The sequence below is a fragment of the Streptomyces sp. NPDC026206 genome (genome assembly GCF_040638465.1).
Lineage (GTDB): Bacteria > Actinomycetota > Actinomycetes > Streptomycetales > Streptomycetaceae > Streptomyces.
This window is the reverse complement of the sequence record NZ_JBEZYL010000030.1, coordinates 1-42325: the sequence shown is the minus strand read 5'-3', so window position 1 is coordinate 42325 and position 42325 is coordinate 1. Positions and strand designations below refer to the sequence as shown.

34 protein-coding genes are annotated in these 42325 nt (G+C 72.0%); 15 read left to right on the top strand and 19 right to left on the bottom strand.

Annotation, left to right across the window (positions count from 1 at the left end):
* Positions 1 to 379: 379 nt before the first annotated feature.
* Positions 380 to 994, bottom strand: coding sequence for a hypothetical protein (locus AB0F13_RS27010; RefSeq protein ID WP_362087545.1), 615 nt, complete (start codon positions 992 to 994; stop codon positions 380 to 382).
* Between the two features lie 96 nt (positions 995 to 1090).
* Positions 1091 to 2545 (bottom strand): adenosylhomocysteinase, encoded by a 1455-nt coding sequence (gene ahcY / locus AB0F13_RS27005; protein WP_362087542.1) that lies wholly within the window; start codon positions 2543 to 2545, stop codon positions 1091 to 1093.
* Positions 2546 to 2932: 387 nt separating this feature from the next.
* On the opposite strand from ahcY, the gene AB0F13_RS27000 reads away from it, so the two are divergent.
* Positions 2933 to 4930, top strand: a complete 1998-nt coding sequence (locus tag AB0F13_RS27000; protein ID WP_362087539.1) for a fructose-specific PTS transporter subunit EIIC — start codon at positions 2933 to 2935, stop codon at positions 4928 to 4930.
* A gap of 179 nt (positions 4931 to 5109) precedes the next feature.
* Here AB0F13_RS27000 and AB0F13_RS26995 read toward each other — a convergent pair whose 3' ends face one another.
* The 6 genes from AB0F13_RS26995 to AB0F13_RS26970 all read right to left on the bottom strand — a co-directional run bounded on the left by AB0F13_RS26995 (position 5110) and on the right by AB0F13_RS26970 (position 11099).
* Positions 5110 to 6081, bottom strand: coding sequence for a cation diffusion facilitator family transporter (locus AB0F13_RS26995; protein ID WP_362087536.1), 972 nt, complete (start codon positions 6079 to 6081; stop codon positions 5110 to 5112).
* Positions 6082 to 6177: 96 nt separating this feature from the next.
* Complete coding sequence (gene manA, locus AB0F13_RS26990) at positions 6178 to 7377, bottom strand: mannose-6-phosphate isomerase, class I (RefSeq protein WP_362087533.1); 1200 nt, start codon at positions 7375 to 7377, stop codon at positions 6178 to 6180.
* 72 nt (positions 7378 to 7449) lie between these two features.
* A complete protein-coding gene (locus tag AB0F13_RS26985; protein WP_362087530.1) occupies positions 7450 to 8646 on the bottom strand; it encodes an SIS domain-containing protein in 1197 nt (398 codons plus the stop codon).
* A 57-nt stretch (positions 8647 to 8703) separates the two neighbouring features.
* Entirely contained in the window at positions 8704 to 8889 is a 186-nt protein-coding gene (locus AB0F13_RS26980; RefSeq protein ID WP_362087527.1) for a Trm112 family protein, read from the bottom strand.
* A gap of 270 nt (positions 8890 to 9159) precedes the next feature.
* Complete coding sequence (locus tag AB0F13_RS26975; protein ID WP_362087524.1) at positions 9160 to 10518, bottom strand: phosphomannomutase/phosphoglucomutase; 1359 nt, start codon at positions 10516 to 10518, stop codon at positions 9160 to 9162.
* A gap of 140 nt (positions 10519 to 10658) precedes the next feature.
* Positions 10659 to 11099 (bottom strand): DUF3499 domain-containing protein, encoded by a 441-nt coding sequence (locus AB0F13_RS26970; RefSeq protein WP_362087521.1) that lies wholly within the window; start codon positions 11097 to 11099, stop codon positions 10659 to 10661.
* Between the two features lie 275 nt (positions 11100 to 11374).
* On the opposite strand from AB0F13_RS26970, the gene AB0F13_RS26965 reads away from it, so the two are divergent.
* Positions 11375 to 11875 carry a metallopeptidase family protein gene (locus AB0F13_RS26965; RefSeq protein WP_362087518.1) on the top strand — a complete coding sequence of 167 codons (501 nt, stop codon included), beginning with the start codon at positions 11375 to 11377 and terminating at the stop codon, positions 11873 to 11875.
* Positions 11876 to 11898: 23 nt separating this feature from the next.
* On the opposite strand, the gene AB0F13_RS26960 is transcribed toward AB0F13_RS26965, so the two are convergent.
* From AB0F13_RS26960 to AB0F13_RS26950, 3 genes are all read right to left on the bottom strand, one after another.
* On the bottom strand, positions 11899 to 13443 hold the full coding sequence (locus AB0F13_RS26960) for a DUF5719 family protein (RefSeq protein WP_362087515.1): 1545 nt from the start codon (positions 13441 to 13443) through the stop codon (positions 11899 to 11901).
* Positions 13440 to 17141, bottom strand: a complete 3702-nt coding sequence (locus AB0F13_RS26955) for a glycosyltransferase family 2 protein (protein ID WP_362087512.1) — start codon at positions 17139 to 17141, stop codon at positions 13440 to 13442. The genes AB0F13_RS26960 and AB0F13_RS26955 overlap by 4 nt, the downstream gene beginning before the upstream one ends.
* Positions 17142 to 17388: 247 nt before the next feature.
* Positions 17389 to 17652 carry a WhiB family transcriptional regulator gene (locus tag AB0F13_RS26950; protein WP_004952403.1) on the bottom strand — a complete coding sequence of 88 codons (264 nt, stop codon included), beginning with the start codon at positions 17650 to 17652 and terminating at the stop codon, positions 17389 to 17391.
* Between the two features lie 732 nt (positions 17653 to 18384).
* On the opposite strand from AB0F13_RS26950, the gene AB0F13_RS26945 reads away from it, so the two are divergent.
* The 3 genes from AB0F13_RS26945 (at position 18385) to AB0F13_RS26935 (ending at position 21295) form a co-directional block, all read left to right on the top strand.
* Entirely contained in the window at positions 18385 to 18906 is a 522-nt protein-coding gene (locus tag AB0F13_RS26945; RefSeq protein WP_362087509.1) for a cysteine dioxygenase family protein, read from the top strand.
* A gap of 98 nt (positions 18907 to 19004) precedes the next feature.
* The gene (gene cofD, locus AB0F13_RS26940; protein ID WP_362087506.1) at positions 19005 to 19976 is read left to right on the top strand and encodes a 2-phospho-L-lactate transferase; all 972 of its coding nucleotides are present in this window, start codon (positions 19005 to 19007) and stop codon (positions 19974 to 19976) included.
* Positions 19973 to 21295, top strand: coding sequence for a coenzyme F420-0:L-glutamate ligase (locus tag AB0F13_RS26935; RefSeq protein ID WP_362087503.1), 1323 nt, complete (start codon positions 19973 to 19975; stop codon positions 21293 to 21295). The genes cofD and AB0F13_RS26935 overlap by 4 nt, the downstream gene beginning before the upstream one ends.
* Positions 21296 to 21341: 46 nt before the next feature.
* On the opposite strand, the gene AB0F13_RS26930 is transcribed toward AB0F13_RS26935, so the two are convergent.
* From AB0F13_RS26930 to AB0F13_RS26920, 3 genes are all read right to left on the bottom strand, one after another.
* Positions 21342 to 22250 carry a DNA-3-methyladenine glycosylase 2 family protein gene (locus AB0F13_RS26930; protein ID WP_362087500.1) on the bottom strand — a complete coding sequence of 303 codons (909 nt, stop codon included), beginning with the start codon at positions 22248 to 22250 and terminating at the stop codon, positions 21342 to 21344.
* Between the two features lie 22 nt (positions 22251 to 22272).
* On the bottom strand, positions 22273 to 23355 hold the full coding sequence (locus AB0F13_RS26925; protein ID WP_362087497.1) for an NDP-sugar synthase: 1083 nt from the start codon (positions 23353 to 23355) through the stop codon (positions 22273 to 22275).
* A gap of 80 nt (positions 23356 to 23435) precedes the next feature.
* Positions 23436 to 25085 (bottom strand): N-acetylmuramoyl-L-alanine amidase, encoded by a 1650-nt coding sequence (locus AB0F13_RS26920; protein ID WP_362087494.1) that lies wholly within the window; start codon positions 25083 to 25085, stop codon positions 23436 to 23438.
* A gap of 127 nt (positions 25086 to 25212) precedes the next feature.
* On the opposite strand from AB0F13_RS26920, the gene AB0F13_RS26915 reads away from it, so the two are divergent.
* The 4 genes from AB0F13_RS26915 to AB0F13_RS26900 all read left to right on the top strand — a co-directional run bounded on the left by AB0F13_RS26915 (position 25213) and on the right by AB0F13_RS26900 (position 31367).
* Complete coding sequence (locus AB0F13_RS26915; protein ID WP_362087491.1) at positions 25213 to 25965, top strand: TIGR03089 family protein; 753 nt, start codon at positions 25213 to 25215, stop codon at positions 25963 to 25965.
* Between the two features lie 209 nt (positions 25966 to 26174).
* Positions 26175 to 27398, top strand: a complete 1224-nt coding sequence (locus tag AB0F13_RS26910; RefSeq protein WP_362087551.1) for an LCP family protein — start codon at positions 26175 to 26177, stop codon at positions 27396 to 27398.
* Between the two features lie 271 nt (positions 27399 to 27669).
* Positions 27670 to 29436, top strand: coding sequence for an LCP family protein (locus AB0F13_RS26905; protein WP_362087488.1), 1767 nt, complete (start codon positions 27670 to 27672; stop codon positions 29434 to 29436).
* 110 nt (positions 29437 to 29546) lie between these two features.
* Entirely contained in the window at positions 29547 to 31367 is a 1821-nt protein-coding gene (locus tag AB0F13_RS26900) for an LCP family protein (protein WP_362087485.1), read from the top strand.
* Between the two features lie 85 nt (positions 31368 to 31452).
* Here AB0F13_RS26900 and AB0F13_RS26895 read toward each other — a convergent pair whose 3' ends face one another.
* Positions 31453 to 32472, bottom strand: a complete 1020-nt coding sequence (locus tag AB0F13_RS26895) for a glycosyltransferase family 2 protein (protein ID WP_362087482.1) — start codon at positions 32470 to 32472, stop codon at positions 31453 to 31455.
* 311 nt (positions 32473 to 32783) lie between these two features.
* Between AB0F13_RS26895 and AB0F13_RS26890 the strand changes: the two genes are divergently transcribed.
* Entirely contained in the window at positions 32784 to 34193 is a 1410-nt protein-coding gene (locus AB0F13_RS26890; protein ID WP_362087548.1) for an LCP family protein, read from the top strand.
* Between the two features lie 60 nt (positions 34194 to 34253).
* Here the strand turns inward: AB0F13_RS26890 and AB0F13_RS26885 are convergent, their stop codons facing one another.
* The gene (locus AB0F13_RS26885) at positions 34254 to 35606 is read right to left on the bottom strand and encodes a transcriptional regulator (protein ID WP_362087479.1); all 1353 of its coding nucleotides are present in this window, start codon (positions 35604 to 35606) and stop codon (positions 34254 to 34256) included.
* 128 nt (positions 35607 to 35734) lie between these two features.
* On the opposite strand from AB0F13_RS26885, the gene AB0F13_RS26880 reads away from it, so the two are divergent.
* From AB0F13_RS26880 to AB0F13_RS26870, 3 genes are all read left to right on the top strand, one after another.
* Positions 35735 to 36061 (top strand): hypothetical protein, encoded by a 327-nt coding sequence (locus AB0F13_RS26880; protein WP_362087477.1) that lies wholly within the window; start codon positions 35735 to 35737, stop codon positions 36059 to 36061.
* A gap of 142 nt (positions 36062 to 36203) precedes the next feature.
* Entirely contained in the window at positions 36204 to 36347 is a 144-nt protein-coding gene (locus AB0F13_RS26875; RefSeq protein ID WP_362087474.1) for a hypothetical protein, read from the top strand.
* Positions 36347 to 36532, top strand: a complete 186-nt coding sequence (locus AB0F13_RS26870; RefSeq protein ID WP_362087471.1) for a hypothetical protein — start codon at positions 36347 to 36349, stop codon at positions 36530 to 36532. Before AB0F13_RS26875 ends, AB0F13_RS26870 begins: the two co-directional genes overlap by 1 nt.
* A 74-nt stretch (positions 36533 to 36606) precedes the next feature.
* Here the strand turns inward: AB0F13_RS26870 and AB0F13_RS26865 are convergent, their stop codons facing one another.
* The gene (locus AB0F13_RS26865) at positions 36607 to 37158 is read right to left on the bottom strand and encodes an acyl-CoA thioesterase (protein ID WP_362087468.1); all 552 of its coding nucleotides are present in this window, start codon (positions 37156 to 37158) and stop codon (positions 36607 to 36609) included.
* A 140-nt stretch (positions 37159 to 37298) separates the two neighbouring features.
* Between AB0F13_RS26865 and AB0F13_RS26860 the strand changes: the two genes are divergently transcribed.
* Positions 37299 to 38591, top strand: a complete 1293-nt coding sequence (locus AB0F13_RS26860) for an LCP family protein (RefSeq protein ID WP_362087465.1) — start codon at positions 37299 to 37301, stop codon at positions 38589 to 38591.
* A 25-nt stretch (positions 38592 to 38616) separates the two neighbouring features.
* Here the strand turns inward: AB0F13_RS26860 and AB0F13_RS26855 are convergent, their stop codons facing one another.
* Both AB0F13_RS26855 and AB0F13_RS26850 read right to left on the bottom strand, forming a co-directional pair.
* Complete coding sequence (locus AB0F13_RS26855) at positions 38617 to 39414, bottom strand: VOC family protein (RefSeq protein WP_362087463.1); 798 nt, start codon at positions 39412 to 39414, stop codon at positions 38617 to 38619.
* 126 nt (positions 39415 to 39540) lie between these two features.
* Complete coding sequence (locus AB0F13_RS26850; protein WP_362087460.1) at positions 39541 to 40698, bottom strand: acyl-CoA dehydrogenase; 1158 nt, start codon at positions 40696 to 40698, stop codon at positions 39541 to 39543.
* 197 nt (positions 40699 to 40895) lie between these two features.
* Between AB0F13_RS26850 and AB0F13_RS26845 the strand changes: the two genes are divergently transcribed.
* Positions 40896 to 42236 (top strand): UDP-glucose/GDP-mannose dehydrogenase family protein, encoded by a 1341-nt coding sequence (locus AB0F13_RS26845; RefSeq protein ID WP_362087458.1) that lies wholly within the window; start codon positions 40896 to 40898, stop codon positions 42234 to 42236.
* Positions 42237 to 42325: the final 89 nt, after the last annotated feature.

The following is a 42325-nucleotide window of genomic DNA, read 5'->3' as shown; positions in this document are numbered from 1 at the left end:
CTTTCCTCCGGGCGCTTCCCTTCGGTATTTCGTGTTTCCAACCTTACCAGATCCGTTTTCCGTTCCCCCCGCTTCCAAAAGAAGCAGTCGGTTCGAATTCCATTTTCTGGTCCCCGTTGGCGGGGTGTTTCCGACTTTATCAGATCCGGTCCGGCCGATCACAATCGGCTTTTTCGTTCCCAATAGGAGTCGGAAGACGCTTCGCGTGAGATCAATTCACTGACCGAAGCTGGTCGATACTAACCGTTGCACAAGGACTGGTCCAGTCCGCCGCAACCGTTCGAATCTACCTCCCCAACCATCCCGTGTCAACAGTCTGTGTGGGGCGAAGAGAACAGTACCAGCTCCGCGGGGCCCCGCCGCACACCTCGGCCTCGCGTCAGCTCAGCTGCGAGGGCGGGCTCTCCAGGTCCTCGAGCTCGATGCCCGGGGCCGAGAGCACGACGTCGCCGGCGAGGTGCACGGCGTACTGCTCGCCGGTGTCCAGGGCGCTGACCTGGTACTCGTCCACTTGGAGCAGGCCGTTGTCAGTGGCGTGTGCTGTCCTGTCGACCAAGGCCCACGACTGGTCGACCGTGAGGGGGGCGAGGACGGGCGCGGAGAAGTGGACGAGGCGGATTCGCGTCGCTCCCTGGCCGGGGGTGAGCCGGAGGAGTCGGGAGATGCCCACGTAGAAGGCGGGGGAAGTACCGGTGAAGGTGTGGGCGCGGACATTGCCTTCCGAGGCGTGCTCGCCCGTGGGGTCGGTGCGGACCCAGGTGACGCCGTCGATGGCGGCACCGCGGACCTGCCAGTCGGCGCTGCGGAGCTGAAGGCGGATGGGGCGGCCGAGATCGTCGATGGCGAGGTCGACCGAGCCGGCCGGTGTGCCGGACGAGCCGGTGACCTGGGAGACGTAGCGCCAGCCGGAGGGGCCGGTGGCGCACTGGAAGTGCTCTTCACCGAGGGGGGAGTGATCGTGAGGGTCGTGCAGGGAGTAGCGGCCGCGGGGCATGGTGGGGTCCTTGACGCGAATGGGACAGGCCCCCGCCATGGGGGCGGGGGCCTGTTCTATCAGTTACCGGGGCAGCTGCTGAAGCGCCTGCTGCTGTCAGTAGCGGTAGTGGTCGGGCTTGTACGGGCCCTCGACCGGGACACCGATGTACGCCGCCTGCTCCGGGCGCAGCGTCGTCAGCTTCACGCCGAGGGCGTCGAGGTGGAGGCGGGCCACCTTCTCGTCCAGGTGCTTGGGCAGGACGTAGACGTCGGTCGGGTAGGACTCGGGCTTCGTGAAGAGCTCGATCTGGGCCAGGGTCTGGTCCGCGAAGGAGTTGGACATGACGAAGGACGGGTGACCGGTGGCGTTGCCCAGGTTCAGCAGCCGGCCCTCGGACAGCACGATCAGGACCTTGCCGTCGGGGAAGGCCCAGGTGTGGACCTGGGGCTTGACCTCGTCCTTGACGATGCCCGGGATCTTCGCCAGGCCCGCCATGTCGATCTCGTTGTCGAAGTGGCCGATGTTGCCGACGATGGCCTGGTGCTTCATCTTGGCCATGTCCGCGGCCATGATGATGTCCTTGTTGCCCGTGGTCGTCACGAAGATGTCGGCGATCTCGACGACCTCGTCCAGGGTGGTGACCTGGTAGCCGTCCATGGCCGCCTGCAGCGCGTTGATCGGGTCGATCTCGGTGACGATCACTCGGGCGCCCTGGCCGCGCAGCGACTCGGCGCAGCCCTTGCCCACGTCGCCGTAGCCGCAGACGACGGCGACCTTGCCGCCGATCAGGACATCGGTGGCGCGGTTGATGCCGTCGATGAGGGAGTGGCGGCAGCCGTACTTGTTGTCGAACTTCGACTTCGTCACCGCGTCATTGACGTTGATCGCGGGGAAGAGCAGCGTGCCGGCCTGCTGCATTTCGTAGAGGCGGTGGACGCCGGTCGTCGTCTCCTCGGTGACACCGCGGATCTCGGACGCCAGCTGAGTCCACTTCTGGGGGTTCTCGGTCAGGGTGCGGTTGAGGACGGTGAGGATCTGCGCGTACTCCTCGCTGTCCGCCGTCGCCGGGTCGGGGGCGGAGCCCGCCTTCTCGAACTCGACGCCCTTGTGGACGAGGAGAGTGGCGTCACCGCCGTCGTCGAGAATCATGTTCGGGCCGCCGGTGGGGGTGTTCGGCCAGGTCAGTGCCTGCTCCGTGCACCACCAGTACTCCTCCAGGGTCTCGCCCTTCCAGGCGAAGACGGGGACGCCCTGCGGGTTCTCGGGCGTGCCGTCGGGGCCCACCGCGATGGCGGCGGCGGCGTGGTCCTGGGTGGAGAAGATGTTGCAGGACGCCCAGCGCACCTGCGCGCCCAGCGCCACGAGGGTCTCGATGAGCACGGCCGTCTGCACCGTCATGTGCAGCGAGCCGGTGATGCGGGCGCCCGCCAGCGGCTGCGCCTGCGCGAACTCCTTGCGGATCGCCATCAGACCGGGCATCTCGTGCTCGGCGAGGGTGATCTCCTTACGACCGAAGGCCGCCAGCGACAGATCGGCGACCTTGAAGTCCTGGCCGGTGGTGGTAGTCATACGGGCTGCTCCTCCTGAGGGGCGAGCGGGCGTGGGTACGGCTGTGCACGCGGTCGAGCCCAGTGTGCGCAACCTTCGCCCACACCGGTCTCCCGGCCGCAGCGCAGTCCGTCGGAGGCCCTCTCTCCCTCGGCCGGCCCGTACGAGCGGGCCGCCCGACCGCCATCAGCAGCGACGTCTGGCTCTGCCACGAATCTACACCGGGGCGCCTGGGAAGCCCCAGCCCCATTCTGCAAGTTGTGGCCTCGCGACGCCCCACCTGTCCGTGGGTCCGTCAGGTGTTGCAGGATGCGGTCAGCGATGAGTTGTGAGGAGATCCCCGTGACCCCATCAGCCGGTCCGCCCGCCCCCGCGGCGAGAAGCGGGCGACGGCTCAAACTGCTTGCTGTGACCGCCTGTCCGACCGGTATCGCCCACACCTACATGGCGGCGGAGAAGCTGCAGCAGGCCGCGGAGGCGCTCGGTCACGACATCAAGGTGGAGACCCAAGGGTCCATCGGCGCGGAGAACGTCCTGACCGACAACGATGTCAGACATGCGGACGGCGTCATCATCGCCGCCGACAAGGACGTCGACCGCAGCCGCTTCGCCGGCAAAAGAGTGCTGTCCGTGGGCGTCGCCGAGGGCATCCACCACCCTGAGCGGCTGATCGAGCGGGTGCGGGACGCGCCCGTGTACGAGCCCGGTGGCGGGGCGGGGGCGGGGTCCGGGCCTGCGCCCGTCGCGCGGGGTGCCTTTCCCGGTGGCGGCGAGGGGCGGGGCGTCACGTACAAGGCACTGATGAACGGCGTCTCGTACATGATCCCGTTCGTCGTCGTGGGCGGGTTGCTGATCGCGGTGTCGCTGGCGCTGGGCGGTCAGGCCAGGCCGGACGGGGGGCTGGTGATCCCGGACGGCTCGTTCTGGAAGCACGTCTTCGACATCGGTGACATCGGGTTCAAGCTGATGATCCCGGTCCTCTCCGGCTACATCGCGTATGCGATCGCCGACCGCCCCGCGCTCGTGCCGGGCATGATCGGCGGCTGGATCGCCAACACGGGCGCCCTGTACGACTCCAAGTCGGGCGCGGGCTTCATCGGGGCGATCGTGACGGGGTTCCTCGCAGGCTATCTCGTCCTGTGGATCAAGAAGGTGGAGGTCCCCCGCTTCGTCCGGCCGATCATGCCGGTCATCGTGATCCCGGTTCTGGCCACCTCGGCGGTCGGCCTGTTCTTCATCTATGTCCTCGGCCGTCCGATCTCCTGGGTCTTCGAGCACCTCACCACCTGGCTCGGCAGTCTGACCGGTGCGAGTGCCGCACTGCTGGGCATCATCCTGGGGCTCATGATCGCGTTCGACATGGGCGGCCCCGTCAACAAGACCGCCTTCCTCTTCGGTGCGGGCCTGGTCTCCAGGAACCCGGAGATCATGGGCATGTGCGCGGCCGCGATTCCGGTGCCGCCGCTCGGCCAGGGGCTGGCCACGGTCCTGCGGCGCGGGATGTTCGACGAGCAGGAGCGGGAGACCGGTCTGGCGGCTGCGTTCATGGGCTTCTTCGGGATCACCGAGGGTGCGATCCCGTTCGCCGCCGCGCGTCCCGCGCGGGTGATCCCGGCGAACATGCTGGGCGGCGCGGTGGCGGGCGCCATCGCGGGGCTGGCGGCGGTCGAGGACAGCGTGCCGCACGGAGGACCGGTCGTTGCCCTGCTCGGCGCGGTGAGCGGAGTGCCGATGTTCCTGATCGCGATTGCCGTCGGTGCGGTGGTGACCGCGCTGACGACGGTCACCCTCATGGCTGTGGGCGGCCGCAGGGCTGTGAGCGGCCGCGGGGCCGGCTCGCCCGCGTGGCGCCCGGCGCCCGTACCGGTATCGGTGGCGGCCGCCGCGCCGCAGCCCGTAGCCCGCGCCACCGCCGGGACCGGGCCCTTCGAGCCGGGGGCGCCCCCGGCCGGGGTTCTCTCGGGTTGTCTCACCGAGCGGACCGTGCGGCAGGACCTCGTGGCGGGCCGGAAGGAAGCGGCGATCCGGGAGATGGCCGAACTGCTGGCCACCACCGGCAAGGTGTCGGACGTCGACGCCCTCGTCGCCGCCGTGCTGACCCGCGAGGAGCTCGGCACGACCGGTCTGGGCGAGGGAATCGCTATCCCGCACGCGAAGACGGATGCCGTCACCGCGCCGGTCGTCGGCTTCGCCCGGTCCGCCGAGGGCATCGAGTGGGGCGCGCTGGACGGTATGGACGCCCGGCTCATCTTCATGATCGCCGTGCCGGAGGCGGCGGCGGGGGATGAGCATCTGCGGATTCTGGCGCTGTTGGCGCGGAAGTTGCTGGATGCGGATTTTCGGGGGCGGTTGCTTTTGGCTTCGGACGTGGGGGCGATTCTGGGGGTGTTGGCGGAGGTGGGGTAGGGCGGTGCAGGTGCCGTTCCCGTGGCCGGTGGCCCGTGGGTGAGGCGTGGGGGACCGATGGGCCGGGGCCGGGGCCAGGGAGGAAGAGCCCCCACCCCGCCCCTTCCCGAAACCGGGGCCCCGCCCCGGACCCCGGTCCTCAAACGCCGGACGGGCTGGAATTGCGCCGGCCGGCTTGGTTATGCCGGCGCTCCCGGGCCGCCCGGGGTCGCTGATGGGTCTTCGCCTGCCGCGGCGGCTGTCTCGCTGTAGATGTCCGGCTCCAGGTAGATGACCCTGGCGATGGGCACGGCTGTGCGGATGCGGGCCTCGGCCTCGTCGATGGCGCGGGCCACCTGGGCTGCGGTGTCGTCGCCGCGTACCGCGACCTTGGCGGCCACGAGGAGTTCCTCCGGGCCGAGGTGGAGGGTGCGCATGTGGATGACCGCGGTGACCGATTCGCCGTCGACGGCGGCGGCGCGGATCTTCGCGACCTGTTCGGGGCCGGCGGCCTCGCCGAGCAGCAGTGACTTGGTCTCGGCGGCCAGCACCAGTGCGATCAGGACGAGCAGAAGGCCGATGCACAGGGTGCCGATGCCGTCCCAGACTCCGTCGCCGGTGAGGAGTGTCAGCCCGACGCCGCACAGCGCGAGGACCAGTCCGACGAGGGCTCCGAAGTCCTCCAGCAGGACCACCGGGAGCTCGGGTGCCTTGGCCGTGCGGACGAAGGAGCCCCAGGACTGCGTGCCGCGCAGCTCGTTCGACTCCTTGATGGCCGTCCGGAAGGAGAAGCCCTCCGCGATGATGGCGAAGAGGAGGACGCCGACCGGCCAGTACCAGTGCTCCAGCTCGTGCGGTTCCTGGATCTTCTCGTAGCCCTCGTAGAGCGCGAAGACGCCGCCGATGGTGAACAGCACGATGGAGACGAGGAAGCCGTAGATGTAGCGCTCGCGGCCGTAGCCGAAGGGGTGTTCCTCGCTGGCCTTCTTCTGGGCCTTCTTGCCGCCGAGGAGCAGCAGTGCCTGGTTGCCGGAGTCGGCGACCGAGTGCACACCCTCGGCGAGCATGGACGACGAGCCGCTGAATGCGAACGCGACGAACTTCGCGACCGCGATGGCCAGGTTGGCGCCCAGCGCGGCGACGATGGCCTTGGTTCCGCCTGATGCACTCATGGGTGCGGGATATCCCTTCCGCCGCTGCGGCTGTTTTTGCTTTCCCTTTACGGGGTACGGCCGGTCATTGTCGCAGCCACGGCCGCGGAGCGCGCGTCAGGAGGCCATCGTGGCACGGAAGACGGATCCCTCGCCCATGAGCTCGGCCCGCTCCCCCGCCGGGACGAAGGCGGACTCACCACGGGCGAGGCTCAGTTCCCCGCCGTCCTCGCCGCGCAGCAGGGCGGTGCCCGCGGTGCACAGGAGGATCTGGGCGGTGCGGGCGTCGAGGGGGTGCGGCGCCGAGCCCGGAGCGAGCGCGTACCGGGAGAGGCGGAACTCCGGCGCGGGCGTCTCGTACACCTCGGCGCCGTCGACATCGGCCTCGGGGCGCAGGACCGCGGGGGTCGTCGCTTCGAAGCGGACGACGCGGAGCAGCTCGGGGACGTCGACGTGCTTGGGGGTCAGTCCGCAGCGCAGCACGTTGTCGGAGTTGGCCATGACCTCGATGCCCAGGCCCTGGAGGTAGGCGTGCGGTACGCCGGCGCCGAGGTAGAGGGCCTCGCCGGGCTGGAGGCGGATGTGGTTGAGGAGCATGGCGGCGATGACGCCGGGGTCGCCGGGGTAGTGCCGGGCGATGGAGGCGTAGGCGGCGTACGCGGCGCGGTGCGGGCCGTCCCGGTCGGCGAGGCGCCCGGCGGCGGCCGCGGCCTGGCCGGCCGTCTCGGCCATGGCGGTGCGCTCGGCGCTGAGCACGGCGGTGAGGACCTCGCGCAGGGCGGCGCTCTCCGGGTGCGCGTGCAGGAGATCGGCGTAGGGCTTGAGGGCGTCGACGTCGAGCGCGGCGAGGAGTTCGGCGGTGGCGTCCGGCGGGCGGAAGCCGCAGAGCCCTTCAAAGGGGGTGAGGGCGCAGATCAGCTCGGGCTTGTGGCCGGCGTCCTTGTAGTTGCGGTGCGGGGCGTCGAGGGGGACGTGGTGGGCCTCTTCGAGGGCGAAGCCGGCCCTGGCCTGGTCCGGGTCGGGGTGGACCTGGAGGGACAGCGGGTCGGCGGCGGCGAGGACCTTGAGCAGGAACGGCAGCCTGGGGCCGAAGCGCCGCACGGCTTCGGTGCCGAGCTCACCCTCGGGGTCGGCGGCGATCGCCTCGCCGAGTGCGACGGGGCCCGCGCCGCGGTCGACGCGGGAGGGTGCCGCCGGGTGGGCGCCCATCCAGAGTTCGGCCTGGGGCTCGCCGGTGGGCGGGGTGCCGAGGAGCTCGGGGATCGCGGTGGTGGAGCCCCAGGCGTAGGGGCGCACGGTGTTGACGAGGCGGTCCATGGGGCGGTTCCTGACTGTTGATCGACGACGCGGCTCGGCTCGCTGTACGGCTCCTGTGGCTGAGGGTTGTGTTTACGGGCTGGAGGCGAGCGCGAGGTAAACGGCCGCGAAGTCCGTGATGGCCAGGAGCTCGGCGACGGTCTCCAGCGGGCTGCTGCCGTCGGTGGCCTCCAGCTCGCTGAGGGGGGTGTCGCGGTGCAGGGCCAGCTCGCGGGCGGCGGGGGCGGGTGAGGTGACGTCCGGCTCCCGCTCGCGGAGCAGGACGACCCGGGCGTGCAGCGCCTCGGGCTCTTCGACCCGGTCGCGGAAGAAGTCCTCGGGGTCGGCGCCGGCGGCGAAGGCCCCGGAGAGGAGGGTGCCGTGCGCGGTGAGCGCCTCGGGCAGCTCGGCGACGAGGGCGGGGCGGCCGGCGAGGGCGGCGAGGACCGTCGCGAAGCGGCGGCCCGCGGCGGCGGCCAGTTCGCCTTCGGTCCAGACCAGCGGGAGGGTGTCCGCCAGTTCGGCCGCGAGGGTCTTGGCGGGGTTGCTGTAGGTGGCGATGGCCGGGCCGCAGCACTCGGCGAGGCCGTCGAGGCGGTCGGCGAGCGCTTCGAGGGCCGGGGGCGGGGCGCTGAGCAGGCCGATGCGGTCGGCGAGGACCAGCAGCGGGGTGAGCAGCGACCAGAGCGTGCCGGGGCCGGCGGGCAGGACGGCGTGGGCCGGCGGGCCGGGCGCCTCGTCGTCCTCCGGCGCGGCGTCCGGGCCAGCCGGCTCGTCGCTCGCGGCCTCGTAGGGGGCGGGGCTGCTCAGCGGGACCGCGAGGCCGCGGGCCTGGACGGTGGCCTCGGCGAGCGGGGAGCCGGCCGGGGCGACGCTGACGACGGAGCAGCCGCGCCTGAATGCCTGTTCGAGGAGGAGGGCGAGGCCCGGTTCCGTACCGTCCGGGCTGGCCACGAGCAGCAGGTCGAGGGGGCCCGTCCAGCCGGGGAGCGTCCAGCGCAGGGCTCCGGGGGCGGGGGCGACGCCGGCCGGGCGGAGCAGGGTGACGGGGCAGGTGTCCCCGGCGAGCGCGGACAGCAGGTCAGCAGTGGAACCGCTCGCCGGTCCGGGGCCCGCGACCAGCACGGCGCGGGGGCGGCCGTCCGGCTGGAGGGTGCCGACACCGGCCTCGGCCGCGTTGCGGACGGCCGTACGAACCCGGGCGCCGGATTCCGCGGCGCCCCGGAGCAGGCCGTGGAGGTCGGCGCGGGAGAGGCCGTCGGGGTTGTCGAGAAGGGACTCGTCGAACACCGTTGATCAGTCTCCGATCGCCGTGGGGTGCGGGTTGCCGTCCGACAGCCGGGCGGGTCAGGCGGGGCGGCGTGCCTCGTCGACCAGCAGGACGGGGATGCCGTCGCGAATGGGGTAGGCCAGGCCGCAGCTCCGGCTCTCGCACACCAGCTCGGGGGTCTCCTCGCTGGCGTTCTCCTCACGGAGGGAGGCGCGGCACGCCGGGCAGGCGAGGATCTCCAGGAGACCGGCTTCGAGCGGCATGGGGGTTCCCTTCGGGTGGGTGTTGCTGTGTGGTCAGCGTAGCCCTTTGCGGGGCCGCACCGATGGCTGACCTACGGCACCGGTGCACCGGCCGGGGAGGGTTCGGTGGATCATTCCCCGGCCCGCCCCTTCCCCTCCCTTGCGAAGGGCCCCACCCCGTATTGCGTCCGAGGGCGGACCGGCCGCGTGGCGGGGATCCGCCCGGCGCCCCGCCCTCGCTGGCAGGGCGCCCTCGATGGCAGGGCGGCCTCGACGGCAGGGCGGCCCCGGTCAGGACCGGACGATCGCCAGTACCTCGTCGCGCACGCGCGCGACCGTGGCGGCGTCCCGTGCTTCGACGTTCAGGCGCAGGAGCGGCTCGGTGTTGGAGGCGCGCAGGTTGAACCACCAGTCGGCGGTGGTGACGGTCAGGCCGTCGAGCTCGTCCAGCTCGGCGCCCTCGACGCCCTCGTAGGCGGCCTTGACGGCCGCGGCCCGGCCGGCCTGGTCGGCGACGGTGCTGTTGATCTCGCCGGAGGCGGCGTAGCGGTCGTACTGCCGGACGAGGTCGGACAGCGGTCCGGCCTGGCCGCCGAGCGCCGCGAGGACGTGGAGCGCGGCGAGCATGCCGGTGTCGGCGTTCCAGAAGTCGCGGAAGTAGTAGTGCGCGGAGTGCTCGCCGCCGAAGATCGCGCCGGTGCGGGCCATCTCCTGCTTGATGAAGGAGTGCCCGACGCGGGTGCGCACGGCGGTGCCGCCGTGCTCCTTGACGACCTCGGGCACCGACCAGGACGTGATCAGGTTGTGGATGATCGTGCCGCCGGGGTGCTTGGCCAGCTCGCGGGCGGCGACCAGTGCGGTGATCGCGGACGGCGGGACGGGCTCGCCGCGCTCGTCCACGACGAAGCAGCGGTCGGCGTCGCCGTCGAAGGCCAGGCCGATGTCCGCGCGGGTCTCGCGGACCTTGGCCTGGAGGTCGACGATGTTCTTGGGGTCGAGGGGGTTGGCCTCGTGGTTGGGGAAGGTGCCGTCCAGCTCGAAGTACATGGGGACGAGGTCGACCGGCAGGCCGTCGAGGACGGTGGGGACCGTGTGGCCGCCCATGCCGTTGCCCGCGTCCACGACGACCTTCAGGGGCCGAATCCTGGCGAGGCCGACCAGGGAGCGCAGGTGGGCCGTGTAGTCCGCGAGGACGTCGCGCTGGGTGATCGTCCCCGGTGCGGCGGCGGCCTCGGGCGCCCCGGCCTGCGACCACTGCTCGACGAGCGTACGGATCTCGGCGAGGCCGGTGTCCTGGCCGACGGGAGCGGCGCCCGCGCGGCACAGCTTGATGCCGTTGTACTGCGCGGGGTTGTGGCTGGCGGTGAACATGGCACCCGGCAGGCCGAGTTGGCCGCTGGCGAAGTAGAGCTCGTCGGTCGAGCACAGACCGATCTCGGTGACGTCCGCGCCGCGCGCCGCGGCGCCGCGCGCGAAGGCGCGGGAGAGGCCGGGTGAGGAGGGGCGCATGTCGTGGCCGACCACGATCGCGCTCGCGCCGGTCACCTGGACGAAGGCGGCACCGAACAGCTCGGACAGGGATGCGTCCCACTGGTCGGGCACCACACCGCGCACGTCGTACGCCTTCACGATCTGCGACAGATCAGCCACAGCCAACCCCTCCTGGAGTCCGGTTCGGGACAACAAACCTACCTGCCGGGGCTGACAATCCGGACGGCGCACGGTGTCAGGGCGGGAACACGGGGTGTCCGGGCCGGGGCAGGGGGCCGCCGGAGCGGGGGCACGGGCCGTCAGGAGTCCGGCGAGCGCAGCACCCTGAGGTGGCCTCTGCGGGCGACCTCCATGGGGTCCGCGCCCCGGCCGGTGGGCGCGACCGCGCCCGGAACAGCGCCCCGTCCGGCGGCGCGCTCCTGCGGGCGGGCCGCCTCGCGCACGGCGTTGGCGAGGGCTTCGAGGTCGTCACCGCTGGGGCGGGCGGGCCCGCTGTCGACGGCGAGGCGGACGACGTCCCAGCCGCGGGGCGCGGTCAGCCGCTCGGAGTGCTCGGCGCACAGGTCGTAGCAGTGGGGCTCGGCGTAGGTGGCGAGCGGGCCGAGGACGGCGGTCGAATCGGCGTAGACGTACGTCAGCGTCGCGACGGCCGGGCGGCCGCACGCGGTGCGCGAACAGCGACGTACAGGGCTCACGAGGTGGGACGGTACCGCACCTTTGAACGGGCCGCGACGACTCACCCCCGGCTCACTCCTCCGTGTCGTCACGTTTCGCCCGGTGGACACCCTTTGCCGAATGTCCTGGTCGACCCGGCTGGACGGCTGACGGCAAGACATCCGGCGGCAAAGAAAACTGTCACCACCAGGTGCACATAGTGTCATTCGGCATGCGAACGCCGGTCTCGTATATGGCTGCAATTGATCGCATAGATGGCCGGAACGCTCATCATGCGACATGCCATGAGATGGGCGGCTACCGCGTGCGTACGGCCGGGCGGCGGATACCCTCGGGTGTGATGGACAGCCCCGTACCTCCCTCAGCCGACGCCGGGGGTGCCTCCGGCCCGAACGGGCCGCGACCGCGCCACCGCGACCGCCACGGACGCGGCATGCGCGGCCCCATCGCGCCCCCGCAGGTGCCGCTGTCGGTCAGCCGGGCCGAGGCCTTCGTCGACCTGGTCCAGGACTCGGCGGAGCGGCTGGAGCGGCGCTGGCCGCAGCTGGCGGCCGTCGACTTCGTGGTCCGCGAGGTACCCATCGGCCCCGGCCCCGACGAGCCGGGGGCCACGGACCCCCTGGAAGCCCTGCTCGACGGCGAGACCGTGCCGCTCGGCCGGTACGTCGCGGCCCACGGCGACGACCCCGACCGCATCGTCGTCTACCGCCGTCCGGTGGAGATCCGCACCAAGACGCGCGACGAACGGGCCCTGCTCGTCCACGAGGTCGTCGTCGAGCAGGTCGCCGAACTCCTCGGTCTCGCACCCGAGTCGGTGGACCCGCGCTACGGCCAGGACTGAGCCGGCGGCAGGACCCGGGCCCGTCAGTCGTTCAGCATCGACAGGTCCTGCTCCGCCTCCGGCACCGCCACCGTCGAACGGTCGTCCGCGACCGGCTGGACCGTGAACATCGGCAGGCCGTCCTTCGGCAGCGCCAGTATCCGCGAGGCGTGCACCGCGCCGCCCGAGACCTTCTCCACGGTCAGCGCGTACGTCCCCTTGCCGCCGCCGGGCTGCGGGGGCTCCACGGACAGCGTGGTGCCGGCCTTGACGGTGTAGGTCCGGCTGACCGGAGTCCCGCCCTCGCTGCCCGCCGACGCCGTCACCTTCACCTGTGCCTCCTTGCCGGGGGCGACCAGCGCCAGCGTGCCGGCCTTGGCGCGGTTGTCGGCCACCGTTCCGCGTTCGAGGATCGCGGCCGTCGCGGGGATGAACGCCGTCTCCTGCTTGTCGTCCTTGCCGCGCGTCACTCGCAGCGCCGCGACGACCGGCGCGCTGCCGCGCTCGGCGGTCAGCAGCAGCGAGCCCGCCTCGCCCTTGGTGATGTCCCCCAGGTCGACCGCCGCGGTCATGCCGCTCTTGATGTGCAGCGACTCGTGCCCCGCCGGAGTGATCGAACCGCTCGGCCCCGCGAGCCGCAGCTTGACGTCCGCGTCGTCGGTGCCGGGCGCGAAGGCGACGAGCCGCACGGAGGTGGCGTCGGCGGGAATGCCGGGCAGCACCACAGTCGGTGACACGTCCGCGGACGCCGGCAGCCAGTCGCCGCCCAGCTTCTCGTCGGACGCCTGCACCGCGGCCCCCACCCGTCCGGAGCGGGCCGCCACATGCAGGGTGAGGTTCTCCTCCGTCGCATCGGTGAGGGTGGACAGCAGAACGGGGACGGTGGAGCGCGGCGGGATGTTGACGCCTTCGCCGGTGGACGACCTGACCCGGCCGTCCTTGCCGTACAGCTCCAGGTTGACGACGGCCGCCGCGCCGTCCGGGTTGGTCAGGTGGACGTAGTCCTGGCGCCCCTTGGCGGTGCTCGCGCCGGGGAACCAGAAGGACGTGTCGGGCGCCGCGCACGCGACGCCGTGCAGCCCGCGCCCGCTGCCCGCGGCGACCGTCGTGGTCTGCTGCACGGTCCAGCCCGGCGCGAGCGGGCCGTCGGCGGTGCCGATGAGGGCCGGGGCGTCGGAACGGTCCGTGGTGGCCGTGACGGGTTTGCCGGGCTCCTTCAGGGACAGCACGGGCTTGTCCGGGTCCCTCTCCGCCGCGCCCTGCTTCTCGTCCTTCGCGCCCTTGTCCTTCTTCGCGTCGTCCTTCTTGGCCACCGGCCGCGCCGAGCCCGCCGCGGGCAGCAGGTCGGCCGCGGACTTCCGTCCTCCGTCACCCTTGCCCGGCGGTGTGAAGGCGGTGTAGGTCGTGTCGCCCACCTCCGAGGAGGTGGGCGACGGGCACAGCAGCGTGGAGCGCTGTACCGGCATACGGGCGGAGGTCGCCTTCGTGCCGCTGTCGTCGCCCTGCGAGGGCGGGTTGAGCGCGGCCACGCCCGTGACGACGGCGAGCGACGCCGTCACGGCGAACAGGGACAGGGTGGTGCGCTTCACTGCTGGTCGCTCCCGCCGCGGTAGGGCTGTTGCTGTCCATAGCCGTACGGGTCGTACACGCCGTCCGCGTAGGGCTGAGCGGGGTAGTGACCGTCCTGGCCGTCACCGTCACCGTGGGGGGCCGGGTACGGGGCCTGCCGGTACGGGCCGTCGTGGCCGGCGCCCTGGCCGCCCTCCTGGTACGGCTGCTGCTCGTCCTCCTGGTACGGCTGCTGCTCATGGCCCCCGTAGCCCTGCTCCCAACCGGCGTACTGCTGCTGGTGCGGCACTGCGGCATAGGGGTCCGCGTCGGCCGCGGCCGGCTGCCCGTACACGGCATACGGGTCCGCGGCGGGCGCCGGGGCCGGCTGCCCGGGCACCGCGGCCGTCGCACCGGAGGCCGCTTCCGCGCCCTCGGCCGCCGCCCGCAGTCTGCGCGCCCGGCGGCCCTCCCCGGGCCCGGCCTGGGCCGGCACGGGGGCCGTGGCCACCGGCCCGGCACCGGCCTCCGGCAGGTCGTCGTCGAACTGCCGCCGACGGCCCGGCAGCGCGAGGACGACCAGGACGACGGCGAGCAGTCCCTGCGCCCACAGCCACGCGGTACGGGCGCCCGGGGACTCGTACGTCAGAGCCAGCTTTCCGCCACCGGCGGGCAGCGTGAAGCCCTGGGCCCAGCCGTCGACGGTGACGGGCTTCAGGGCGCGGCCGCCGAGCGTCGCCCGCCAGCCGGGTGCGGCCTTGTCGGCCAGGCGCAGCACGCGGTTGCCGGTGCCTGCCGGAAGGGTGGTGTGTGCGTCGACGGGTCCGGCGGCGACCGGCACCGGGGCGGTCCGCCGGCTGCCGTCCGGTTGCCGCGCGCCCGTGACGATCGTGATGCGGGCGACCTGCCGGTCGACCCGCCACAGCGAGCGGTGGTCCTCCTGGCTCAGGCGCGTCAGGCCGGGGGTCGCGTCCAGCACGCGGGTCGTCTGCCGGGGCGCGCTGTCGCGTACGAGCACGTAGCCGACGGCGTAGTCGGCGAGGCGGTCGGCCTGGTCGGCGCCGGAGCCCGCGACGAGGTGGGAGACCACGGCGCCGAGCCGCTCGTCGCGCCCGGCGGCGGCAGCCGGCTCGGCGTCGCCCAGGCGCGCGCCCGAGCCGCGCACGAGCGTGTAGGTCACGCGCCCGTCGTCGCCGCCCAGCATGAGGGTGCGGGCCTGGTCGCGGGTGCTCGCCTCCTCGGCGACGAACGCCGGGACCTGCACCGGGTCGCGCCGTTCCAGCGGCCCGGCCGCGCCGGAGGCCGTCCACACGACGGCGGCGACGAGCGGTGCGGCCCCGGCGGCGAGGGCGATGAGGCCGGCGACGGGCTGCCGCCAGCCGAAGCTCTGTGCGGCGACACGGTCGCGGGCGCCCTCGGCGCCGACGGCGGCCGCCGCGATCAGGGCGAGTCCGTAGAGGAGGGTGGCCGGCCCCGCCCAGGCGGAGCCGTTGGCGAGCACCGCGCACAGCAGCCCGGTCAGGGCCACCGCCCAGGCGGCGCGGACCGCGAGCGGGCGGTCCGCCCGCAGCAGGGCGCCCAGGGCGGCCAGGACGACGCCGGCCAGCAGCAGCGCACCGCAGGTCCCGGGGCCGCCGGGGTCCCCGGTCAGCAGTTGCAGCGGCGAGGCCGCCGGGTGCCCGTACGACAGCCCGGCCTCGGTCAGGAATCGGGACGGGTGGGTGAACAGCCCCAGCGACCACGGCGCGAGGAGGAGGACCGGGGTGGCGGCCACCGCGAGCAGGCGCGGCCCGTGCACGGCCGCCCGGGCCGCGCCGCCGCGCACGCAGTGCAGGACGAGGACGCCGAGTCCGAGCAGCACAGCCACCGGCCAGACGACCGGCGTGAACGCGGTGGTGACGGTGAGCAGCAGCGCGTAGGCCCAGCAAGCCCGCCAGCCGGGCCGGGCGCCGGGTGCGCGCAGGCCCGCCGCCGCCACGGCCGCCCGCGCCATGAGCGGCAGCAGCACGGCCAGAACGGCGGTGCCCAGCCGGCCCGTGGCCAGTGCGCCGGTGGCGGCGGGCAGGAAGGCGTAGGCGACGCTCGCCCACGCCCGCAGCAGCCGGGAGTGGACCAGCGGGCGGGCGGCGAAGTAGGCGCTCAGGCCGGCCAGCGGCACCGAGCAGACCAGCAGCAGGGTGAGGGTGAAGCTCGTGGAGCCCAGGAAGAGCGTCGCCAGTCCCGCGAGGACGGCCAGGTACGGGGGTGCGCCCTCGGTCGTGCCGACCCCGACCGGGTGCCAGCCGTCGGTGTAGGCGGCCCACAGGGCGGAGGCGTGGTCCGGGACGGGCAGCAGGGCGCCGCCGGACAGCGCGCCGCCGCCGAACAGGCCCCGGCAGGCGACGGCGGAGACCAGCAGCAGGAGGGCGAAGAGGACGGGCGCGGGTCTGCGCGCGACGCGTCTGAGGCGGGCGAACTGCTCGATCTCCAGATAGTCGGCGTCGTCACCGCCGGGGCCGGACTCGACGGCACCGTGGCGTCCGGCGGCGGGCAGCCCGTCGTCCGTTCTGCCGCCGAAGTCGCTCGCGAGCTGTTCGACGGTGGCACGGACGGTGGCGCCGGGGGGCGGGAAGAGCGGGCGCAGTTCTTCGGGCGCGATCCGGGGCTCGGCGCGCCGCTTGCGCGCCGCGCGGACGCGCCCGGGGCGCAGCAGGACGCCTGCAAATCCGGCGAGCTCGTCGAGCGCCTGTCCGGGCGCCTTGCCGACGAGGTAGCCGAGCGTGCGCAGCAGGGTGCTGAGGACGAGCCGCAGCATGACGTACGGCAGGAGGGCACCGCGCGTGTGGGCGAGAAGGGTGTAGACGGCTCCGGCCTTGTCGACGCGGTGCGGGTTGACGCTGTGGCGGCCGGCGCAGTCGACGGGGCGCCGCTCACGGGCGGCCGCCTCGGCGTGGCGCAGTACGGCCTCGGGGGCGACGAGCACACGGTGCCCGGCGGCGTGGGCGCGCCAGCACAGGTCGACGTCGTCGCGCATGAGCGGCAGGCGGGCGTCGAAGCCGCCGAGCTCTTCCCACACGTCACGGCGGATGAGCATGCCGGCGCTCGACACGGACAGGACGGGACGGACCTGGTCGTGCTGGCCCTGGTCCTGCTCGCGGCGTTCGAGGCCGGTCCAGCGGCGGCCGCTGCGGGCGATGGAGACGCCGATTTCCAGCAGCTGTCTGCGGTCGTACCAGCTGCGGAGCTTGGGTCCGATGACGGCGGCGTCGTGGCCGGCGGACATTTCCGCGTCGGCCACGCGCAGCAGCTCGTGCAGGGCGCCCGGCTCGGGGGCGCAGTCGTCGTGGAGCAGCCACAGCCACTGCACCGGTTCGAGGTCGGTGTGGCCCTGGGCGGAGACGGTGCCGTACGCGTCCTCGGCCCAGGTGCGCCCGACCGGGTCCCAGCCGCTGGAGCGCCGGAGGTAGGGCAGGTCGTCCGCGGTCCGCACCGGGGCCGTACGGACCGCTTCGGCGACGGCCGCGCCGAAGCCGGCGCGGCGGGCGAGGTGCAGGACGTGGCCGGCACCGAGGGCGTCGGCGAGCAGCCGCCGGGAGTCGTCGGAGCTGCCGGTGTCGGCGGCGACGACGTGCTGCACGGGCCGTTCCTGGCCGAGCAGGCCGGCCAGGGCGTCGGGCAGCCAGCGGGCGCCGTCGTGGGCGACGAGCACGGCGGTGACGACATGACGGGGGAACGCCGGGGGAATGGTGGGGTCGAACATGGCAGGTGCGGGCCCCGGTTCAGTGGAGACTGCAAGGGACGTGTGAGCGCCCGTGCGGGGCGTCGGTACGTCTCGGACGGGGCCCCACACTAGTGGCTGCGAACACAGCGGTCCGCCTCTCGCTTGCGGGGGGCGAGAGGCGGACCGTGCGGTATGAATCGTGCTGCGGGAGTGGGTGGAGCGGACAGCCCCTCAGTCCCCTTGACCGACCTTCGACAAGACATTTCGTCAGATCACGGCGCCGGTCTCAGACCGCGGCCTTCTTGAGGCGGCGGCGTTCGCGCTCGGACAAGCCGCCCCAGATTCCGAAGCGTTCGTCGTTGGCCAGGGCATATTCAAGGCACTCGGAACGGACTTCACAGGCAAGGCAGACCTTCTTCGCCTCACGCGTGGATCCGCCCTTTTCGGGAAAGAAGGACTCGGGGTCGGTCTGAGCGCACAGTGCGCGCTCCTGCCAGCCGAGCTCCTCGTCCGCCTCCTCGACCAGCAGTTGCTGGAACAGCTCGGTCATGTGCGCCCCTCGTCTGTCATTGCGTCCCCGTGTGCTGCCGCGCGTCAGGTGCGGCAGAACGACACGAGTGAAATTACAAGTGCGCCGATCCGGGCCAGTCAAGCCGGGATCTGCTATTGGGCCCCTTATTCACTCTGCGGAACCAAGGCTGAGCGGAAAGTTGCCAAACCGCCACAAGAGTGGACACATCTCTCGCCCGCCACAAGCGCCTCGTCTTTCCCGCTCACAGGACAGGACGCGACGTGCGGCGAAGGCGTTGCACCGAGCCTGGGCCATCCCCGCACACACGGGGACAGAACGATGTTTACGACTCCGCTCGCCGCCCCACTGTCCGCACAGTGCCCAACGCAAACCCTCCGCCCCGGTCACTAACCGGAAGAGTGAATGATTAGCACCAAAACGGACATGCGGTTGACAGAGCGCGGCCGAGCCGGTCTCCTTGTTCGCATGCCAGCGACCTCGTTCCCCCTGGCCTCTGCCATGGGAACCCCCAGCCTGACCCGTGCCTACGGGTCCCGCTGTGCTGTCCAGGCGCGCTGTCGCTGTTCCAGCTGTTGATGCTGTCGATGCCGAATCGCGTCCGCTCCAGCTGATCTTTCTGATCTTTGCGGCTTCCCGGTCTGCCGTCACCGCCAGGGCTTGTGCCCGCTCGGTGCGTGCGTACGCGTATTCCCCCGCCCGTACGGCCCCTCCTGCCCCATCTCCGTGCCGCCCGCCGAGGAACCCACTCACATGAACAGCGATGTCCAGATCGCCGGCGACCCGCTCGCCGTCCCGCACCTGATGCCGCCGCCCGCCGCCCATCCCGCCACCGTCGCCGAGTTCGCCGGCCTGGCCCGCTCCCTCGCCGCCGACACCGGCAGCTGGGCCCCGCTCGTCCGGTACGACGCCGCCAGCCGCTGGTACCACCGGCTGCGCACCGGTCCCGGCTACGAGGTCTGGCTGCTCAGCTGGGTCCCCGGGCAGGGCAGCGGGCTGCACGACCACGGCCGCTCCTCGGGAGTGCTGACCGTGCTGCGGGGCGAGCTGACGGAGCGCTCCGGCGGCGCACGCCGCGCGCTGGGCGCCGGAGCGCAGCGGGTCTTCGCGCCGGGCTACGTCCACGAGGTCGTCAACGACTCGCTCGAGCCCGCCGTCAGCCTCCACGTCTACTTCCCCGGGCTGACCGAGATGCCTATGCACCGGCCGCATGCGCACTGCGGCACCCTTGCCCGGCCCACCGCCGGCGGCGTCGCCGGCGTCGTCACAAGGTGACGCCACCACAAGGTGACGCCACCTGGGGCGCATCCGGTGCGGTGCGATAGTCCGGGCCCTTCTGCCGGGCGGGGTGCCGCTGCTGACAGACTGCAGCCATGCAGCGCATTGTGGTTCTGGCCGGCGGGATCGGGGGCGCCCGCTTCCTCCGTGGCCTCAAGTCAGCAGTCCCCGACGCGGAGATCACCGTCATCGGGAACACGGGTGACGACATCCATCTGTTCGGGCTCAAGGTCTGCCCCGACCTCGACACGGTGATGTACACCCTCGGCGGCGGCATCCACGAGGAGCAGGGGTGGGGGCGTGCCGGCGAGACCTTCGCCGTGAAGGAGGAGCTGGCCGCCTACGGGGTCGGGCCGGAGTGGTTCGGGCTCGGCGACCGCGACTTCGCGACGCACATCGTGCGGACGCAGATGCTCGGCGCCGGGTATCCGCTGAGCGCCGTGACCGAGGCGCTGTGCGCGCGGTGGCGGCCCGGCGTGCGGCTGCTGCCGATGAGCGACGACCGGGTCGAGACGCACGTCCTGATCGACGACCCCGAGGGCGGTGACGGTGCGCGCAAGGCCGTGCACTTCCAGGAGTACTGGGTGCGGATGCACGCCTCCGTGCCGGCCCACGCGATCGTTCCGGTCGGTGCCGAGCAGGCGAAGCCCGCGCCCGGTGTGCTGGAGGCCGTCGCCGAAGCGGACGTCATCCTCTTCCCGCCGTCCAACCCCGTCGTCAGCGTCGGCACGATCCTGGGTGTGCCGGGGATCCGGGCGGCCGTGGCGGACGCCGCCGCGCCCGTCGTGGGGCTCTCCCCCATCGTCGGCGGGTCGCCCGTGCGCGGCATGGCCGACAAGGTGCTCGCCGCCGTCGGCGTCGAGTCCACCGCCGCCGCCGTCGCGCGGCACTACGGCTCCGGGCTCCTCGACGGTTGGCTGGTCGACTCCGTGGACGAGCGTGCCGTGGCCGAGGTCGAGGACGCCGGTATCCGGTGCCGGGCCGTGCCACTGATGATGACCGGCGTCGAGGCCACCGCCGCGATGGCCCGCGAGGCGCTGGCACTGGCCGAGGAGGTGCGCGCATGAGCGCGGTTCCCCCGTCCTACCGGGTGTGGGCGCTGCCCGGCATCCCCGAGGTCCGGGCCGGGGACGACCTCGTCAAGGCCATCGCGGCCGCCGCCTGTGCCGACGGAACGCCCGGGCTCGCCGACGGTGACGTCCTCGTCGTCACCTCGAAGATCGTCAGCAAGGCCGAGGGACGCATCGTCCGGGCCGGCGACCGCGAGGCCGCGATCGACGCCGAGTCCGTACGGCTCGTGGCGCGGCGCGGCCCGCTGCGCATCGTCGAGAACCGGCTCGGCCTGGTCATGGCCGCAGCCGGGGTCGACGCGTCCAACACCGCCGCCGGCACCGTACTGCTGCTGCCCGAGGACCCCGACGCGTCCGCCCGGCGGATCCGGGACGGGCTGCGGGACACCCTGCGGGTGGACGTGGGTGTCGTGATCACCGACACCGCGGGGCGGCCCTGGCGCAAGGGCGTGACGGACTTCGCACTCGGCGCGGCCGGGGTGCAGGTCGCCAACGACCTGCGGGGCGGCGTCGACGCGTACGGCAATCCGCTGGTCGCCACCGTCGTGGCGACCGTCGACGAACTGGCCGCGGCCGGCGACCTCGTCAAGGGCAAGGCCGAGGGGCTGCCGGTCGCCGTGGTGCGGGGCCTGGACCACATCGTGGACGGTGCGGAGCGGGAAGGGGCGCGGTGGCTGGTGCGGCCCGCCGAGGACGACATGTTCCGGCTGGGGACGTCGGAGGCCGTGCGGGAGGCGGTGACGCTGCGGCGGACGGTACGGGAGTTCACGGATGATCCCGTGGACCCGCAGGCGGTGCGGCGGGCCGTCGCCGCCGCCGTGACCGCGCCCGCGCCGCACCACACGACGCCCTGGCGGTTCGTGCTGCTGGAGTCCGAGACGGCGCGGGTGGAGTTGCTGCACGCCATGCGGGACGCGTGGGTCGCGGACCTGCGGGCGGACGGGCGTTCGGAGGCGGGCATCGCCCGGCGGGTACGGCGCGGCGATGTGCTGTGGAAGGCGCCGTACCTGGTGGTGCCGTGTCTCGTCATGGACGGCTCGCACGACTACCCGGACGCGCGGCGGTCGGCGGCGGAGCGGGAGATGTTCGTGGTTGCGGCGGGGGCCGCGGTGCAGAACTTCCTGGTCACGCTGGCCAGTGAGCGGCTCGGGTCGGCTTGGGTGTCGTCGACGATGTTCTGCCGGGATGTGGTGCGCCGGACGCTGGCGCTGCCGGAAGGGTGGGATCCCATGGGGGTCGTCGCCGTGGGGCGGCCTGCCGCACCGGCTGCGCCGCGTGCGCCGCGCGATCCCGAGGCGTTCGTCGTGGTGCGGTAGCTCGTCCGTGGGGCGGGGGCGGGGTGGTCGGCGGACGGCCGGGTGCCTACATGCGGGTGAAGTCCCGCACCGAGAAGCGCGGGGCGCGGCGTGGGAGTGTGACGCCGCTCAGGAGGATCAGGCGGCATGCCCGGTGGCGCTGGCCCTCGTAGGGGGACAGCAGGTCGAGCATCGCCTCGTCGTCCGCACCGCGGAACCCGGTGAGGGCGTAGCCGACGATCCTCGGCAGGTGGAGGTCGCCCACCGTGACCGCGTCCGGGGAGCCGTTGCTGCGCTGCAGGGTTTCCGCCGTCGTCCAGGGGCCGATGCCGGGGATCGCCTGGAGGCGGGCCGAGGCGCGGGCGTCGTCCATGGCCGCCGCCTCCTCCAGGCGCGCCGCCGCACGGGCGGCCCGGATGATCGTCGCCGATCGTTTGGCGTCCACTCCCGCTGTGTGCCATTCCCAGGAGGGGATCAGGGCCCAGGTGCGCGGGTCCGGCATCACGTGCATGCGCGGGGCCGGGCCCGGTGCCGGTTCGCCGTGGCGCTGGAGCAGCAGGCGCCAGGCGCGGTACGCCTCGTCGCTGGTCACCTTCTGCTCGAGGATCGAGGGGATCAGCGACTCCAGGACCAGGCCCGTGCGGGCCAGCCGGAGGCCGGGGTTGCGGCGGTGTGCCTGGTGGACCAGGCGGTGGCGGGGGCTGAAGGTCTCAGGGGTGTCCGACTGGCCGAGGAGGGTGGGGAGCCGGTCCAGGAGCCAGTCCGTGCCCGGGCCCCAGGCTTGCGCGTGGACCGCGCCGTCGCCGGTCGTCAGGCGCAGGGTCCCGGGTCCCTGCGGGGTGCGGCTGGCCCGCCAGACGGCGCCGTCCGGCGTCGTGCGGTAGGCCGGGTCCCCGGGGCCGCGGGCCAGGACGCACAGGGTGCGTCCCAGGTCGTACGGGCCGCCGCCGGGCGGTACCCAGGTGCGGGTGGCCATTGGGCCAGGGTACGTCCTGGCCCTACTGGTCCGACGAGAAGCGGATCGCGCCCTGCGGGATCAGGGCGTTGCACCAGACGCGGGCGCCCGGGCCCAGTTCGTTGTCGGGGCCGATGCGGGCGTTGTCGCCGATGACCGCGCCGTCCAGGACCGTACGGGCCCCGACGCGGGCGCCGGCGCCGATGAGGCAGTCGCGGACGCGCGCACCCGCCTCGATCACCGCGCCGTCCAGCACCGCACTGCCGTCGATGCGCGCGCCCGGCTCCACGCGGGCACCCGCGCCGATGACCGTGCCGCCCATGAGCTTGGCGTCGGTGGCCACCTCGGCGCCGTCGAGGACCAGCCGGTCGCCGCAGCGGCCGGGGACCGCCGGGGAGGGGGCGCGGCCCATGACCAGGTCGGCGGAGCCGCGCACGAAGGCCTGCGGGGTGCCCAGGTCCAGCCAGTACGTGGAGTCGACCATGCCCTGGAGGTGGGCGCCCGAGGCCAGGAGGCCAGGGAACGTCTCCCGTTCCACGGAGACCGGGCGGCCGGCGGGGATCTCGTCGATCACCGAGCGGTTGAAGACGTACGCGCCCGCGTTGATCTGGTCGGTGACGATCTCCTCGGGTGTCTGGGGCTTCTCCAGGAAGGCTGTGACCCGGCCGGTGGCGTCGGTGGGGACGAGGCCGAAGGCCCTCGGGTCGGCCACCCGGGTGAGGTGGAGGGAGACGTCCGCCTTGCTTTCCTGATGCGTGTGCACCAGGGCCTCGATGTCCAGGCCCGTGAGGATGTCGCCGTTGAAGATCAGGACCGGGTCGTCCGGGGCGGAGTGCAGGCGGGAGGCGACGTTGCGGATGGCTCCGCCCGTGCCCAGGGGCTCCACCTCGGTCACGTACTCCAGGTGCAGGCCCAGGGAGGAGCCGTCGCCGAAGTACGGCTCGAAGACCTCCGCCAGGTAGGACGTGGCGAGCACGATGTGCTCGACCCCGGCGGCGCGGGCGCGCGCGAGCTGGTGGGTGAGGAACGGGACGCCCGCCGCCGGAACCATCGGCTTGGGTGTGTGCACCGTGAGCGGGCGCAGCCGGGTTCCCTTGCCGCCGACCAGGAGGATCGCTTCTGTCACCTGTCGTCTCTGCTTCCTGCTGGGGCCGGGCCGTGATCGGCGGCCAGTGTATGCAGAAGGTACGGGCCCGCCCTGCCAGGTCAGCGGCCCTGGAGGCGGGCCGCCGCGGCGCGGGCGGCGCCGAGCCTGTTGTAGAGGCGGTCACCGGGGCATTCGGTGACGTAGCCGTCGCGGTGCCCGGAAATGACCTTGAGTCTGACCGAGGTGCCCTTCTTGTAGCGGTTTCCACCACCGGATACCAGCGTGGCGTTGCCGAGCGGGTTGACGCCGTAGAGGCCGAGCTTCCATGCGGTCAGGCGGGCCAGGGCGTTCACCACGGCGGCGGGCGGGTTGGCCTTCGCGAACGATCCGAGCACGGCGATGCCCATGCTGTTGGTGTTGAAACCGAGAGTATGGGCGCCTCTGACGGGTTTCGCCACACCGCCTGCCCGGCCCTCGTACACCGTGCCGCACTTGTCGACGAGGAAGTTGTACCCGATATCCCGCCAGCCGCTGCTCACCACGTGGTAGCGGTAAATACCGCGAATGACCGAGGCGGACTGCGCACAGCTGTAGCCGTTGCCGGAGGCCGTGTGGTGGGCGAAGGCGGCTCGCACGGTCTTGGTGTATGCGAAGCCCCGCTCGCGGAGCGACTCGTCGGCGCCCCAGCCGGCCCGGGTGACGATGCGCGGACGGGGGCCGACGTAGTGGACCACGGCGGGTTCGACGCCGTCGCCGTCGGTTTCGGTGTCGGTGTCCGTGTCGGTGCCGGTGCCGGTGCCGGTGCCGGGGATGTTCTCCGGCAGGGCCTCGGGGGGGACTTCGGGGAAGGAGTCCGTGTCGCCCTCCGGAGTGTCGGTGTCCGGGTCCGTGTCGCCGTGGCCGTCCTCCCCCGACCGGTCGTCCGTGGCGGCGGTGAGGTCCACGCGTGTGGCCTTGATGTCCTTCTCCGACTCCGGCCGGCCCACCGCCGGGATCTCGACCGCCCCCAGCGGCGCCAGCGGGTAGTTGGCGGCCGAGGCGGCGGTCTCCTCCTCGGAGGGCGGCGACGGGGCGCGCCGGACCGTGCCCGGCCGCCGGGGAGCGGGGCCCCTGCCGGAGGGGCCCTTGACCGAGGGGCCCTTGCTGGACGCGCCCTTGCCGGAGGGGCCCTTGCCGGGGTCGACGAGCTCGATGCGCAGCCCGGAGGGCAGCGCCGCGGTCTCCGCACTCCGGCCGGCCACCGCCGCGGGGCGCACCCGGACCTGGACGGCGTCGGAGGCGCCCACCCACAACGGGGCGGTGGAGCCGCGCCGGCTGCCGCCACGGGCCTCGGGCGAGTCGAGGTCGGGGCGGTCGTCGTCGTGCGTCTGGACGTCCTGCCAGCGCGACCAGGCCGCAGTGCCCGCCGCGCGGGTACGGACCTGGGCGCGGCCGTGCAGTTCCCTGGCGGCGTCGTCCCAGACGATGCCGACCAGCGAGAAGGGCGCGACCTCCCGGGGCGGCAGCCCCCGGGCCACGGCGCGCGGGCGCCCGGGACCGGCGGCGCGCCGCGTGGGACCGAGCGGGACGAGGGGCAGTGAGTGCGTAGCGCCCGGCACCGCGGCGGGGTGCGGCCGGGCGGCGCCCGGCGCGCTGGTGGCGGGACCTGAAGCTCCGTCGGTGACACCGGGGACAGCGCCGGAGGTAGCTCCGGTCGGGGTGGCGAGGAAGGGCAGGGCCAGAGCGGCGGCGCAGGCGGTGACGGTTGAGGAGACAAGATTTCCACGCATGCCTGAAATCCTGGGCATAACTGGACAAATATGTCCATTCCTAAACTGACGGCGAGTCGGCCCCACCGGCTTCCGGGAGGACCCGCACGGCTGACCTCCCGCGCCCCCGCCGCGTACCCTGGCGCCGATGAACGCCACCGATCACACCCCCGCCGACCTGCTGCGTTCCGCGCTCGCCGCGGACCCGGCCCGCCCGCTCGTGACCTTCTACGACGACGCCACCGGCGAGCGCGTGGAACTGTCCGTGGCCACCTTCGCCAATTGGGTGGCGAAGACCGCCAATCTGCTCCAGGGCGATCTCGCCGCCGAGCCGGGCGACCGTCTCGCGCTGCTGCTGCCCGCGCACTGGCAGAGCGCGGTCTGGCTGCTCGCCTGCTCCTCCGTCGGCGTCGTCGCCGAGGTGGGCGGCGACCCGGCCGGTGCCGACCTGGTCGTCAGCGGGCCGGACACGCTGGAGGAGGCGCGGGCCTGTTCCGGTGAGCGCGTCGCGCTCGCCCTGCGCCCCCTGGGCGGCCGCTTCCCGCAGCCGCCGGCCGGGTTCGCCGACTACGCCGTCGAGGTGCCCGGCCAGGGCGACCGCTTCGCCCCGTACGCGCCCGTCGGCCCGGACGCGCCCGCCCTGGTCGTGGGCGGTCTGGAGCTGACGGGGGCGCAGGTCGTCGAGAAGGCGCGCACCGACGCCCACCAGCACGGCCTCGGCGCGGGCTCGCGACTGCTGTCGGGGCTGCCGTACGACCACTGGGAGGGCCTGTCCGCCGGGCTCTACGCCCCGCTCGCCGCGGGCGGCTCCGTGGTGCTCTGCCGCAACCTCGACCGCCTGTCCGGCGGCGGCCTGGACAAGCGCCGCGAGAGCGAGCGCGTCACCGTGACGGCCCTCTGACGCTGCCGGAGCGCCGCGTCCGGGCGATGATCGGCATACGTGCGTAGGTGCGCTGGAGCGCGTACGCCGCCGACTGAGCGCAGGAGGGATGCAGCGCAGCCGTGACCTACCGCCCCGGCAGCCCCGGCCCGCCGGGCGGCCCCTTCCCCGAGGGGCCGCCCGGGCGGGCGGGCGCGCCGGGGCGGCGCAGGCGGCGCTGGGGACGTCGGCTGGCGGTGGGCGTGACGGTCCTGCTGCTCGTGGCCGGCGGGATCGGCTGGGTGCTCTACGAGCGGCTCGACAACAACATCACCACCGACACCGAGACCGCCGAGGAACTGCGCCGCTGGGAGAAGGAGCGCCCCAGCGCGCTGGTGAGCGGCGCCCAGAACATCCTGGTCATCGGCTCGGACACCCGCAGCGGCTCCGGCAACGGCAAGTACGGCGAGGACAGCGGCAGCCAGCGCTCGGACACCACGATCCTGCTGCACCTGGCCGCCGACCGGAACAGCGCGACCGCCGTCAGCCTCCCCCGCGACCTGATGGCGAAGATCCCCAGCTGCCGGCGGCCCGACGGCACCTACACCAATGAGCGCTTCGCGCAGTTCAACTGGGCGTACGAGCTCGCGGGCACCGCCTGCACGATCCGCACCGTCGAGAACATCACCCGGATCCGGATCGACCATCACATCGTGCTGGACTTCAGCGGGTTCAAGCAGCTCGTGGACGCCATCGACGGCGTCGAGGTGTGCCTGAAGAAGCCCGTCGACGACCGCGAGGCGCACCTGCGGCTGGCCGCCGGCCGCCAGGTGCTGCACGGCGAGGAGGCCCTCGGGTACGTCCGGGCCCGTTACAGCCTCGGGGACGGCAGCGACACCGAACGGATGGGGCGGCAGCAGGAGTTCCTGGGGGCGCTGGTGCGGGAGATGCAGAGTGAGGGCGTGCTGCTCAACCCGGCGCGGCTCTATCCGGTGCTCGACGCGGCCACCAAGTCCCTGACGACGGACGCCGGACTCGACTCGCTCAAGAAGATGTACAACCTCGTGCGGACCGTGCGGAACATCCCCACCGAGCGCGTCCAGTTCCTGACGGTGCCGCGCCGCCCGTACCCGTACAACAGCGCACGCGACGAGCTCGTGCAGCCGGACGCGGACCAGCTCTTCCAACAGCTGCGCACCGACCGGCCGGTGTCGGTGAGCGCGCACGTCCGCCCGGCCGACAACAAGCCGGGGCGCGGCAGGCCCGGCCGCGAGCCGGAGCCCGGGGGGGCGGAGGGCGCCGAGGGGGCGACGGGTGGCTACGAGCCCGGCAGCGCGCCCTCGCCGCCCTCTCCCGACTCGCCGGTCTCACCGGCCTCTCCTGCTCCCTCTTCCACTTATTCACCGTCCTCACCGCTGCCCAGCACTCCGCCCACGTACCAGGGCACCACCGCGGCGCGCGGCATCTGCGCCTGACGGACGCAAAGAACGCCAATAATCCCGGCAAAGGGTGCAGAAACCTTTTCGCCCCGGTGTTCGTTGCAACATCCGTCCCCGCGAAGGGATTGGGCAGATTGCCCAGTTGTAGGCGAGTGCAATTCGTCACCGGTGTCGCTCGACGCTGAACTGGGCGGATAGTGTGAGCGATCCGGTGCGCACGGCCGGCTGACCGCGCACTGCACAGACGACATTCGAGCGCCTCAGGGGGGTAGGCGCCGCGTGGCACCGACGGAGGATTCAAGCGACCGTGGACGCGCAAGGCCGTGGGCGAGCGGGTGGCATCGACCCCGCCGACCAGTGGGTGTTCGACCCGAAAACGGGCAGCTACGAGCTGCGCCTCGACCATGACGGGGGGCCCGTGGCGTCCGGCCACGACCCCGCCGCGACGCCTGCTGCTCCCCGGGCCTCCGCCAGAGCATCGGCACCCTCGGCCTCGCCCGGGCGGAAGCCGAAGCCGGACGGCGGGCGCAGTGTGCCCGGGCAGCGCGGGACCGGTGGCGGGCGGCGGGCCGGAGCGGCAGCGGCCAAGGCGGCCACGGGCCGCCGCAAGCCCAAACCGAAGAAGACCGCGAAGAAGAAGGTCCTGATGTGGACCGGCGGCACGATCGGCGTCGTGCTGGTCGTCACCTCGGTGGGCGGCTACCTGCTCTACCAGCACTTCAACAACAACATCGACAAGATCGACGTCGGCATCAACAACAGCGCCGTCACCAAGGGCCCGGTGAACATCCTGATCATCGGCACGGACAAGCGCTCCGGCGACGGCAACACCGGGTACGGCGACGACGGCAGTGTGGGCCATGCCGACACCACGCTGTTGTTCCACGTCTCCGAGGACCGGACGAACGCCACGGCGCTGTCCATCCCGCGCGACATGATCACGGACATCCCGGCCTGCCCCACCAAGAAGGGCGGCACCACCAGGAACATCGCCGGTTCCAAGGGCGTCCGCTTCAACGAGAGCCTGGGCCAGGAGGACCGCGACCCCGGCTGCACGTGGCGGACCGTCGAGCAGCTGACGGGCCTGAAGGTCACCCACTTCATGATGGCCGACTTCAACGCCGTCAAGAGGCTGTCCTCGGCGGTCGGCGGCGTCGAGGTGTGCCTGGCCAAGGACATCAACGACCCCGACTCGCACCTGAAGCTGGGCAAGGGGCGGCACACGGTCGAGGGTGAGCAGGCCCTCGCGTTCGTGCGGACCCGGCACTCCGTCGGCTTCGGCGGCGACCTCAGCCGGATCGAGCTGCAGCAGCAGTTCCTGAGTTCGATGATCCGGAAGATGAAGGCCGGGGACACCCTCACCAACCCAGGGAAGCTCTACGACCTCGCCGACGCCGCGACCAAGTCGCTCACCGTCGACACCGGCATAGGCTCCGTGTCCAAGCTGACCAGCCTGGCCAAGGAGCTCAGCAAGGTCAATCTGAAGAACATCACCTTCGCCACCGTGCCGGTCATCGACAACCCCGCCGAGGGCAAGGTGCACAAGACGGTCGTCCTGGACAAGCCGAAGGCCGAGCCCCTCTTCGCCATGGTCCGTCAGGACGTCTCCCTCACCGAGGTGAAGGAGAAGGAGAAGAAGGCCCAGGAGGAGGCCGACGCCAAGCAGGCGGCGCTGCTCCAGGGCCCGAAGGCCGAGCACGCGAACGTCCGGGTCAAGGTACTCAACGGCAGCGGACGCATCGGCGCCGCCAGCGAGACCGTCAGCTGGATGCAGAACTCCAAGGGCATGCCCCGCACCAGCAACGGCGGCAACGCCCGAGGCGGCAAAAAGGACAAAACGGTCCTGGAGTTCGCCCCCAACCAGGCCGACCAGGCGCGCCGGCTCGCCGAGGACATGAGCCTTCCCGCCGACGCCCTGAAGCAGGCCTCGGGCGACGCCGCGCCCACGGCGGAGATGACGCTCACGCTCGGCGCGGACTTCAAGGGCGCCGGCACCCCGGTCGCGGCCCCCGAGAAGGTGCCCGAGGGGATCCAGAAGGTCGAAGCGGACGATAACGACATCTGCGCGAAGTGAACCCCCCGAACGACCTTTCGCATCTCATTAGCCAGTAATACTCATCAGGTACAACTTCAGGTACATCACGCCTGCCCATCGGGCCGGACGCACCATTCAGGGGAGGCCCGATGCGGCAGAGCAGCGGCGTGCGGGGAGAACGCTCCGAAGAGGCCGGGGACTCGGGGGAGTCCAAGGGCTCGAAGAGCTCCAAGGGCGCCGCGGAGCCCACCGGCGGCCCCACGGAATCCGGCACGTCAGGGGCGGCCGGGACCGGCGGCTCCGAGGAGAGCCCGGGCGCCAAGGAATCCGACGGCTCCAGCTCCGGCTCCGGTTCCGGTTCCGGCAAGGACTCCGGCTCCATACCCGGCGGCGGCGCGCGCCGCCGCCGCATCGGGCGAATAGCCCGCTGGACCGCGCTCGGCCTCTCGCTGCTCATCCTGGGGGTGTCGGCCGCGGGGTACTTCTACTACGAGCACCTCAACAGCAACATCAGGAAGAACAAGCTCAACCTGGGCGACAAGCAGCTCGACCGCAGCGCGGCGAACGCCGAGGGCCAGCGTCCGCTGAACATCCTGATCCTGGGCTCCGACAGCCGCAACAGTAAAGAGAACGTCGCCCTCGGCGGCGCCCGGGACGACGCCGACCGCCCCCCGCTGGCCGACGTGCAGATGCTGGTCCACGTCTCCGCCGACCGCAGCAACATGTCGGTCGTCAGCGTTCCCCGCGACACCCGGGTGACCATCCCCAAGTGCACCGACCCCGAGAGCGGCAAGGTCTACAAGGGAACCGACCGGCAGATCATCAACACCAGCCTGGGCAACGGCGGCCCCGGCTGCACGGTCGCCACGTGGGAGGAGCTCACCGGCATCCCCGTCGACCACTTCATGATGATCGACTTCTCGGGCGTGGTGAGCATGGCCGACGCGGTCGGCGGGGTGCCGGTCTGCGTGGACGCCAACGTCTACGACGACAAGTCCGGCCTGCGGCTGGCCAAGGGCACGCACACGATCAAGGGCAAGCAGGCCCTGCAGTGGCTGCGCACCCGGCACGGCTTCGAGGACGGCAGCGACATCGGCCGCACCCACGCGCAGCACATGTACATGAACGCGATGGTCCGCCAGCTGAAGTCCGGCACCAAGCTCACCGACCCCGGTCAGCTCACCGGCCTCGCCGAGGCCGCCACCAGGGCGCTCACCGTCGACAAGGACCTCGGCTCGGTCAAGGAGCTCTACGAGCTCGGCAACGACATCAAGCGGGTGCCGTCCGGCCGGATCACCATGGCCACCATGCCGTGGGTCTCGGATCCGCAGGACCCGGACGCGCATGTGATCCCCAAGCCGGGCGACGCCGACAAGCTGTTCTCGCTCGTCCGCAACGACATCGCGCTGGACGGCAAGGACAAGAAGAAGGACGACAAGAACCCGCCGCCCACCGTGGCCGCCACCCGCAAGGGCGACATCGCGGTCGCGGTCTTCAACGGCACCGGCACCCTCGTGGAGCCCCCGGCCACCGGCCGCGGCTCGGACATCGCCGCGTTCCTCGTCAAGGAGGGCTTCACCAAGGCGACCTCCGACTCCACGCCCCGCGCCCAGGCGGACACCACGATCACCTACCCCAGAGCCCTGCAGCGCGGCGACGCCCTGGCGGTCGCCAAGGCCCTCGGCCTGCCGGAGAGCGCGGTGCGCCACTCCCCCGAGGTCCAGCAGATCACGCTGGTCGTCGGCGGTGACTGGCGTACGGGCACGGCCTACCCGAAGACCGGGGACGACGAGCCTGCGGCCGACCCGTCCGGCAAGCCGGGCGAGAAGGACGGCAAGGGCGACGAGAAGAAGGGCGGCGGGAAGAAGGGGGACGGCAAGGGGGACAACAAGGCCCCCGAGAGCTCGGACCCGCTCAACGGCGACGACAAGTCGGCCTGCATGAAGGTCAACTCGCTCAACCGCTTCTAGCCGGCACTCCTAGCAGCACTTCCGGCCAGCGCTTCCGGCCAGCGCTTCCCGCCGGGCGCCCCGGGGGCGCCCGGCGACGGGGGGGCTACTCCCCCGCCCGGACCGCCGGACGACGGCTGGCGATGACCTTCTTCGCCAGCGAGCGCGGGCTGGTGAGGAAGCCGAAGCCCCAGGACATGTGCATCGTCGCCAGCGCCACCGGGATCTGCAGCCGCGCCCCGGCCGGCAGCCCCTTGCCCGCCGGCACCGAACCGGCCGTGATGGCCGCCAGGTACCCGGCCGGGACGATCAGGCCCCACGGGGTGACCGCCGCGCCGACCACCACGCCCGCCGCGATGGCGAGCACGGCGGCCGGGGCCGCGAGGTAGCGCAGGTTGATCGAGCCCTGGTGGTAGCGGGCGACGACGCGCCGCCAGCGCCCATAGTTCTTGTACTGCTTGGCGAGCGCCCTGACATCGGGCCGCGGCCGGTAGGAGACCTTGAGCTCCGGCGAGAACCAGATCAGGCCGCCCGCCTCGCGGATGCGGAAGTTCAGCTCCCAGTCCTGGGCGCGGATGAACTCCTCGTTGTACCCGCCCTGCCGCTCCAGCACCTCGCGCCGGAAGACGCCCAGGTAGACGGTCTCGGCGGGCCCCGCCGTGCCGCCGGTGTGGAAGGCCGCGTTGCCGACCCCGATCTTCGAGGTCATGGCGGCCGCGACGGCCCGCTCCCAGTCGTTCTCACCCTCGGCGTGCATGATGCCGCCCACGTTCTGGGCACCGGTCTCGTCCATCAGCCGGACGGCCGTGGCGATGTAGTCCGGGGAGAGCATGCCGTGGCCGTCGACGCGTACCACGATCGGGTGACGTGATGCCTTGATCGCCGCGTTCAGCGCGGCAGGGGTGCGGCCCGTCGGATTCGGCACGGTATGGACGCGGGCGTCCTCCCGGACCAGCTCCGCGGCGATCTCGTCGGTGCGGTCGGTGGACGGCCCGAGGGCGATGACCACCTCCATTTCACCGGCATACTCCTGCTCCAGGATGTGTCGCACGGAGGTGCGCAGATGCCGCTCTTCATTGAGCACCGGCATGATCACGGAAACGGCGGGCAGCTGCTGATCGGGCATGGTTCCTCGGGGGTACGGCGGTCGGGGGCACCCCCCGGCGGTCGGCTGTTACGTCGGCGTCCGCCGTCACGTTACCGCCAATGGGGGACAGGGTCCCGCCCCGCCCGGGTGGCCGGGGTACCTCGGGCGGCGTGGGGGCGCAGACAGTTCATCGTATGGGCCTACGGTGTTCGCAATTTCGCCGCCGTTCCTCCTCTGTTCCACCCGCTCGTCGCGGAGGTCTCGAAGTGACCGCACCGGCCCGCTCCTCCCGCCCCCGCCCGCCCCAGCCACGGACACCCTTCCCCGCGCGCTGGGGAAAGCGCCTCGCCATGGGTGCCGCGGTGGTGGTCCTGGGCACGGGCGGCATCGGGCACGCGGTGGTCACCGGCCTGAACGGCGGCATCGGCCGGGTCGACGCCTTCGAAGGGCTCTCGGACCGGCCGGGCGGCGGGCGGGGCATGAACGTCCTGCTCGTCGGCACCGACGGCCGGGACAAGATCACGGAGCGGGAGCGGCAGCGCTACCGCCTCGGCGGCGCCCCCTGCCACTGCACCGACACGGTGATGCTCGTCCACCTCTCCGCGGACCACGACCGGGCCACCGTGGTCAGCCTGCCGCGCGACACCTACACCGAGATCCCCGAGCGCACGGACGAGACCGGCAGGTTCCGTCCCGCCCACGTCGTGAAGCTCAACGCGGCGTACGCGGAGGGCGGCCCCGGCCTGACCGTCCGCTCGGTGGAACGCCTGACCGGCGTGCACGTCGACCACTACATGGAGGTCGACTTCACCAGCTTCATGAAGACAGTCGACGCGGTCGGCGGCGTCCAGGTGTGCAGCGTGCGGCCGCTCAAGGACGCCTACACCGGTCTCGACCTCCCGGCCGGCACCACCCGGCTCGACGGTGGGCAGGCCCTGCAGTACGTGCGCTCCCGCCACCTCGACGGGGCCTCCGACCTGGGCCGGATGCAGCGACAGCAACGATTCCTGGCCTCCCTCATGCACGAGGCCGCAAGCGGCGGGGTGCTGCTGAACCCGGTGAAGTTCCAGGGCGTGGCCTCCGCCGTCATCGGCTCGGTCCGCGCCGACCGGGGCTTCGGCAGCGACGAGCTCGTCGGGCTGGGCCAGGCGATGCGGAACCTGACACCCGCCTCCGCGGAGTTCACCTCCGTACCGATCGCCATCGCGGACTTCCCCGTGCCGAACGTCGGCTCGACCGTGAAGTGGGACGAGCCCGGCTCCGCCAAACTCTTCCAGGCCCTGCGCGAGGACCGTCCCGTCAACGCCGCCCCGCGCGCTCCGCACCGGGCGGCGGACGCAAAGCCGCCGGCCAGGACCAACGAGCACCCGCCCACGGCCGTCGAGGTGGCCCCCGAACAGGTGCGCGTCCAGGTCGTCAACGCCAGCGGCCGCCCCGGCCTCGCCCGCACCACCGACCAGGCACTTCGCGCCACCGGCTTCATCACCACCGGCCTGCCCACCGACTCCCCACAGCCCCCCGTGGAGCACACGGTGATCACCTACGACCCGCACTGGGACCGCTCGGTCCGCTCGATCGCCGCCGCGATCCCGGGCGCACGGCTCCAGCCGGTGCCCGGGCAGGGCCCACTGATGAGGGTGACCCTGGGCGCGGACTTCACCCAGGTCCGCCCGGTACGCGCCCAGGACCCGCCGCCGCCGCGAAGCGGGGGCATCCCGGTGGTCACGGGCGACCAGGTGGCCTGCCGGGAGAGCACGTAGGCGACGCGCGGGCCGACCGCGTTCGGCCCATGCGGGAAGGGCGCTTTGCCGTTGCCCGCGCTACGCCGCGGCGACGAGGTCGCGCGCCCTTTCGTTGAAGTCCGCGACAAGCCGGTTCCGCCCGAAGGGCTGCATTCGCTTCTGCAGATCCGCCACGGCTTCGACCGCCCGCGACGACTTCACCTGTTTCGCGAGCGTCAGCGTCCGGAGACCAGCCGCGTACGCGGACTCAAGGTCCCGTCGCTGCACGTGCGAGGCCGCAAGTGCAGCGTGGGACATCGCGCCCCGCCTCGCCCGTTTCTGCCTCTTGGCGAAGTCGATCGAGCGACGGGCGTGCTCTTCGGACGCACCGGCCTCGCCGAGGTCCCGAAGCGTATTCGCGTGCTCCCCGTGGAGGTAGGCAGGGTCGATGAACGCGGCCCAGTCCGGTTCGCCTTCGAGCCGCACTCGCTCGGCCGCCTTCTCCGACTCGGCCACGGCGCGGACCGCCCCCGCCTTGTCGCCGAGCAGAGCGAGCGCCCGCCCCTCGAGGCACCAGAGGTCGGCGAGGCAGGCAGGCGACGTTGCTTTCGCGAGCCCGTGGCGCCCGGCCTGCGCCAGCCTGCGCCCTTCGCCCGGATCACCGAGCAGCGTCGCCTGATCGGCCATCCCCGCGAGGACATGCGCCCCGAGTGCGGTGTTCTTCGATTCGTCGGCCAGCCTCAGCGACTGGATCAGGTAGCGCTGCGCGGTCCCGTGCTCGCCGTTGTCGTAGGCCATCCAGCCCAGCAAGTACGTCTGTTCGGCCGCCGCCTCGCACAGGGCCTGGCGGACGTCCTCGGAGTGCGCGCGGCGCAGCAGCGGATAGACGTGCTGGTTCATGTACTCGGCCAGCACCAGCCGCCCGGCCCCGCCCCCTTGGAAGATGTCCATGCGCTGGAACGTCGTGAACATGTTCTTGACAGCACTGACGTCCTCGAGCCGCACCCGCGGCCCCGAATCCGGTTCCTGATCCAGCGTGTTCAGCAGCCAGTCCCGCGACGGCCCCAGTCCGGCGACGGCCGCGAACGGGGCAGCTGCCAGGAATACACGTCGGTCCACGTCCGCTCTCCCCAGGTCTGCGACGACTTCAACCGTATCTGTGTACGACGAGTTGTACACGAGCGCCGCGTCGGCAGTTGTGCTGTCACCGAACCCGAGGTCGTACGTGGTGACCCGGTAGCCGAAGTGACCGGAGAACACCCCGGCCAGGATGTCGGGGAGAGGACGGCGTGGCTTCTCCCCTTGCAGCCAACGCCGAACACCCGTCGAATCGGGTGCAATGTGCGGCTGCCCCCACGCGGCCGCCTTGGCTCTGACGCGTCGAGCGAGCTCGCCCCTGCTCATCCCCGAACGTTCCAACCAGGCTGTCAGCTCGACGTTCGGCGACCCCATACCTGCCTGCCTTCTGCGCGCGGCCGTGGAAGCGACACCCTTCGACACCCCCTCCGACGGTACCGCCGCACGAGCCGCAGCGGTTGCCTGTTCCGTACGAACTGACCCCACCAGTGCGGGGAGTGCCCATGACGACGCCCACCACGACCACAAGTGACACCGTCACCAGCCCCCAGCCGGACCCCTTGATCGGCAAGGTGGTCCGCGACACCGTCCGTGACCGCCTGGGGCGGGTGATGGACCACCTCGGATCGCGCTACCAGCTTCGCCCGCTCGACGGCGGGCGCGAGTGGGACACCGAGGCCGACAACATCGAAGTCGTGGACGTGCCGAGATGCGACGCCTGCGACAGGCTCAAGGCCGAGCGCGGCAAGGCGCACAGGGAAGGCCGCACCGCCGCTGCCCGCGGCTTCACCGCAGCACTGAGCCGCCACCTGCGGGTGATGCACCCATGAGCAACGACACGTTTGCCCCCGCGCTGCACCTGCGAGAGCGCGCGCACCGCTCCCGGGAGGGCGCGCTCACCGCATAGACCCTGACGGCTCAGGGACGGCCCCTGTGCCGGTACAGCCCTTCGGGCAGGAAAGAATACAAGAAATGGGTAGGAAGGACTTCGAGGAAGCAGGCGAGCCCTGGGACCCCCGGGCCAACCAGGATCAGGCAACCGATCCCGACACCCGGGTCTCCGGGAATGGCGACGTGCACAGCTCACATGCCGACGACAAGGACCGGGAGGACTGATGAAGCTGGGCGAGGACCTGATCCAGGACCTGAGGAAACAGGGCTTCATGCGGTGCGAGACCACCCCGGACGGCAAGGCCGTGGTCATGCGCAAGCGCGACAGGTGGACCGTGGTTCCCCTGCGGTGGCTCACCGATGATGCCGTGGACACCATCAAGGCTCAGGCCGGAGTCGACCTCGTCTGACCATCGCGGCCCCGCCCGTGCGCTTCCCCCGAGGCGTGCGGGCGGGGTTTCTCAGCACCAGCTCAGCACCGGCGTCAGTCGTGAAGACCCTCGGCGGCCCGGTTCTGCCGCAGTTCCTTGATCGCGCGCCGCCTCGCAAGGCGGTGCGTGCGCCGGATCTGCGCTTCCTGGTAGCGACGCCGGTCCTGCTCGGTCTCCGGTGCCACCGGCGGCACCTGGCGCGGCTTTCCGTCCGCGTCGACGGCGGCGAAGACGAGGTACGCGCTGCCCACCTGGACGGCCGGTGTGGACTCGTTCCAGCGCTCCGCCATGACCCGGACCCCGACCTCCATCGAGCTCCGGCCCGTCCAATTGCACTGCGCCTGGACATGAACAAGATCGCCGACCCGGACCGGCTCGAGGAACGCCATTTCGTCCATGGACGCGGTGACGGCGGGCCCGCCGGAGTGCCGGCCGGCGACCGCGCCGGCGACGTCGTCCACCAGCTTCATGATCACGCCGCCGTGCACGGTGCCGAGGAGGTTGGTGTCGCTCGCCGTCATGATGTGGGAAAGGGTGGTGCGCGATGCCCCGGTGGGCTTGCCGGGGAGACCACTATCTGCGGCGCCAGCGACGTATTCGGTCATGCGTCCACTGTAAGCAAGCCGCCGCGCGCGATCTTCCCGGCATGGCAGGCGGCGGGATTTGCATCAGCTCTGCAACAGCAGTGCCCCGATCCCGTCCGCACCCTGTGAGTCCGCTCGCCGCAGCAGGCACACTCGATCCCATGAACGATTGGCCCGAAGGGCGGACCCCCGACCGCCGCGAGCGGTACGGGCGCGGCAGCACCAGCGCCGAGCCGGAGGGCGCCCGCGCCCTGCCGCACGTCCGGCGCGACGCCCCGCCCCCTCAGTACCGACCGCCCCAGGGCTACGACTCCCGCGACCAGGGGTACCCCGGCGCGCAGGGGCAGGACGGCCCCGGCCACGACGGCTACAGCGCCGGGCAGGTCTACGGGCCCGGCAACGGCGGTCCAGCCGGATCCGGTGGTTCCGCGTCGGGCGGCGGGCGTGGTCCGCGTGCCGGGGCGCCCGACTGGCGCAGGCGCATCAAGATCGGGGCGATCGCCTTCGTCGTCACACTGCTGGCCGTCTCCATCGGCACGTACTTCTGGGCGGACGGCAAGATGCGCCGCGAGGTCGACCTGAGCAAGGTCAAGGACCGCCCGGCGTCCGGCGAGGGCACGAACTACCTGATCGTGGGTTCCGACAGCCGCGAGGGCCTGTCGGACCAGGACAAGAAGGACCTGCACACCGGGTCGGCGGACGGCAAGCGCACCGACTCGATGATGATCCTGCACACGGGTGACAACGGCACCACGATGCTGAGCCTCCCGCGGGACTCCTACGTCACGATTCCCGCCTTCACCGGGAAGCAGTCCGGTAAACAGTTCCCCGCCGCCACGCACAAGCTCAACCAGGCGTACGCGGACGGCGGCCCCGAGCTGCTGGCGCAGACCATCGAGTACAACACCGGCCTGCGCATCGATCACTACGCGGAGATCGGCTTCGGCGGCTTCCGCAACCTGGTGGACGCGCTCGGCGGCGTGGAGATGTGCCTGGACAAGCCGCTGAAGGACAAGGACTCCGGCGCGGACTTCGAGGCGGGCTGCCAGGAGCTCGACGGCGCCCAGTCGCTGGCGTTCGTCCGTCAGCGCCACCAGGAGGCCGACCAGGACCTGGGCCGGATGCGCAATCAGCAGAAGTTCCTGAACACCCTCGCCAAGCAGGCCGCCTCGCCCGCCACGGTCCTCAACCCGTTCCGCCTCTACCCCGTCATCGGCTCCGGGCTCGACACCCTCATCGTCGACAAGGACATGGGTCTGTGGGACCTGACGTCGATGTTCTGGGCGATGAAGGGCGTCACCGGGGGCGACGGGCAGCAGCTGACGGTGCCGATCGCGAACCCCAGCTTCCCGACGCGCACCGACGGCGTGGCCGTGAAATGGGACACGGCCAAGGCGAAGCAGCTCTTCGACCAGCTGAAGAAGGACCAGAAGGTCACGGCCGCCGACAAGTGACCGGCCGCATGATCCGGCCCGTGGCTCAGGCGGCCTGCCCGGGCTCCGGGCCGGTCGCGTCGATGACGGCGAAGACGGCGCCCTGCGGGTCCTGGACGACGGCCATCCGGCCGGCCTCCATGTCGAACGGCGGCTTGATCAGCGTGCCGCCGGCCCGGACCAGGGCGTCGACCTTGCTGTCGGTGTCGTCGACGGAGAAGTACGTCAGCCAGTGGGCGGGCGATCCGGGCGCGGACCTGTCGAGGTTCTGCATGCCGCCGACCATCCGGTCGTCCGCCTTGAAGCAGAAGTAGTCGGCCGCGTTCTCCATGGGACTGACCGTGACGCCCAGGGCGGCCGTGTAGAACCGCCCGGCGGCGTCCGGGTCCGGGGTGTTGAGCTCGTTCCACACCACCGAGCCGGGCTCGTTGACGACCTCGCAGCCGTGGAATTCGTTGGCCTGCCACAGCCCGAACACCGCGCCCGTGGAGTCGGCGGCGATGGCCATGCGGCCGAGCGCGAGGACGTCCATCGCCTCGAACAGCACCGTGCCGCCGCTGTTGCTGATCACCTGCACGGTGGCGTCCGCGTCCCTGACCGCCAGGTACGTGGTCCACGCGGGCGGCGGCTTGGACCCGCCGTCCTGCGTCATCGCGGTCATGATGCCCGCCACGGCCTTACCGTTCAGGCTGCAGACCGCGTATCCCCCCGTCTCCGGCGGCCCGGGCTCGCCCTGCCAGCCGAAGAGGTCCCGGTAGAAGTCCAGCGCCTCCCGCTGGTCGGGGACCACCAGGTCCACCCAGCAGGGCGTGCCGGGCACGTACGGTGCGGTTACCTCGGGCATGACGCGTGCCTCCCTGGCAGTACGACCCCCGCCACCACCTTGGCCCGGGTGACTGGGCCCCGCCACCCGGGACACGCGCGAAGGCCCCCGGCGGGCGCACCGGGGGCCTTCACGTGTTGCGGGGTCCTACGGGAGGTTGCGCGCCATGACGATGCGCTGGACCTGGTTCGTGCCTTCGTAGATCTGCGTGATCTTCGCGTCGCGCATCATGCGCTCGACCGGGTAGTCACGGGTGTAGCCGTAGCCGCCGAGGAGCTGGACGGCGTCCGTGGTGATCTCCATGGCGGCGTCGGAGGCGTAGCACTTGGCGGCGGCGCCGAAGAAGGTCAGGTCGCCGTCGAGGCGCTCGGACTTCGCCGCGGCCGCGTACGTCAGCTGGCGGGCCGCCTCCAGCTTCATGGCCATGTCGGCGAGCATGAACTGGATGCCCTGGAAGTCGGCGATCGGCTTGCCGAACTGCTTGCGCTCCTGGACGTAGCCCTTGGCGTAGTCGAGGGCGCCCTGGGCGATGCCCAGGGCCTGGGCCGCGATGGTGACGCGGGTGTGGTCCAGGGTCTTCATCGCCGTGGCGAAGCCGGTGCCCTCCTCGCCGATCATGCGGTCGGCGGGGATGCGGACGTTGTCGAGGTAGACCTCGCGCGTCGGGGAGCCCTTGATGCCGAGCTTCCTCTCGGGGGCGCCGAAGGAGACGCCCTCGTCCGACTTCTCGACGACGAAGGCGGAGATGCCCTTGCTGCGCTTCTCCGGGTCGGTGACGGCCATGACCGTGTAGAAGTCGCTGACGCCCGCGTTGGTGATCCAGCGCTTGACGCCGTTGAGGACCCAGTAGTCACCGTCGCGGACGGCCTTGGTCTTCATTCCGGCGGCGTCGGAGCCCGCGTCGGGCTCGCTCAGGCAGTACGAGAACATCGCGTCGCCCTTGGCGAGCGGGCTCAGGTACTGCTTCTTCAGCTCCGCCGAGCCGGACAGCGCGACCGGCAGCGAGCCGAGCTTGTTGACCGCCGGGATGAGGGAGGAGGAGGCACAGACGCGCGCGACCTCCTCGATCACGATGACGGTCGCGAGCGCGTCCGCACCCGCGCCGCCGAACTCCTCGGGGACGTGCACGGCGTGCAGGTCGGCCGCGACGAGCGCGTCCAGCGCCTCCTGCGGGAAGCGCCCCTCCTCGTCCACCTCGGCGGCGAACGGTGCGATCTTCGCCTCGGCGAGCGACCGGACGACCTTGCGGAGCTGGTCGTGCTCCTCGGACGGCCGGTACAGGTCGAAGTCCTTGTTTCCCGCCAAGGCGTACTCCCCAGAGAGTTAACTACCGTTTAGTAACCATGATTCTAGGGGCGGCCCCCGCCAGGGGGATACGTGAGCTTGCCGACAGCGGGCGATCTCCCCCGGAAGCCTTCCCGACCATGGCCCGACTATGCTCGGGCAACGCTATCCGGCAGGTGGGCACAGCCAGCACCACGAGTCAGCACATGGAGTACCGCATGGCCCTCAAGATCACCGTGATCGGCACCGGTTACCTGGGCGCCACCCACGCCGCGGCCATGGCCGAGCTCGGTTTCGAGGTGCTGGGCCTGGACGTGGTGCCCGAGAAGATCGAGACGCTCTCGCGCGGCGAGGTCCCGATGTACGAGCCCGGCCTGGAGGACCTGCTGCGCAAGCACGTCGCCGGCCTGGACGGCTCCAGCGGGCGGCTGCGCTTCACGACCTCCTGGGAGGAGGTCGCCGAGTTCGGCGACGTGCACTTCGTCTGCGTGAACACTCCGCAGAAGCACGGCGAGTACGCCTGCGACATGTCCTACGTCGAGAGCGCCTTCACCTCACTGGCCCCGCTGCTGCGCCGCCCGGCGCTGGTGGTCGGCAAGTCGACGGTGCCGGTCGGCAGCGCGGCCCGGCTCGCGGAGCTGCTGGGCCGGCTGGCCCCGGCGGGCGACGACGTGGAGCTGGCCTGGAACCCGGAGTTCCTGCGCGAGGGCTTCGCCGTCGAGGACACCCTGCACCCGGACCGCATCGTCGTCGGCGTCGGCGGCGAGCGGGGCGAGAAGCTGCTGCGCGAGGTCTACGCGACACCGGTCGGCGAGGGGTCGCCGTTCGTGGTCGCCGACTACCCCACCGCCGAGCTGGTCAAGACGGCCGCCAACTCCTTCCTCGCCACCAAGATCTCGTTCATCAACGCCATGGCCGAGGTCTGCGAGGCCGCCGACGGCGACGTGGTGAAACTGGCGGAGGCCATCGGCCACGACGAACGGATCGGAAAGAAGTTCCTGCGGGCCGGCGTCGGCTTCGGCGGCGGCTGCCTGCCGAAGGACATCCGCGCCTTCATGGCCCGCGCCGGCGAGCTGGGCGCCGATCAGGCCCTGACCTTCCTGCGCGAGGTCGACTCCATCAACATGCGCCGCCGCTCCCACATGGTGGAGCTGGCCCGCGAGACCGTGGGCGGCAGCTTCCTCGGACAGCGCGTCGCGGTGCTGGGTGCGACGTTCAAGCCGGACTCCGACGACGTACGGGACTCGCCCGCGCTCAACGTCGCCGGGCAGATCCACCTTCAGGGTGGCCAGGTGACGGTGTACGACCCCAAGGGCATGGACAACGCCGCCCGGCTGTTCCCCACGCTCGCGTACGCGCCGAGCGCGCTGGAGGCGTGCCGGGGGGCGCATGTGGTGCTGCACCTGACGGAGTGGGCGGAGTTCCGGGCGCTTGACCCCGAGGCCATCGCCGTCGTCGTGGCGGAGCCGCGTCTGCTCGACGGTCGTAACGCGCTGGATCCCGCCGCGTGGCGGGCCGCCGGCTGGTCCTTCCGCGCGATGGGCCGCCCCCGGGCGTAGTTCTTTCCCCGGTCCCGCCCCTTCCCGTAACCGGGGCTCCGCCCCGGACCCCGGTCCTCAATCGCCGGACGGGCTGCATATGCAGCCCG

Coding starts and splice junctions, on each gene's coding strand:
- AB0F13_RS26930 (WP_362087500.1), bottom strand. CDS start 22,250: ATGGCCACCCGCACCTGGGTACCGCCCGGCGGCGGCCCGTACGACCTG.
- AB0F13_RS26860 (WP_362087465.1), top strand. CDS start 37,299: ATGAACGATTGGCCCGAAGGGCGGACCCCCGACCGCCGCGAGCGGTAC.
- AB0F13_RS26875 (WP_362087474.1), top strand. CDS start 36,204: ATGGGTAGGAAGGACTTCGAGGAAGCAGGCGAGCCCTGGGACCCCCGG.
- manA (WP_362087533.1), bottom strand. CDS start 7,377: ATGGACCGCCTCGTCAACACCGTGCGCCCCTACGCCTGGGGCTCCACC.
- ahcY (WP_362087542.1), bottom strand. CDS start 2,545: ATGACTACCACCACCGGCCAGGACTTCAAGGTCGCCGATCTGTCGCTG.
- AB0F13_RS26950 (WP_004952403.1), bottom strand. CDS start 17,652: ATGACCGAGCTGTTCCAGCAACTGCTGGTCGAGGAGGCGGACGAGGAG.
- AB0F13_RS26870 (WP_362087471.1), top strand. CDS start 36,347: ATGAAGCTGGGCGAGGACCTGATCCAGGACCTGAGGAAACAGGGCTTC.
- AB0F13_RS27010 (WP_362087545.1), bottom strand. CDS start 994: ATGCCCCGCGGCCGCTACTCCCTGCACGACCCTCACGATCACTCCCCC.
- AB0F13_RS26855 (WP_362087463.1), bottom strand. CDS start 39,414: ATGCCCGAGGTAACCGCACCGTACGTGCCCGGCACGCCCTGCTGGGTG.
- AB0F13_RS26890 (WP_362087548.1), top strand. CDS start 32,784: ATGGGTGCCGCGGTGGTGGTCCTGGGCACGGGCGGCATCGGGCACGCG.
- AB0F13_RS26915 (WP_362087491.1), top strand. CDS start 25,213: ATGAACGCCACCGATCACACCCCCGCCGACCTGCTGCGTTCCGCGCTC.
- AB0F13_RS26965 (WP_362087518.1), top strand. CDS start 11,375: ATGGACAGCCCCGTACCTCCCTCAGCCGACGCCGGGGGTGCCTCCGGC.
- AB0F13_RS26865 (WP_362087468.1), bottom strand. CDS start 37,158: ATGACCGAATACGTCGCTGGCGCCGCAGATAGTGGTCTCCCCGGCAAG.
- AB0F13_RS26895 (WP_362087482.1), bottom strand. CDS start 32,472: ATGCCCGATCAGCAGCTGCCCGCCGTTTCCGTGATCATGCCGGTGCTC.
- AB0F13_RS26955 (WP_362087512.1), bottom strand. CDS start 17,141: ATGTTCGACCCCACCATTCCCCCGGCGTTCCCCCGTCATGTCGTCACC.
- AB0F13_RS26845 (WP_362087458.1), top strand. CDS start 40,896: ATGGCCCTCAAGATCACCGTGATCGGCACCGGTTACCTGGGCGCCACC.
- AB0F13_RS26980 (WP_362087527.1), bottom strand. CDS start 8,889: ATGCCGCTCGAAGCCGGTCTCCTGGAGATCCTCGCCTGCCCGGCGTGC.
- AB0F13_RS26995 (WP_362087536.1), bottom strand. CDS start 6,081: ATGAGTGCATCAGGCGGAACCAAGGCCATCGTCGCCGCGCTGGGCGCC.
- AB0F13_RS26945 (WP_362087509.1), top strand. CDS start 18,385: ATGAACAGCGATGTCCAGATCGCCGGCGACCCGCTCGCCGTCCCGCAC.
- AB0F13_RS26935 (WP_362087503.1), top strand. CDS start 19,973: ATGAGCGCGGTTCCCCCGTCCTACCGGGTGTGGGCGCTGCCCGGCATC.
- cofD (WP_362087506.1), top strand. CDS start 19,005: ATGCAGCGCATTGTGGTTCTGGCCGGCGGGATCGGGGGCGCCCGCTTC.
- AB0F13_RS26900 (WP_362087485.1), top strand. CDS start 29,547: ATGCGGCAGAGCAGCGGCGTGCGGGGAGAACGCTCCGAAGAGGCCGGG.
- AB0F13_RS26880 (WP_362087477.1), top strand. CDS start 35,735: ATGACGACGCCCACCACGACCACAAGTGACACCGTCACCAGCCCCCAG.
- AB0F13_RS26920 (WP_362087494.1), bottom strand. CDS start 25,085: ATGCGTGGAAATCTTGTCTCCTCAACCGTCACCGCCTGCGCCGCCGCT.
- AB0F13_RS26885 (WP_362087479.1), bottom strand. CDS start 35,606: ATGGGGTCGCCGAACGTCGAGCTGACAGCCTGGTTGGAACGTTCGGGG.